The 41,126-nt window shown below is 45.2% G+C and carries 57 protein-coding genes, 1 tRNA gene and 1 riboswitch; of the genes, 12 read left to right on the top strand and 46 right to left on the bottom strand.

What is annotated here, in order from left to right; genetic code table 11:
- Nucleotides 1-131: 131 nt before the first annotated feature.
- From ACFOGI_RS14780 to ACFOGI_RS14750, 7 genes are all read right to left on the bottom strand, one after another.
- Nucleotides 132-482: a hypothetical protein gene (locus ACFOGI_RS14780; protein ID WP_390274184.1), complete on the bottom strand. Its 351-nt coding sequence runs from the start codon at nucleotides 480-482 to the stop codon at nucleotides 132-134.
- A gap of 57 nt (nucleotides 483-539) precedes the next feature.
- Nucleotides 540-1,262, bottom strand: coding sequence for an amino acid ABC transporter ATP-binding protein (locus ACFOGI_RS14775; protein WP_390274181.1), 723 nt, complete (start codon nucleotides 1,260-1,262; stop codon nucleotides 540-542).
- Complete coding sequence (locus ACFOGI_RS14770; protein ID WP_390274179.1) at nucleotides 1,259-1,918, bottom strand: amino acid ABC transporter permease; 660 nt, start codon at nucleotides 1,916-1,918, stop codon at nucleotides 1,259-1,261. The genes ACFOGI_RS14775 and ACFOGI_RS14770 overlap by 4 nt, the downstream gene beginning before the upstream one ends.
- A gap of 248 nt (nucleotides 1,919-2,166) precedes the next feature.
- Nucleotides 2,167-2,955 (bottom strand): transporter substrate-binding domain-containing protein, encoded by a 789-nt coding sequence (locus ACFOGI_RS14765; RefSeq protein WP_390274177.1) that lies wholly within the window; start codon nucleotides 2,953-2,955, stop codon nucleotides 2,167-2,169.
- A gap of 302 nt (nucleotides 2,956-3,257) precedes the next feature.
- Complete coding sequence (locus ACFOGI_RS14760) at nucleotides 3,258-3,776, bottom strand: hypothetical protein (protein ID WP_390274175.1); 519 nt, start codon at nucleotides 3,774-3,776, stop codon at nucleotides 3,258-3,260.
- A gap of 180 nt (nucleotides 3,777-3,956) precedes the next feature.
- Entirely contained in the window at nucleotides 3,957-4,508 is a 552-nt protein-coding gene (locus tag ACFOGI_RS14755; protein WP_390274172.1) for an NADPH-dependent FMN reductase, read from the bottom strand.
- 96 nt (nucleotides 4,509-4,604) lie between these two features.
- Entirely contained in the window at nucleotides 4,605-5,183 is a 579-nt protein-coding gene (locus tag ACFOGI_RS14750) for a DUF6241 domain-containing protein (protein WP_390274169.1), read from the bottom strand.
- A 222-nt stretch (nucleotides 5,184-5,405) separates the two neighbouring features.
- On the opposite strand from ACFOGI_RS14750, the gene ACFOGI_RS14745 reads away from it, so the two are divergent.
- Nucleotides 5,406-5,495 (top strand) — tRNA-Ser (locus ACFOGI_RS14745).
- Between the two features lie 632 nt (nucleotides 5,496-6,127).
- On the opposite strand, the gene queE is transcribed toward ACFOGI_RS14745, so the two are convergent.
- From queE to mscL, 8 genes are all read right to left on the bottom strand, one after another.
- A complete protein-coding gene (gene queE, locus ACFOGI_RS14740; RefSeq protein ID WP_390274166.1) occupies nucleotides 6,128-6,850 on the bottom strand; it encodes a 7-carboxy-7-deazaguanine synthase QueE in 723 nt (240 codons plus the stop codon).
- Nucleotides 6,850-7,284: a 6-pyruvoyl trahydropterin synthase family protein gene (locus ACFOGI_RS14735; RefSeq protein WP_390274163.1), complete on the bottom strand. Its 435-nt coding sequence runs from the start codon at nucleotides 7,282-7,284 to the stop codon at nucleotides 6,850-6,852. Before ACFOGI_RS14735 ends, queE begins: the two co-directional genes overlap by 1 nt.
- A complete protein-coding gene (gene queC, locus ACFOGI_RS14730; protein WP_390274160.1) occupies nucleotides 7,281-7,946 on the bottom strand; it encodes a 7-cyano-7-deazaguanine synthase QueC in 666 nt (221 codons plus the stop codon). Before queC ends, ACFOGI_RS14735 begins: the two co-directional genes overlap by 4 nt.
- Nucleotides 7,947-8,033: 87 nt before the next feature.
- Nucleotides 8,034-8,080, bottom strand: a riboswitch (PreQ1 riboswitch).
- Between the two features lie 427 nt (nucleotides 8,081-8,507).
- The gene (locus ACFOGI_RS14725; RefSeq protein ID WP_390274158.1) at nucleotides 8,508-8,945 is read right to left on the bottom strand and encodes a hypothetical protein; all 438 of its coding nucleotides are present in this window, start codon (nucleotides 8,943-8,945) and stop codon (nucleotides 8,508-8,510) included.
- Between the two features lie 41 nt (nucleotides 8,946-8,986).
- Nucleotides 8,987-9,493 (bottom strand): GNAT family N-acetyltransferase, encoded by a 507-nt coding sequence (locus ACFOGI_RS14720; RefSeq protein ID WP_390274156.1) that lies wholly within the window; start codon nucleotides 9,491-9,493, stop codon nucleotides 8,987-8,989.
- Nucleotides 9,494-9,616: 123 nt separating this feature from the next.
- Entirely contained in the window at nucleotides 9,617-10,279 is a 663-nt protein-coding gene (locus tag ACFOGI_RS14715) for an SIMPL domain-containing protein (protein WP_390274154.1), read from the bottom strand.
- Between the two features lie 77 nt (nucleotides 10,280-10,356).
- Nucleotides 10,357-10,908, bottom strand: coding sequence for an SLOG family protein (locus tag ACFOGI_RS14710; RefSeq protein ID WP_390274152.1), 552 nt, complete (start codon nucleotides 10,906-10,908; stop codon nucleotides 10,357-10,359).
- Between the two features lie 120 nt (nucleotides 10,909-11,028).
- Nucleotides 11,029-11,424 carry a large conductance mechanosensitive channel protein MscL gene (mscL, locus tag ACFOGI_RS14705; RefSeq protein WP_390274150.1) on the bottom strand — a complete coding sequence of 132 codons (396 nt, stop codon included), beginning with the start codon at nucleotides 11,422-11,424 and terminating at the stop codon, nucleotides 11,029-11,031.
- Nucleotides 11,425-11,643: 219 nt separating this feature from the next.
- Between mscL and ACFOGI_RS14700 the strand changes: the two genes are divergently transcribed.
- A complete protein-coding gene (locus ACFOGI_RS14700; RefSeq protein WP_390274148.1) occupies nucleotides 11,644-11,814 on the top strand; it encodes a hypothetical protein in 171 nt (56 codons plus the stop codon).
- Nucleotides 11,815-11,850: 36 nt separating this feature from the next.
- On the opposite strand, the gene ACFOGI_RS14695 is transcribed toward ACFOGI_RS14700, so the two are convergent.
- Nucleotides 11,851-12,003 (bottom strand): small acid-soluble spore protein P, encoded by a 153-nt coding sequence (locus tag ACFOGI_RS14695; RefSeq protein WP_390274146.1) that lies wholly within the window; start codon nucleotides 12,001-12,003, stop codon nucleotides 11,851-11,853.
- 249 nt (nucleotides 12,004-12,252) lie between these two features.
- Between ACFOGI_RS14695 and ACFOGI_RS14690 the strand changes: the two genes are divergently transcribed.
- Nucleotides 12,253-12,453: a cold-shock protein gene (locus ACFOGI_RS14690; protein WP_390274143.1), complete on the top strand. Its 201-nt coding sequence runs from the start codon at nucleotides 12,253-12,255 to the stop codon at nucleotides 12,451-12,453.
- Between the two features lie 201 nt (nucleotides 12,454-12,654).
- On the opposite strand, the gene ACFOGI_RS14685 is transcribed toward ACFOGI_RS14690, so the two are convergent.
- The 5 genes from ACFOGI_RS14685 to ACFOGI_RS14665 all read right to left on the bottom strand — a co-directional run bounded on the left by ACFOGI_RS14685 (nucleotide 12,655) and on the right by ACFOGI_RS14665 (nucleotide 14,944).
- Nucleotides 12,655-12,840 (bottom strand): hypothetical protein, encoded by a 186-nt coding sequence (locus tag ACFOGI_RS14685; protein ID WP_390274141.1) that lies wholly within the window; start codon nucleotides 12,838-12,840, stop codon nucleotides 12,655-12,657.
- A 52-nt stretch (nucleotides 12,841-12,892) separates the two neighbouring features.
- Nucleotides 12,893-13,120 (bottom strand): hypothetical protein, encoded by a 228-nt coding sequence (locus ACFOGI_RS14680; RefSeq protein WP_390274138.1) that lies wholly within the window; start codon nucleotides 13,118-13,120, stop codon nucleotides 12,893-12,895.
- A complete protein-coding gene (locus tag ACFOGI_RS14675; protein WP_390274137.1) occupies nucleotides 13,093-13,296 on the bottom strand; it encodes a hypothetical protein in 204 nt (67 codons plus the stop codon). The genes ACFOGI_RS14680 and ACFOGI_RS14675 overlap by 28 nt, the downstream gene beginning before the upstream one ends.
- Nucleotides 13,297-13,359: 63 nt before the next feature.
- Entirely contained in the window at nucleotides 13,360-14,292 is a 933-nt protein-coding gene (locus tag ACFOGI_RS14670; protein ID WP_390274134.1) for a manganese-dependent inorganic pyrophosphatase, read from the bottom strand.
- Nucleotides 14,293-14,386: 94 nt separating this feature from the next.
- A complete protein-coding gene (locus ACFOGI_RS14665) occupies nucleotides 14,387-14,944 on the bottom strand; it encodes a hypothetical protein (protein ID WP_390274132.1) in 558 nt (185 codons plus the stop codon).
- A 134-nt stretch (nucleotides 14,945-15,078) separates the two neighbouring features.
- On the opposite strand from ACFOGI_RS14665, the gene ACFOGI_RS14660 reads away from it, so the two are divergent.
- Both ACFOGI_RS14660 and ACFOGI_RS14655 read left to right on the top strand, forming a co-directional pair.
- Complete coding sequence (locus tag ACFOGI_RS14660; protein ID WP_390274129.1) at nucleotides 15,079-15,531, top strand: DinB family protein; 453 nt, start codon at nucleotides 15,079-15,081, stop codon at nucleotides 15,529-15,531.
- Nucleotides 15,531-16,649, top strand: coding sequence for an NAD(P)/FAD-dependent oxidoreductase (locus tag ACFOGI_RS14655; protein ID WP_390274127.1), 1,119 nt, complete (start codon nucleotides 15,531-15,533; stop codon nucleotides 16,647-16,649). Before ACFOGI_RS14660 ends, ACFOGI_RS14655 begins: the two co-directional genes overlap by 1 nt.
- A gap of 198 nt (nucleotides 16,650-16,847) precedes the next feature.
- Here the strand turns inward: ACFOGI_RS14655 and ACFOGI_RS14650 are convergent, their stop codons facing one another.
- The 6 genes from ACFOGI_RS14650 to ACFOGI_RS14625 all read right to left on the bottom strand — a co-directional run bounded on the left by ACFOGI_RS14650 (nucleotide 16,848) and on the right by ACFOGI_RS14625 (nucleotide 19,224).
- Nucleotides 16,848-17,366: a GNAT family N-acetyltransferase gene (locus tag ACFOGI_RS14650; protein WP_390274124.1), complete on the bottom strand. Its 519-nt coding sequence runs from the start codon at nucleotides 17,364-17,366 to the stop codon at nucleotides 16,848-16,850.
- Between the two features lie 113 nt (nucleotides 17,367-17,479).
- Nucleotides 17,480-17,827, bottom strand: coding sequence for a DUF2200 domain-containing protein (locus tag ACFOGI_RS14645; protein ID WP_390274123.1), 348 nt, complete (start codon nucleotides 17,825-17,827; stop codon nucleotides 17,480-17,482).
- A 72-nt stretch (nucleotides 17,828-17,899) separates the two neighbouring features.
- Nucleotides 17,900-18,283 carry a hypothetical protein gene (locus tag ACFOGI_RS14640; RefSeq protein WP_390274120.1) on the bottom strand — a complete coding sequence of 128 codons (384 nt, stop codon included), beginning with the start codon at nucleotides 18,281-18,283 and terminating at the stop codon, nucleotides 17,900-17,902.
- Between the two features lie 230 nt (nucleotides 18,284-18,513).
- Complete coding sequence (locus ACFOGI_RS14635; RefSeq protein WP_390274117.1) at nucleotides 18,514-18,699, bottom strand: hypothetical protein; 186 nt, start codon at nucleotides 18,697-18,699, stop codon at nucleotides 18,514-18,516.
- A gap of 28 nt (nucleotides 18,700-18,727) precedes the next feature.
- Entirely contained in the window at nucleotides 18,728-18,934 is a 207-nt protein-coding gene (locus ACFOGI_RS14630) for a zinc ribbon domain-containing protein (protein WP_390274115.1), read from the bottom strand.
- 56 nt (nucleotides 18,935-18,990) lie between these two features.
- Nucleotides 18,991-19,224, bottom strand: a complete 234-nt coding sequence (locus tag ACFOGI_RS14625) for a DUF3953 domain-containing protein (RefSeq protein WP_390274113.1) — start codon at nucleotides 19,222-19,224, stop codon at nucleotides 18,991-18,993.
- A 228-nt stretch (nucleotides 19,225-19,452) separates the two neighbouring features.
- Between ACFOGI_RS14625 and ACFOGI_RS14620 the strand changes: the two genes are divergently transcribed.
- Nucleotides 19,453-20,673 (top strand): MFS transporter, encoded by a 1,221-nt coding sequence (locus ACFOGI_RS14620; protein WP_390274111.1) that lies wholly within the window; start codon nucleotides 19,453-19,455, stop codon nucleotides 20,671-20,673.
- Between the two features lie 42 nt (nucleotides 20,674-20,715).
- Here ACFOGI_RS14620 and ACFOGI_RS14615 read toward each other — a convergent pair whose 3' ends face one another.
- Entirely contained in the window at nucleotides 20,716-21,231 is a 516-nt protein-coding gene (locus ACFOGI_RS14615; RefSeq protein WP_390274109.1) for a YfiT family bacillithiol transferase, read from the bottom strand.
- Between the two features lie 297 nt (nucleotides 21,232-21,528).
- Between ACFOGI_RS14615 and ACFOGI_RS14610 the strand changes: the two genes are divergently transcribed.
- The gene (locus ACFOGI_RS14610; RefSeq protein WP_390274106.1) at nucleotides 21,529-22,746 is read left to right on the top strand and encodes a hemolysin family protein; all 1,218 of its coding nucleotides are present in this window, start codon (nucleotides 21,529-21,531) and stop codon (nucleotides 22,744-22,746) included.
- Between the two features lie 128 nt (nucleotides 22,747-22,874).
- On the opposite strand, the gene ACFOGI_RS14605 is transcribed toward ACFOGI_RS14610, so the two are convergent.
- The 3 genes from ACFOGI_RS14605 to ACFOGI_RS14595 all read right to left on the bottom strand — a co-directional run bounded on the left by ACFOGI_RS14605 (nucleotide 22,875) and on the right by ACFOGI_RS14595 (nucleotide 25,118).
- Entirely contained in the window at nucleotides 22,875-23,057 is a 183-nt protein-coding gene (locus tag ACFOGI_RS14605; protein WP_390274104.1) for a hypothetical protein, read from the bottom strand.
- A 77-nt stretch (nucleotides 23,058-23,134) separates the two neighbouring features.
- Complete coding sequence (locus ACFOGI_RS14600) at nucleotides 23,135-24,445, bottom strand: hypothetical protein (RefSeq protein ID WP_390274101.1); 1,311 nt, start codon at nucleotides 24,443-24,445, stop codon at nucleotides 23,135-23,137.
- A 256-nt stretch (nucleotides 24,446-24,701) separates the two neighbouring features.
- A complete protein-coding gene (locus ACFOGI_RS14595) occupies nucleotides 24,702-25,118 on the bottom strand; it encodes a universal stress protein (protein WP_390274098.1) in 417 nt (138 codons plus the stop codon).
- Nucleotides 25,119-25,261: 143 nt separating this feature from the next.
- Here ACFOGI_RS14595 and ACFOGI_RS14590 point away from each other — a divergent pair, with 143 nt between their 5' ends.
- Together ACFOGI_RS14590 and ACFOGI_RS14585 are read left to right on the top strand one after the other, a co-directional pair.
- Complete coding sequence (locus ACFOGI_RS14590) at nucleotides 25,262-25,441, top strand: hypothetical protein (RefSeq protein WP_390274096.1); 180 nt, start codon at nucleotides 25,262-25,264, stop codon at nucleotides 25,439-25,441.
- 46 nt (nucleotides 25,442-25,487) lie between these two features.
- Nucleotides 25,488-25,712 (top strand): hypothetical protein, encoded by a 225-nt coding sequence (locus ACFOGI_RS14585; RefSeq protein ID WP_390274093.1) that lies wholly within the window; start codon nucleotides 25,488-25,490, stop codon nucleotides 25,710-25,712.
- A 344-nt stretch (nucleotides 25,713-26,056) separates the two neighbouring features.
- On the opposite strand, the gene ACFOGI_RS14580 is transcribed toward ACFOGI_RS14585, so the two are convergent.
- The gene (locus tag ACFOGI_RS14580) at nucleotides 26,057-26,716 is read right to left on the bottom strand and encodes a YczE/YyaS/YitT family protein (RefSeq protein ID WP_390274091.1); all 660 of its coding nucleotides are present in this window, start codon (nucleotides 26,714-26,716) and stop codon (nucleotides 26,057-26,059) included.
- A 227-nt stretch (nucleotides 26,717-26,943) separates the two neighbouring features.
- Here ACFOGI_RS14580 and ACFOGI_RS14575 point away from each other — a divergent pair, with 227 nt between their 5' ends.
- A complete protein-coding gene (locus ACFOGI_RS14575) occupies nucleotides 26,944-27,258 on the top strand; it encodes a DUF3243 domain-containing protein (protein ID WP_390274089.1) in 315 nt (104 codons plus the stop codon).
- A 100-nt stretch (nucleotides 27,259-27,358) separates the two neighbouring features.
- Here the strand turns inward: ACFOGI_RS14575 and ACFOGI_RS14570 are convergent, their stop codons facing one another.
- Both ACFOGI_RS14570 and ACFOGI_RS14565 read right to left on the bottom strand, forming a co-directional pair.
- Nucleotides 27,359-27,718 carry a DMT family transporter gene (locus ACFOGI_RS14570; RefSeq protein ID WP_390274087.1) on the bottom strand — a complete coding sequence of 120 codons (360 nt, stop codon included), beginning with the start codon at nucleotides 27,716-27,718 and terminating at the stop codon, nucleotides 27,359-27,361.
- Between the two features lie 13 nt (nucleotides 27,719-27,731).
- Nucleotides 27,732-28,049, bottom strand: a complete 318-nt coding sequence (locus ACFOGI_RS14565) for a DMT family transporter (protein ID WP_390274084.1) — start codon at nucleotides 28,047-28,049, stop codon at nucleotides 27,732-27,734.
- A 167-nt stretch (nucleotides 28,050-28,216) separates the two neighbouring features.
- Between ACFOGI_RS14565 and ACFOGI_RS14560 the strand changes: the two genes are divergently transcribed.
- Nucleotides 28,217-29,152, top strand: coding sequence for a hypothetical protein (locus ACFOGI_RS14560; protein ID WP_390274082.1), 936 nt, complete (start codon nucleotides 28,217-28,219; stop codon nucleotides 29,150-29,152).
- A 4-nt stretch (nucleotides 29,153-29,156) separates the two neighbouring features.
- Here ACFOGI_RS14560 and tatA read toward each other — a convergent pair whose 3' ends face one another.
- The 10 genes from tatA to ACFOGI_RS14510 form a co-directional block, all read right to left on the bottom strand.
- Entirely contained in the window at nucleotides 29,157-29,369 is a 213-nt protein-coding gene (gene tatA / locus ACFOGI_RS14555) for a twin-arginine translocase TatA/TatE family subunit (protein ID WP_390274080.1), read from the bottom strand.
- Nucleotides 29,370-29,410: 41 nt separating this feature from the next.
- A complete protein-coding gene (locus ACFOGI_RS14550; protein ID WP_390274078.1) occupies nucleotides 29,411-31,198 on the bottom strand; it encodes a GMC family oxidoreductase in 1,788 nt (595 codons plus the stop codon).
- A gap of 27 nt (nucleotides 31,199-31,225) precedes the next feature.
- Complete coding sequence (locus ACFOGI_RS14545; RefSeq protein ID WP_390274075.1) at nucleotides 31,226-31,975, bottom strand: gluconate 2-dehydrogenase subunit 3 family protein; 750 nt, start codon at nucleotides 31,973-31,975, stop codon at nucleotides 31,226-31,228.
- A gap of 616 nt (nucleotides 31,976-32,591) precedes the next feature.
- Entirely contained in the window at nucleotides 32,592-32,792 is a 201-nt protein-coding gene (locus ACFOGI_RS14540) for a cold-shock protein (protein WP_390274189.1), read from the bottom strand.
- A gap of 696 nt (nucleotides 32,793-33,488) precedes the next feature.
- Nucleotides 33,489-33,971 carry a hypothetical protein gene (locus ACFOGI_RS14535; protein WP_390274073.1) on the bottom strand — a complete coding sequence of 161 codons (483 nt, stop codon included), beginning with the start codon at nucleotides 33,969-33,971 and terminating at the stop codon, nucleotides 33,489-33,491.
- Nucleotides 33,972-34,023: 52 nt separating this feature from the next.
- A complete protein-coding gene (locus ACFOGI_RS14530; protein ID WP_390274070.1) occupies nucleotides 34,024-35,277 on the bottom strand; it encodes an aminopeptidase in 1,254 nt (417 codons plus the stop codon).
- Nucleotides 35,278-35,783: 506 nt separating this feature from the next.
- Nucleotides 35,784-36,257, bottom strand: coding sequence for a GNAT family N-acetyltransferase (locus ACFOGI_RS14525; protein WP_390274067.1), 474 nt, complete (start codon nucleotides 36,255-36,257; stop codon nucleotides 35,784-35,786).
- A gap of 114 nt (nucleotides 36,258-36,371) precedes the next feature.
- Nucleotides 36,372-36,827, bottom strand: a complete 456-nt coding sequence (locus ACFOGI_RS14520) for a VOC family protein (RefSeq protein WP_390274065.1) — start codon at nucleotides 36,825-36,827, stop codon at nucleotides 36,372-36,374.
- Nucleotides 36,828-37,231: 404 nt separating this feature from the next.
- Nucleotides 37,232-37,777, bottom strand: a complete 546-nt coding sequence (locus ACFOGI_RS14515) for a hypothetical protein (protein ID WP_390274064.1) — start codon at nucleotides 37,775-37,777, stop codon at nucleotides 37,232-37,234.
- 188 nt (nucleotides 37,778-37,965) lie between these two features.
- A complete protein-coding gene (locus ACFOGI_RS14510) occupies nucleotides 37,966-38,451 on the bottom strand; it encodes a YjdJ family protein (protein ID WP_390274062.1) in 486 nt (161 codons plus the stop codon).
- Nucleotides 38,452-38,864: 413 nt separating this feature from the next.
- Between ACFOGI_RS14510 and ACFOGI_RS14505 the strand changes: the two genes are divergently transcribed.
- Nucleotides 38,865-39,644 (top strand): enoyl-CoA hydratase/isomerase family protein, encoded by a 780-nt coding sequence (locus ACFOGI_RS14505; protein ID WP_390274060.1) that lies wholly within the window; start codon nucleotides 38,865-38,867, stop codon nucleotides 39,642-39,644.
- 914 nt (nucleotides 39,645-40,558) lie between these two features.
- Here ACFOGI_RS14505 and ACFOGI_RS14500 read toward each other — a convergent pair.
- Together ACFOGI_RS14500 and ACFOGI_RS14495 are read right to left on the bottom strand one after the other, a co-directional pair.
- Nucleotides 40,559-40,729, bottom strand: coding sequence for a hypothetical protein (locus ACFOGI_RS14500; RefSeq protein WP_390274058.1), 171 nt, complete (start codon nucleotides 40,727-40,729; stop codon nucleotides 40,559-40,561).
- A 159-nt stretch (nucleotides 40,730-40,888) separates the two neighbouring features.
- A complete protein-coding gene (locus ACFOGI_RS14495; protein ID WP_390274186.1) occupies nucleotides 40,889-41,041 on the bottom strand; it encodes a VanZ family protein in 153 nt (50 codons plus the stop codon).
- Nucleotides 41,042-41,126 lie beyond the last annotated feature (85 nt).

The following is a 41,126-nucleotide window of genomic DNA, read 5'->3' as shown; positions in this document are numbered from 1 at the left end:
AAGAAGCAAATCATGTTTAGAAAAGGATAACAGACGGGCGAAAAATTTGGTTTGGAAGGAAGGGGGTCCCCCCTTCCTTCCAAACCAAATTCCATATAATCAATAAGTGGTTGAAAAATTGTAACTAGAATTTACACAACAATGAGGACTTGACTGATTTCCCGCTCCTCCTGCCGATTTCTCCGCGCTCCGGCGGATATCTCACGGCTCCTGCTGATTCCCTCGCGCTCCGGCGGATTTCCCGCGCCTCCTGCTGATTCCCTCGCGCTCTCGCTGATTCCCCGCGCCTCCTGCCGATTTCGCCACGCTCCGGCTGATTTCCCGCGCCTTCTGCCGATTCCCTCGCGCTCCCGCTGATTTCCCGCGCCTCCTGCCGATTCCCTCGCTCTCCCGCTGATTTCTCGCGCCTCCTGCCGATTTCGCCGCGCTCCGGCTGATTTCCCGCGCCTTCTGCCGATTCCCTCGCGCTCCCCCGACATCACACAAAAAGCATGCAAATCCAGGACGGATTTACATGCCGTATTGCATTCTTTCTTCTATTATAATATCTTATTGAGAAATTCCTGTGTCCTTTCTGATTGCGGATCGGTGAATATTTGTTCCGGATCGCCTTCTTCCATGATAATACCTTGGTCCATGAACAGAACCCGATCACCGACTTCCCTGGCAAACCCCATCTCATGGGTGACGACTACCATGGTCATGCCTTCTTCTGCCAGCTGTTTCATTACTTCAAGTACTTCTCCGACGAGTTCAGGGTCCAATGCGGAGGTCGGCTCATCGAACAACATGGCTTTCGGTTCCATCGCCAACGCTCTGGCAATGGCCACACGCTGTTGCTGGCCTCCGGAAAGCTGACTCGGATATTGATCCGCCTTATCTGCCAAGCCGACCTTTTCCAACAGGTTCATTCCCCGCTTACGTGCTTCCTCCTTGGAGATTTTACGCACCTTCAAGGGAGCCAGCATGATGTTTTCGATGACCGACTTGTGCGGGAAGAGATTGAATTGTTGGAACACCATCCCCACTTCTGTCCGGATCATGTTGATGTCCGTATTGCGATCAGTCAAGCTTTCCCCATCGATGACCACATCGCCTCCGGTAATTTCTTCCAACATGTTTAGGCAGCGAAGGAATGTACTTTTGCCAGATCCGCTGGGTCCGATGACACATACCACTTCTTTCTGCTCAATTTCACAATCGATTCCTTTCAGGACTTCAGTTTTTCCGAAACTTTTGTGTAGATCTTTCACGGTAATCATTGGATATCCAACCTTCTTTCTATTAACCGGAGTACAAAGGACAATGACAGGGTTATGGCAAGATAGAAAACTGCCACAGCCGTGTAGATTTCCACAGCATTAAAATAGTTCGACGCAATCATCCGGCCTTGGAACATCAACTCCGGTACAAGAATGACCGATAGGAGCGATGTATCCTTGATACTGATGATGAATTGGTTGCCCAATGGTGGGATCATGCGCTTGAACGCCTGTGGCCATATGATGTACCTCATGGTCTGGCGCTGATCCAGACCAAGGGACCGTCCGGCCTCCTTTTGCCCTTTATCCACGGAATCCACCGCACCGCGGACGATTTCTGCGATATATGCCCCTGAATTCAGGGCGATGACAATAATACCTGCTGTCACCGACTCCATATTATAGCCGGTGATCAGCGGTAGAGCGAAAAATATCCAAATAGCTTGTACAAGTACGGGTGTACCCCTGATAATCTCCACATAAATGGATGACAGGGCATATACTATTTTACTTTTTGAAATTCTGCCCAGTCCGAAAATGGCCCCGAGCACAAAACCCAGCAACAGCCCGACAATGGATATGAGCAATGTATAATACAAGCCGGTGCCGAGTTCCGGCAGAAAGTCTATGACGCCGGCCCAATCAAAATCAATCATACTTTCACCTCTACTTCTGTTAGTCACTTCATCTTCCAATCACAGTGAACAGTAAAAAAACTTGGCTGTATACGAGCAAAGGCACGAAACAGCCAAGTTTCATTCATTCTTGGATAAACCACTATATTTGTGCCAAAAAGGCGTTCATACACAGGAACCGAAGTCCCTCCTGTACAGTGGGATAAGCCCCATCCATCTGTTCACGAGTTGACGTATACCTCTCGGTTGTCTCTATTCAATTGGTTGTTCTACTCAGCTGCACCGAACCATTTTTCATAGATTTCATCGTAGGTGCCGTTTTCTTTCAATGTAGCAAGCGCCTCATTGATGGCTTGCACAACCTCTTCCTTGCCTTTGGTCACGGCAATTCCATAATCCTCCGCCTGATACAAGTCACCGACGACTTTCAGGCTGTCTTCACCGGAAGTCTGGATATAGTAGCGGACATTCGGGTCGTCATACAGGATGGCATCGGCACTGCCATTTTCAACAGCTAAGTATGCCTGGTCCAACTGTTCATATTCGTTTGCTTCTGCTCCTTCGATATTCTCTTTGATATAGGCAGAGCTAGTGGACCCCAGACGTGTGGCAATCGTTTTGCCCTCCAAGTCCTCGATACCTTTAATATCCTCATTATCTGCTGCTACCCCGATGGCCAGACCGGATTCGAAGTAAGGATCACTGTAATCGATGCTCTTCTTCCTTTCTTCGGTAATACCGATCCCCGCAATGGCAATATCGAATTGACCTGTCTGGAGGCCAGGGATGATACCATCAAAGTTGGTGGTCTCCATCTCGATTTCAAAACCCGCCTCATCAGCGATGGCGTTGATCAGGTCGATGTCAAAACCGACATGCTCTCCGTCTTTCATGAATTCAAAAGGAACAAAGGAGTTGTCACTGACCACCGTATAACTATCCTCTAATTCAGCCGTGCCTTCTTCTGCCCCATCCACATCTTCCCCGGAGCCGCAAGCTGCCAGCAGAAGAGCAAGTCCAATCATCAGCACTGCTGCAAACCATTTTCTTTCTCTCATAAAACAATTCCCCCTTTTTGATTATTTGTACCTATGAGAAAAGTTTGTCAATTGCTAAACATACACTTATGATACCAAAGATCAATAGTAAAAAAAAGGAGATTTTTCAGTCATTTAATGTGCTGTTTCTTTCCTAGAACGATTCAGCGGGGTGAAAACGCAGGTATATGGCTTGATAACGGGCACATACTTGCCGATGGTCCCGATCTCCCCAGTCTAATCAATCAAAAAAACACGCCTTCTGTCATAGGACCGAAAGCGTGCCTGAACTTCTACTCATATTTTCATTGGCGCCGTCTGGTTTATTCGACGACCTCTACATTCTCTGCATACACCATACCATCTTCCGTTTCTGTCAATTCATAGGAAATGGTGGTGCCTGGGGATAATTCGCCCAGCAATTCATAATCATCTGGAGAGAAGGATACGACCTTTACATCTCCTTCGGCTGTCTGGACCTCCATGGAATGGGAATCAGCCAACCCTTGGAACGTAACCTCTTCTCTCTCCCGAGCTTCATTGTTCTTCTGTTCCTCAGTTGATCCGTCTTCTGTTCCTTCGGTGTCATCAGCTTCTTCTTCTGGTGCCTCTTCAGCGGTTCCACCTTCATCTGCTGCTTCATTGTCTTCCCCTGCCTGATCCGATTCATCTGTCGTTTCATCAGCAGGCTCTTCTTCATTTTCACCGGCTGTTTCCTCTTCCTGACCATTCTCTGTCGTTTCCTCTTGATCCGTGTCTGTCGGTTCATCGGCAGGTTCATCATTCGAACACGCAGCCAATAACATAGGAACAAGGAATGCCAAAATAAGTAACTTTTTCATTGTTTACCCTCCCAATCTATCAATCACTAAGAAATATGGTCGATTATTGCTGGACCACTTCTATTACATGTTTGATTATACAACATGTCTTACACATTTTGCCAAATTCCTTTGCCTTCCCATGAAAAAACACGCCCCTAGTCCTATGACGGGAGACGTGTCCTTCCATTTATATACTATTTAGCTATAGAATTTCACATTTTCCGCCCATTTAATGAAGTTTTCCACAACATGATCAAGGAAGGAAATGGTCTGCTCATCCATTAAGTTGCCGTCAGCATCGATTTTTTCATGAACAGTGCCGATCACTACCTCATTTCCCGGCAGGGTCAAAGCACCGATTCCAGGCGCATTAAGGATCTGGCGAAGTTGCAGTTGGGCCTTGACAGTGCCCAGAGCTCCCATGGACGCACCGACAATCATGGTCGGTTTATTGACCATGACCTGATCCACACGGGAAAACCAGTCGAGAGCATTCTTCAACATTCCGGAAATGGAACCATTGTATTCCGGTGTTGCAATAAGGATACCATCGCTCTCCTTGATGATACTACGTAGGTCCTCTACAATTTGAGGCGGATTGAGTTCGTCATCCTGATTATAGAATGGAAGCTGGTCGATCGGGAGGACTTCTATGTCCAATTTCCCGTCATACCTTTTCTGCATGTATGCAGTAAGCTGTCTGTTGTATGAGTCTTTCCTGTTACTACCTACCAAAGCTGCTATTTTCATGTATTGATTCCTCCATTTTATAAACTAAGTACTGTCTTCATTGTTACAAAAGAGGAGGAAAACTGGCAAGAAAACTGCTTATCGTTTTTTACTCACTTACTCTTTCTCACTTTCCAAGTATGCCTGTTCTTCTTCCGGATCCATGACACCGCTGGCCTTTCCTACAGTTCCACCCTGCAGTTCCCAGACAGCGTTATGGTCGGCATCTGCCGTGGAAAAATCCCCTTCCTTCCACTTCAAAAGGATTCTCCGATAGACATCCTCATGATCCAGTGCGACCTTCTCCATGCCTTCCAACAGCCAGTTGATCCGCTGTGGGTGAATCTCGTAGAACCCCCATTTTTTCGACGCCTTCACCTTTTGATGGGACATACCATGGATATACTCCTGGTAATAGTCATCCGTCAATTCATAATGGGGCCTGTCCTCACCGAATGGATTCAATCCCTGTTCCTCAAACTCCTGAAGCTCTTGCTCGCTGATACTGCCCTTGATCTTTTCCCTCTGCTCGGAAATCTCTTCCGTATGACCATCATCCTCCGCCTCCTCTTCCATCGCTGCTGCACTTTCTGCCTGGTCTTCTGTTGTCCTTTCCGTTTCCATCCACAAGAATACTGCCAAGCCGGCGCTCGCCAGCAATAGAATCAGCCCGAAAATGGGCATAGGCTTTTTCATTGATTATCCTCCATTCCTGTTTGTAGTATGCTTTCATTCCAAATACTCCATCATTTCATCTTATATTGGAGCAAAAAAAATCCACGCAAATCCCTTGAAGAAATCGAAAAAAAGGATTATTATTTTTTATGTGGTTTTTATTGGCAGGTGTAGCAGAGTTGATAGACACATTACTCGCTATGTTCGTGTGGGGGTTCACCCTACCAGCACCATTTCTATGATGGAGAAGTACCCAAGTCCGGCTGAAGGGGATGCACTCGAAATGCATTAGGACGGGCAACCGTCGCGTGGGTTCGAATCCCACCTTCTCCGCTTTTAAAACCTTCTATGTAATTATTCAAGATGTTTCCATAATTATCCTGCTTTGATGCAAGAAAAAATAGAATGCTGCAGAAAAAGGCTTAGAGAAAATGTCTCTAAGCCTTTTTTAGTGGTTATATTGCTTATTGCTTTAATGGAGCTCCAATCTATGGCGAATACAGCAGAATACTGCCGCCGCTGTGACAAAATACTTCGCTTTCCGTGGGCACGGCTTCAGTCTCCTCGGAAGCAAAGGACGCTTCCTGAGGGGTCTTCATACTCGTGCTGTTCCCACTGGAGTCTACGTATTTTGTCTACGCTATGGAATCGATCTGATTTTCGAATGACTGTGGATCAATCACCTAAAATCACCCGGCTATCATTGAATTCTTCTATTCTCTTACAGCTACAGACATCACTACAATCAAATCACCAAACCAGCGGAGGAAATCCACGAAGGGTCCTGCGGGAACCGTGACCAGAGTGAGATCGCGAAGAACGTAGTTCGAGAGAGCTCACGGGTCACCCGCGGAAAGCGTAGTGGAATTTCCGCAGCGGCGGGTGTGAGGCGCTACTTGCGGCTTACCAAGCGGCACGCGAAGGATTCTTAGTAGAACGCACATGAACGCCGGAATCCGCAGCCATCACACCCCGCGCTTGTTCCCCCACAGATACGTATGGAGTTGCGGCAGCACCCGCACATCTTTCAATATATCATCCTCCATCACCCGATCGATCAACCGCTCATATCTGCGCAGTGAATAAGGAAGGAATTCCTGCTCCTCCACGGTCTCCAGGTCATCATTCCCCACCTGGAGGAACAGCTCGACATCCGGATACCGCTGATGGATATGCTGAGCGTATTCCAAGTCCGCTTCCTCAAAAATGACCACTTTCAGGCTGAATTCCCCCTTCTGCTTGCGTTGCAATGAATCTATAATGAAATCCAGTACGGAAAAATCCGTCTTCATGCCGGAGCTCGGCGGTTTCGGTGACAGTGTCAGGTCGTCAATATGGATAAACCAGTCCTGCCACTTGCTCCCCTGCGTCTCCAATGCCACCTTCATGCCATGTTCATGCAGGAGATCGACCAGCCCATCCAATCTTGCCAACAATGCAGGATTCCCGCCGGAAATGGTGACATGGCCGAAGTTCTCACCACCCGCCTCTTTCAATGCTTCAAAGATTTCTTCCGGCTCCATTTTCCGGATAGCATCTTTTTCCGAACCGTCCCAGGTGAATTTGGAATCACACCAGGAACAGGAATAGTCACATCCAGCGGTACGGACGAACATCGTCTTTCTGCCGATGACCATCCCTTCCCCTTGAATGGTGGGCCCGAATATTTCCATCACAGGTATCGTCATCAGGAGCGCACCTCCTTTGGACGGTAGATGCAGTAACTGGTCGGTGTCTCCCGCAGGTATACCTGCACACATGCCGGCTTGTTCGGGAGGGTGTTCAGATAGCCCTGGACAATTTCCCAAATGGTCCGCGCCGCAACCTCCGTGGTAGGGAAAAGTTCTGCATCAACATCTGAAAAGCCCTCATCATCGTTCAGCGTCTGGTGGTCGAACCGCTTATGGATCAGATCTTTCACCACTTTGAAATTCACCAAGAACCCAGTGTGGTCCAATTCATCCCCGGCAACGGTGATGTTGGTGAAATATGTATGGCCATGCCGCTGCCTGCACGTACCGGCATCTTCATGTGGGATATAATGAGCGGCAGCGAAATGGAAATCTTTGTTGATTTCATACGAAAAATCATGAACAGCCGGCGGATAGATCTGCTGCATCATTCAGCATGCACCCCCGCCTTGCGGGCCTCATATTGCTTCAGACCTCTGTTGCGGAGTTTGCAGGCAGGACATTCGCCGCATCCGCTTCCCTTCACCCCGTTATAGCAGGTGAGCGTATGTTCTTTGACAAACTCGAAAGCTCCCAGTTGGTCACTGAGTTCCCATACCTCTGCCTTATCAAGCCACATCAGCGGCGTATGGATGACAAATTCCTGATCCATGGACAGATTCAGCGTCACATTCAACGATTTCATGAAGACATCCCGGCAATCCGGGTATCCGCTGAAGTCCGTTTCTCCTACACCGGTGATCAAGTGAGCGGCACCTACTTGCTTTGCCAATACACCTGCGAAAGACAGGAACAGCAGATTTCTCCCCGGTACAAAGGTAGATGGTGGGCCGTCCTCCCCTTCCGTAATTTTCATGTCTCCACGCGTCAACGCATTCGGGGCCAGCTGGTTCAATAAGGACATATCCAGTTCATGATGCGGTACATCAAGCGTTTGGCAAATCTCCTTGGCACAGTCCAGTTCCTCGTGATGCCGCTGTCCATACTGGAACGTTACAGCTTCCACCTCATCGAATGTTTCCAGCGCCCAGAAGAGACAGGTGGTACTATCCTGTCCACCGCTGAATACAACAATTGCCTTTCGGTTATCCATTTTTATTCCTCCCCTTTTTCTTTAAAAAGAAGAGAAGCAAGCATGTTTCCATCAAAAAAAACAACACCCAAGAAGCCGTGTTGTCTGATCTCCTTAGTTTTTTATAGAGGGATGGAATTGCGAACCTCTCCTGCCAAAAAGCAGACTTCTTTTTTCTGTTTTCCATGAAAGTATACCATAACCATATGTCCGCCATAAACGTTTTATTCTCTCCCCCCTGTTGTTCCAGTATTCCCGATCGACCAGTGCAGCCTCCTGTAAACGTAGATGGCAGCTCCCGATGAACCTTGCATGCGTATCCACAAACCATGCACAGATAGAAAAAAATCCTCCGGAGAGTCCGGAAGATCTTAGCGCCCGCTTGTCGTGGTATTCTGTTGTTTCCGCTTATTTAAAAACTTCCGTACAACCGGATAGATCATCGGTCCGTATTTGATCAATCTACGAATCAATCGTCCCATGGATTTTTCCTCCTAAACAAAAGGTTACCTATATAATTCCTCTTAGAGAAGTTTTTAAACAAGAGGAAGGATCATGGGACAGTCCAGATTCCTCACACTCCTAGCCTGAGGCCTCCCTCGTACGCTCCATCCGTTCCAGCAGATGATAGTCCTTGGTTTTACGGATCGGGATCCTGTTACGGACGGCAAAGTCATCCAGTTCTCGAAAGATGCCAGCGGGTTGATGGTTCTCTATTTTCACCCTCCAACCATCCTTCACCTTTATCGTTGCCGCTTTCCTTGTCCATCCGGTGCGCAAGAATTTCATTTCTACAACTTCATCCGACCGGTACATCTTCCGGTACACACGCTGGCCGAACAAGAGGGCCCGCACATGCACAGATTCCCCCTCCATCCATATCCGCCATTTCAAGGAGAGCACCACCAAACAAAACGGGATATAGCATAAAACGGCATAGCTGGACAATTGGACGGAAATCAACATTCCTATGGTCAGCAGATATCCCGCCCAGGCAGAAATCCTTCCCTCATAACACATGCAGCTCTTCCTCCCCTGAAGTAGACCGCTTGATGCATAGCTTAAGCTGTTCCTGCTTTATTCTCCACCTTCAATACCATCTGGAGCGTGTTCAAGATATGCCCGTCAAATGTATCCTGGAACTCGGATACCTGCTCAAACCCCTTTGCATGATAAAAGTTCTTCCCGATTTCATTCTGCTTCTCCACATTCAAGTAGACTTCCTCCACGCCGCCTAGCTGATCGATCCCTTCCTGAAGCAAAGCACTGCCGATCCCTTTCCCCTGATAATGCGGATAGAGATAGATGGCGCCGAGTTCCACCCTCCCTCTCTCCTTCACATCTGAGAAGTTCGCAAAACCGACAATCCGGTCATCCGCCTCCGCTACAAACAGATGGGTGTGTTTCAGGCGTTTCTTCATGGTTTTGGCACTGTAGGCATTCTGGAGAAATTTCTTTTGGATCTCCAGAGGAATGATCCCCTTATAGGTCGCATTCCAGCTCGTCACAGCCACCTGCTGGATGTGTTTGATATCCTTCTTTCCTGCCCTCCGGATTACAAACTCCATGTCATCCCCCTCTTTTGATTGATGGAAATATTTCCGATTATTATAACATTTATTTTCCAGCAATGCTCCCATTTTTATACAGTCAATTTTTCTCCAACATGCGCGTTCAGCCAGGAAGTTCCATTACTGCCCTGGCCCGTACATGAACGCTGCTTCTATTTCCGCTGTGACGGTCAGTTGTCCTGGCTCGATTGGTGTCCCTGCATCTTCAGCAAGGGCAACAGCAGTGTACGGCTGGATCGTGGGGGTGGATTGTTCGGTAATATGGATGGGCGTCACATCCAAGGATACCTGCATGGCTGCGGCGAGTGCAGCCGCTTTGGCAACAGCATTTTCATAAGCCTTTTGCAACGCCTGCTGGTATGCCGCCCCTTGGTTTGCCATGAAAAACTGCACCCCTGAAACGCGATTGGCTCCACTCTGTACGGCGGCATCGATGACCCTGCCGATTCGGGCAAGATCCGAGATGGTCACTGTCACCTCATGCCGGACTTCATAACCTCTGAACACCTGCGCACCGTCCACATAGTCATATCTCGGCTCTATCTGATAAACAGTCGTGCGGATGTCCTCCGCCGGGATTCCCTGATCCCGCAACGCTTCCAACACCCTGTTCATCGTGGCATTGTTCTCTTCCTGTGCCTGCGCGAGCATGTCATTCTCCGTGACGACCCCCAACTGGACACTTGCTGCATCCGGGGCTGCCGATACACTTCCCTTGCCATCTACCGTGATCACCCGCCGCGGACCATTTTGCTGCCTGTAAGAAACGGGATAATAATACAAGGCCATTCCGCCTTTCCTTATACCTGTTTCTCTATGTATATGCACAAAAAGCGAGATTATTTTCCAGGCAGCAGGTTCTACCCCCAATAATCCGGGTCTGACATGCGCATTTCCTCTACGATATCGTCCAGGTCGGCCGGGGTGATCGTATAGATCGGATAATTCTCTTGTTCCTTTGCAGCTTGGTGGAAGAATCGCGTACTTCCCGGAAATTCATCATCCATCAACACCAGGCAGGCATCACTTTTATCAGCCAGCCACATGTTTTTCGCCTTGAACTGGAAAGCGCCTTTGTATTCCCCTTTATAGATGGGTTTGAAAAAATCAGCCACCATCATCAGCTCTTGATATTTCTCCTGCAATGGCTCCGGCCAGCGGGATTCCTGGTTCTCAAACGGAGGGAAGATCCCCAGATTGATGTCATATTGCTCTTTCAGATCCAAAACCACTTCAGCTGTCCACAACTCGACCCCCATCTGTCCGGAAACCAGCACCCATTCCAGTCCCTCTTCAATAAAACCGATCAACCTTTTTTCCACAGCTGCCTTGATGAAAGCAATTCGGGGATCATCTTCCTTGAAAATATTCAATTCCATGGGTTTATATCCTGTTACCGTCAAAATCTCCATCTATATACCACCTTTCCTGAAGCTGAAAGACCGGCAATTCCCAACTGCCCTTCCATCCAGTGAACGACGCGGGTGTACAGGATTTGCTGCGGGCCGCCAGTTTACTCTTGGCCACCTAGCTTACTTCAGCTTCCGGTTCTGTTCTTTCAACAGATCCCTTATCTCTGTCAGCAGCTCTTCCCGCACATCTGCTTCCTCTTCCTCAGCTGCTACTTCTTCTTCCTCCTTCTCCCGTTTGAACTTCATCAATACCCGGATGATCAGGAAGATGGAAAAAGAGATGACGAAGAAATCGAACACCGACTGCAGGAAATTTCCATAGAGTATTTCCGAACTGCCAACCGTGAGGGAAAGTTTGGTGAAGTCCACCCCGCCAAGCAGGATGCCGACCGTCGGTGTGATGATATTTTCCACCAGAGAGGTCACAATCGCTCCAAAAGCAGCACCAATCACCACTGCCACCGCCAAATCCAACACATTCCCCTTGAACGCGAATTCCTTGAAATCCTTCCACATAAAAAACCCCTCCCCGTCTTTTCTACGTAGTGTTATCATAATACGAGCAAAACGAGGTGTACAGTTATCAAGTACTCTTCCATCTGGGCTTATTGCGTAAAATAACGTGAATATGTAGGTACACGATGGCATGCTTGGCTGCAGGGATTAGATTCTTCCGTTCACCAACTGCTATGGTATGATGGCATGGTAGATTTGAAAAATATGGGGTGGGTCGAAATGGATTTATTTTTAGTATTCATCATGCTTGTTGTCATTGTAAGTCTGGTCATGGGCATCTTTTCAACCAAAAAGTATTACGAATTCAAGCGGGAAGCATTGAGTTTGGAGAAGGAACGATTGAACCTGGAAAGGAAACGTTTGGAGATAGAAGAAAAGAAATCAAATTAAAACAAAGACAGCCATCCCGGCTGTCTTTCTTCTATATTATAGGCCATGGTGCGGATTGCGGTTCTGCCTCGAATGGTTCTTCTGCTTTACATCCTTGTTCCCCTGCAACGGCTCACCATATGGCTGCTGCGGGCTCTGCGGCAAATCCGGATGCTTCTTCTGCTTCGGCCCTTTCGGTTTTCCACTCATCATTCAGTTCCCCCTTCAACGTGCTTATCCATAGCATTTGAAGACGAAAAAAAATTATCCCGAAAAACAATAGGATTTTTTTATAAAAAGAGTATATATTTTTTGGACTGTGTGTTATACTATAATTAATTATTGATGTTCGGAAGCAATACAAGATCTCTTCTCAGATTACACAGCAGTACCATCTTGAAAGTGAAAGAACAGAAATAGTAATAAACGTGCCAAACGAGCACATGGAGGAATTTAACAATGAACACAGGTTCAGTAAAATGGTTTAACGCAGAAAAAGGTTTTGGATTCATTGAAGTTGAAGGCGGAGACGACGTATTCGTACACTTCTCAGCAATCCAAGAAGAAGGTTTCAAAACTTTGGAAGAAGGTCAAACAGTGACTTTCGATATCGAAGAAGGAAACCGCGGACCTCAAGCAGCTAACGTTGTTAAAGCGTAACAGCTGATTTGGTTAAAAAAGCTATCCACTCTGGTGGATAGCTTTTTTTATGTCTAATTAGAGGGAGACTTCGTGATTAGGATGTGGATGATTGCGCGGTACAGGCGGGTTCCTGGGATATATGTGTGCTCCGGGCGATATATCCATTCTCCTGCCGATTTCCGCACGCTCCCGGCGATATATCCATCCTCCTGCTGATTCTCACACGCTCCGGGCGATATATCCTTCCTCCTGCCGATTCACGCGCGCTCCGGGCGATATATCCTTCCTCCTACCGATTTCCGCACGCTCCCGGCGATATATCCATCCTCCTGCCGATTCACGCACGCTCCGGGCGATATATCCGTTCTCCTGCCGATTCACGCGCGCTCCGGGCGATATATCCATCCTCCTGCCGATTTCCGCACGCTCCCGGCGATATATCCATCCTCCTGCCGATTCACGCGCGCTCCGGGCGATATATCCTTCCTCCTACCGATTTCCGCACGCTCCAGGCGATATATCCATCCTCCTGCTGATTCTCACACGCTCCGGGCGATATATCCATCCTCCTGCCGATTTCCACGCGCTCCCGGCGATATATCCATCCTCCTGCCGATTCACGCGCGCTCCGGGCGATATATCCATCCTCCTGCCGATTCACGCACGCTCCAGGCGATATATCCATCCTCCTGCCGATTCACGCACGCTCCGGCCGATATATCCATTCTCCTGCCGATTTCCGCACGCTCCCGGCGATATATCCATCCTCCTGCCGATTTCCGCACGCTCCCGGCGATATATCCATCCTCCTGCCGATTCACGCACGCTCCGGGCGATATATCCATCCTCCTGCCGATTCACGCGCGCTCCCCCACATCCCACAGAAAAAGCAGCCCTCCAAGGGGGCTGCTTTCCATAACTGCATTATTTGGTGAATTCTTCTGTAAGCACGGTAACGATCTGTTTCTTACGGGAGACGACACCTTTTAAGAGGGCACGGTTGTTGTCATCTAAGGACACATCGAATGCTGCTTCCACTTTATCCTTACCTTGTCCGAGTGCAAGGACTTCGGAGTCGTTTTCCAGGATATCTGTAACAACGAACAGGAACAGGTCGAGGTTCTTTTCTTCGATGATGTTGTTGATTTCTTTTTCAAGCTCCTGCTGATTTTCGTAGATGGTGCTGGCATCCACTGTATTCACCTGGGCGATTTCCACTTTGGCATCTCCCATGGAGAATTCTTTCGCGTCCATGGTCAGGAGTTCCACCATGGATTTATCGCTGAGATCTGCTCCGGCTTTCAGCATGTCTAGGCCGTATTTTTCCAAGTCGACGCCGGCGATTTCTGCCAGTTCCTTGGCTGCGTCCACGTCTTCCTGTGTGCAGGTCGGGGATTTCAGCAGCAAGGAATCGGAAATGATGGCGGAAACAAGCAGTCCTGCTGTTTGCTTAGAAACTTTCACATTGTTTTCCTTGAACATTTTGTTCAGGATGGTTGCTGTACATCCGACCGGCTCGGCACGGAAGTAAAGTGGCTCTTTGGTTTCAAAGTTGGAAATGCGGTGGTGGTCGATCACCTCGGCGATTTTCACATCTTGGATATTGTCGACGCTCTGCTGGAATTCGTTGTGGTCGACAAGGATGACGGAATCCACATCATCTTCCACTTTCTCGATGAGGCCAGGTGCCTCGGCACCAAAGTAGTCCAATGCATACTGGGTTTCTTTGCTCACTTCACCCAAGCGTGCCGGTACTGCTTCCACACCCAACTGGTTCTTCAGGTCGGCATAAGCAAGTGCTGAAGCAATTGTGTCTGTGTCCGGGTTCTTATGTCCGAAAATCAACGTTTTACTCATCATCATTCTCCTTCTCCTATGTAGCTTCTATTAACTATGAAAATTTTATCACATCTGTTGGGTCTCTACAATGAAGGGGGTTTCGCTGGCCCGCCTACACCGATTCCCTGTACCACTCCCTCACCCGTCTCTCCATCTCCCAGTCGTCAGTTTCCTTTGCCTCCGGGCCGCTGACATCTACGACCTCCACCACAGGCCCATCTTCCCTCTGCACTTTCACCGCACAGTGATGGTCAAACGGGGATGGCAGGAGCTCTAGGATTGCTTCCCCTTGAAACAGGTCATAGATTTTCATGACATCTTCCTCCGAAAGCTGCCAGTCCGACTCTTCCATCCTCTCTCTTTCTTCCCAGTCCTCCAGTGGTTCCTGTTTCCCTTTTCGGTACAAAATGGGCATCACTCCGGCCGGCTTCTTATCATGGATTTTCTGCAGCAGCCGGATTCCCTCCGACACACCGATCAGGATCATCCCGTTGGTGAAAAATTGAAAGTAAATCTGAAAGAATGAACGCCAATTGATCCTGGCACTTTCTTGCCCCGCCCCCTGCGGCATTCCGGGCTGTTGATTAGCCATCTGATAGGCCAAGACGAATCCGATGACCAGGCTCAAGATGCCTGCTACCAATATGACGTTCGTTATGGTTTTTGCCATCATGCTGTTTCCCCTCCCTCCCTTGAATCTTTCTTCACCCCCTGGGAAAATCCCTCCCCAACGGGCAAGTAATTTTACATTTGCATCGTTTATTTTTATAGTGAAAGAAGACGAAACTATTGGGAGGTAATGGAATGAAAGAGCAATTCAATTATACAAGAGATACATTTTTAGCATTTGTAGAAAATCTGGATGAAACAACGGCCGACAAGGAAGCGTCCTATTTCAACAATACGATCCGCTGGCATATCGGTCATGTCCTGGTAACACCGGAATCCCTGTTGTTCGGCTTCCCGAAGCATTCCGCCAATCTGCCGGAAGAATACAACGACCTGTTCGGCATGGGGACCAAACCTGCTGACTGGAAAGGTGAGATCCCTGACTTGGAAGAACTCGCCTCCCTGCTGAAGCAGCAGAAGGAACGCATCAGTAAATTGGAGGATGACTTCTTTGCCCAGGAGCTCCCTTATGAACTGCCATTCGGCAACTTCCAGACATATGGCGATATTTTCCACATGATCCTGCAGCATGAGAACGAACACCTCGGGAAAATGAAGGCCATGAAACAAGTGGTCACTGCCGGCTGATGGCAAAACGGTTCATCATCATCGGTGCCGGCATCCTTGGCGCCAGTACGGCCTACCAGCTGGCAAAACCCGGGGCCGAGGTCATCATCATCGACCGGCAGCATGAGGGGCAGGCAACCGATGCTGCAGCGGGTATCGTCTGTCCATGGCTGTCCCAGCGCCGCAACAAGAAGTGGTACCGCCTCGCCAAAGGCGGTGCCGCGATCTATCCGGAAATCATACAGTCCCTTGCAGATGACGGGGAAACGGAAACCGGCTATGCGAAGGTCGGGGCAATCAGCCTCCATACCGAAGCACGTAAACTTGAAGGCATGAAAGAACGTGCGGAAAAGCGCAGGGAAGATGCCCCTGAGATCGGCGACATCACTATGCTGGATGAACACCAGGCAAAAGAAGCCTTTCCTGTTCTTGCAGCAGGATATGGGGCAGTACACGTAAGCGGTGGTGCCCGTGTTGATGGCAGACAGCTCTGCCAGGCTCTGCTCCGGGGTGCCAGGAAACACGGGGCTGAGATGATCGAAGGGGAGGCCCAGCTCCTCACTGAAGGAAGCACCATCACTGGTGTTTCTGTCAACGGAAATTCCATCGAGGCGGATATGGTCATTGCCGCTTCCGGTGTTTGGATGAATGATTTGTTGGCACCGCTGGGCGTCGATTTCCAAGTGACCCCACAAAAAGCGCAGATCATGCACTTGGGACTTTCACAGATGGATACCTCAGGTTGGCCGGTCGTCATGCCGCCGAACAATTCCTACCTGCTTTCTTTCGCGGATGGGCGGATTGTTGCAGGCTCCACCCATGAAGATGAAGCAGGCCTTGATACGAGGGCGACTGCGGGCGGTGTCCATGAGATCCTGTCGAAAGCATTGGATGCAGCGCCAGGCCTTGCCGACAGTTCCATCATCGAAACACGGGTCGGGTTCCGGCCGTACACCCCGGGCTTCCTGCCAGTGCTCGGAAAACTTCCCGGATATGAGGGGCTGCTGCTCTCTAATGGACTGGGCGCTTCTGGATTGACGATGGGTCCATTCATCGGCACGCAACTGGCCAAACTCGCGCTCGGACAAGAAACAGACATCGATCCCGCCGACTATGATATCGCGGGCGCCATCCAATAGAACAGCCCCTGTCTGTCCTATAATGGAAATTATGCCAAAAAAGCTTGAGGGTGTGTTTTATCCTCAAGCTTTTTCTAATGGTTAGCTATTATGTACCATCAGATGCTGTAACAAACATTTGATATGTAGAATTCTTGAAGGTACTATTTAAACAACTGCCACACTATTCCCTCTTTTGCAAGTTTGTCAGTGCGTGGCTCAGTTGAGTTCTTTTTTATATCCCAGGACAATAATTCCATCATCCAGAGGCTCCATGTCTTCCGCTGGATTTCTCACAAATCCAATGCTTTCGTATAGACTACATGCTTTTGTCATGAACTCACCAGTGTGCAGCCCAATAACGCGGGTGCCTTTTTCTTTCTCTGCATCTAGGCAAAATTGCAGGAGTGACTTTCCTACAGCTTTTCTGCGATGCTCTTTTCCTACAGCCAACTGACGGATTTCCGGATGCTCCGTTTTTTCTCCGAACGCTTCGTATGCTTTCGTATTGGCAGGATAAAGCACAACACTTCCTGCAATCCTGCCATCGATCCGTGCGACATACACTTCTTCCCCACCCGTGTTTGCCGGACGGGAACTAAGCTCATTTTTCAGTGCATCCCAATGGGCTTCAGGCAAAACATCTGAATACTCCTCATATGCTTCCAATCTTTGTTTTTCAATAAATTCCATCTCGTTCGGCAAAGCCTTTCTGATTTCCACCGTTCCACTCCCCATCTTTATTCCTTCTTACTTCCGTTCCATGTGATTATTTCTATCCTGTTTTTGTGACCCTGGCTATTCTTCCATACAAAAAAGCCAGAATATATGTACTTCCTGATGCATCACCATTACCGCAGAATCTTCTCCATCGCTTTGCCTTTTGCCAGTTCATCGACCAGCTTATCCAGGTAGCGGATTTCCTGCATCGTCGGTTCTTCGATTTCTTCCACCCTGACGCCGCAGATGACACCCTTGATCAAATCCCTTGATGGGTTCAACTGGGGAGCTTCCGTAAAGAAGGTTTCAAAGTCTTTCTCTTTTTCCAGCTGTGCTTCCAACTCTTCCTGGCTATACCCTGTCAGCCAGCGGATGATTTCATCGACCTCCGCTTTTGTACGGCCTTTTCTCTCAGCTTTCGCAATATAATGGGGATAGACCTTTGAGAAACTCATTTTGTAGATTTTATGTTCGGCCATGATATGTTCTTCCTCTCCATGTGTTCAAGATACATCTTTATAAACCTCAGTATATTCCTTTTACAGCATATTCTACTCCACTTTGACGGAGAACGTATAGTTTCTGTCTCCTTTTTCCCAATAGGCTAAAACATGATAGACATAGATTCCTTTTTCTTCTGGTACAACAATAGAATCATGATTTCTTTCAATCTGTCTGATGTTCTCTTGCCTATTTTCACCAATCCGTTTATCTACTCTCAGTTTCTGCACCATTGGTTCTTTCTCATAGTCAATCATGATTTCCTCGTTTGGAGATACAACGGTGGGTTCATGTGCTTTCGTCCTGTCCAATGGCTTGTCAATGCATTGGAATAAAGATCCATTCCAACAATACGGTCCCTTGGCTGTGGGGATTTCTTCGTTGGTTCCGGCAGTTACCATAGGGGCGGGGGCTTCGGAACGAACGGTAAACAAATATAAAACAACCAATCCGAGAACAATAATCAGCAGCGTAATTTTTCTGATGATGCTCCCCCCTTATCATCAATAGTATTCGAACAAGCACATTTCCACTCTACCGGCAAATGCCTTCCTTTGCCCAACTTTTTGACTTCTTTCTATCGTGTACTCCTCCCCCAGCGATCATGGACTTTTTACCAACACTTCTCTTTTATAGTTGCACAACTTTCCTACCACTAACGGAATCAAAAGAAATCCACGATGTTTCTGCTGATTCCTCGCAACAACCAGAAAATCACCCGTAAAGGCAACAGGATCAATTCAGGGACCCACAGCAGCACATCGAGAACACCGTCCCAAAACGTATAATCGCCTTTGTCTTTCTTGCTTTTTCTCATTTGCCCCTTCTTTTTCCTCCACCACTTCCTCATTTCCATCCTCCCCGCAGTCAGACAAAAATCATCCGAAGAAAAAGTCGAAAACATTGCTTCCAGCTGAACTGTTTTTATTATAAAACTCCGAGTACCCACAATTTTTACAGAAAACAACCGTAAACTGGTTATTCTGGACATCGAACATTTTGGAAAGTCCAGTCCCGGTCATCGATACATCTTTCTTATCAGCATCTGTACTTCCGCATTTGATGCATCCTTTATTATTTTCCATTGCCATTCATTCCTTTCCCGTGATTATTAAGTGTCCGATCATAAAAAACGGATCCGTCAGCCCAATAGAAACCCTTGGATAGACACATAGAAATTGAAGAAAGCAGTGACAATCAACAGATAGCCAACCGGCTTTTTCTCCTTTTTCATTTCTTCCGCCCCCATTGTCAGCAACAACACTCCCAATAAGAACAGCATGACGGGCGTCAAATTCATGCTGCTTCCATTCAGCAAGCTGATGGAAGATAGGGCAAGAACGGCTATTGCCAAGATGAGTCGTAAAATATTCATTGGCATCTTTTCTCCTGCTACTTACATATTTTGGTTGCTTATTATTTTATACGAAGCTCCATAATAAAAAGTTTCACTTCTTCATCCTTTTCCTCCGCCTGCCAGAATATCTTGCACTTTAAAACAATGCTAATATTTATCACGAACAAGGCAAGAATAATTTTATCACGTCAAACTCCTATAGAAATCAACCAGTATTTTTACACTTGAAAGGTGGTTCCATATGCTATGGGTAAAATAACAGCCAAATTATGGACGAACCAATATGTCATCATTGTTTTATTGTCTTTGGTCATGTTCTGTGCTTTTTATATGATCACGGCAGGTTTCCCCATTTTTGTATCGACCGTGACAGATAATCCTGCGGTTGCAGGAACCATGACGACCACGTTGATGTTATCCTCCCTGATCACGCGTTTCTTTGCGAGCATCATTATCCAAAAGGTCCATAGGAAGCTGCTGCTCATCATTTCCCTCGTATATTTCCTGGGAACGGTCGGCCTTACGTTTGTGAACGACTCCGTCGGATTTCTGATATTCATCCGTGCCCTGCAAGGCATCGGCTTTTGTATGCTTACTACCTTGGTCTTCACCATATCGAGTAATATCGTTCCTAAATCCAGACTGGGTGAGGGGCTTGTTTTCTTCGCCATGTCTACTAGTGTCGGGACGACCATCGGGCCGCTCATCGCTATTTCCTATCTTGCAAATTTCTCTTTCCACTCGCTGATGCTCGTGACGCTGGGCCTGTTGACCATTTCATTGGTATGCAGTTTCTTCACGAAGACGAATGGTAATAGAGAGAAAGAGGAGGAGAAGAAACAGCCACAGAAAGCTGATGACGAACCGTTCTATAAATACATGTTCGATAAGCGTGTGCTGCTCCCTTGTATATTGGTATCGCTCAATTACATGACTATTGCGGGGACGGTCAACTTCATGGGACCGTTCGGGAAGGAAATCAATCTAGGTGGAAGCATTTCCCAATTCTTTATCGCACAGGGGATTACGATGGTCATCTTCCGGTCCTTTTCTGGCAAAATCTTCGACCGGTTCGGCCATAGAATCCTGATGATTCCAGCCGCGATTTCAGGTACTGCCGGCCTTGTATTATTAGGCTTTGCCTCAAGCATGCTGACCGTCTGGATTTCCGGGGCATTGTTCGGCATTGCGTTTGCCATCATCCATCCGATCGGCCAAGCATGGGCATTGACCCTCGTGCCAGAGGAGAAAAAAGCGACAGCCAATTCGATGCTGCTCATTTTCATCGATTCTGGTTTGGCCATCGGATCCATCGGCCTTGGATTCCTGGCAAACTATGTCGGGTACGCCTGGACTTTCACTTATTCTGGAGCCTTGATGGTCATCATTTTGATCTTGTATCTGTTCGGCAGCAAAAAACAGCCGATAGATACCAAACAGGTGCCGTCCCCATCGCTCACGGACTGATGGGGCAGCACCTGCTTTATTGATCAGCCTTACACACTAGCTCTATTTTGATAATGCAATCTTGATATGGGCTAAGTGATGCTCTTCATGCCAAGCCAATTTCGCCACCTTTGTTGCGACGGTGATTTCTCCATTTACCTCATGAACAAAAGCCCGGTCCAATTGCTCTTCCTTCAGCTGACGGCCCAACGATACAATGCGCTCATTGATCCCTTCCAACATCTTTATCGAACACTCTACAGGAAGCTCGGTATCCGGTTGGACCGCCCACTCCTCCTGGTCGAAAGCCGGTACGGTTGGACGCTCGTCCGTCAAAGCCAGCTTCAATCGCTGATACATGTTCAGCTGGGAATCGGCAATATGATGGACAAGTTGCCGAACCGTCCAACTGCCGGCCCGATATGTTTTGCTCAAATCCTCATCACTTAATGCATCGACTGTCTCTCTCAGTCGATCCGTATACGTTTCGATTTGCCTCAACCACTCTTGGATATTTTCCAACGTCACCTGGTCGGGAACTTGCAGTTTGCCAATCGGGAATCTTACATCCGTTTCCAATCCATCCCCTCCTGAATTTGTAATCTTTCGGTATCTACTTCCAATATACCTAATCGGATTCGTTCCTGTAAACTTTCCACTATAAGGAAGGCACAGTCCACCAAACCAGTCGAGATGATACCTGTTGTCCGCTGATAGGTAACTCTTCCCCCTACTAAGCAAAAGGCAGATTTGTCCATATGCGGACTACAAAGAATTTGCCTAGTCGCTGGCCATGTGATAGGTTAATTTTATTAAGCATTGCATGGTCGCTTGCAAATAGAGCGCTATTGCTTACCAACAAGGAGGAGTCCATCCATGATCATTGCGATCATTGTGTTGCTATTCGTTTCCCTGTTCTTTTCCGGCAGTGAGACAGCGCTTACGGCCACCAACAAGGTGAAGCTTCAAACAAAAGCAAAAAATGATACAAAGGCCCAAAAGCTATGGAACTTGGTATCCAAACCGAGTGTATTCATCACCACTATCCTGATCGGAAACAATATTGCGAATATCCTGCTTCCTACATTAGTGACCACCTTGGCCATTCAATATGATTTCAATGTCGGTTTGGCTTCTGCCATATTGACCATCGCCATCATCATATTCGCAGAAGTCATCCCAAAATCGGTGGCGGCTGCATTTCCCGAAAGGATCGCTTTCATGGTCTCCCCCATCATCCGGTTTTTTGTCGTCATCTTCAAACCGATCACCGTTGTACTGAACTGGTTGACCGGCATGCTGACGAACCTGCTATCCAAAGGGCAGCCGGCGACAGAATCCGTGTCGAAGGAGGAATTCCGGGCAATGGTGGACATTGCCGATTCGGAGGGAACCTTCCATAAAGCCGAGTCTTATCGTATCAAGGGAGCATTGGATTTTCACAATTTAAATGTAAAAGACGTATTGAAAACACCTCGTGTCGACATTGAAGGTCTGCCGATCAATTCTACCTATGAAGAAGTCAGAGATATTGTCATCCACCACCCCTTCACTAGGTATCCGGTTTATAAGGAAGATATGGACCACATTGTCGGTGTGTTCCATTCCAAGTACCTGATCCAATGGTCGACCAACACGGAAAAGTCTCTCGAATCATTCAGTGACATGGACCCGTTGATTGTCTATGAGTTCCACTCCGCCGAGTGGGTATTCCGCCGTATGACGCTGGAAAAGAAGCATATGGCGATTGTCTTGGATGAATACGGCGGCACGGAAGGAATACTGAGCCATGAGGATGTAATTGAGGGCATGATTGGACTGGAAATTGAAGATGAATTGGATCCCGACTCCGACCCGCTCATTGAAAAAATGAGTGAAACGGAGATGATCTGTGATGGAAAAATAACGTTGCGGTACTTGAACTCCCTCTTTGGCACGGATATCCCGGAAGAAGAGGATGTGCTTGCCGGTTATCTTTTGAAAGAACTGAAAGATTTCCCTGAGGAGAACGAAGTCATCGAACGTGGAGACCTTACATTCAAGATATTGAAAGTGGAGGGCCGGACCATCCGCAAGGTCCAAATCATTAAATGAACGGAGCATACAGAAGCATGGTATTTCTACAGAAAATCCATGCTTCTTTTAATTAGATCACCTTCGCCCCCATCACCCCCGGCTCTATCGCCAGTCGGAAGCGTTGCATCGGCCGGCAACTCCCCTATTCAACTGTCCCCCCCGTAGTTGGATGTCTCTCTGTTCGCTTTCAATATTTCCTTCAAGGTAGCATGGATATTTTGCAGGCTTATCAAAATGAATCCAAGCATGACAAATGTGATCATTTCCCCTGTAAATATGGAGACGATCGCCAGTATGGCAGCATATAGTCCATATAGCCAGTTGTTCATTGGTTATCCCCCCCCCGGTTGAAATTCCTCTTTTTCTTATGGATCTTTCATGTGGTTGTGTAGATCAGCTCAATTGTTCATTCTTCTACATCTTTCAATTCAAAAGTCCGTACAACATTTAAATAATCGTCCAGCAACTCTTCATACTCAGGAGCATCCAAGGCGATATCGAAGGTTACCTCATATACATGGCCGTCGGTCTCCTTTAAAAACCAGTACTCTTCATAGCCATCGAAGTCCACTCGTATTGCCGTTGTGAATATTCCTGTATCAAAGCCTTCTTTCTCATGCAAATACGTAATCGACTGGGCACGATCGTGCTGGAATGGCACAAAGTCATCCAGGCCTCTATTTCTCATTTCCTCTTCCCGGTTTCTCGCATGTTCCTCCTGTTCTACGCGGATCACGATTTCCGAACTTCTCAGCGTAAAGTGCTCTCGTTCAATGCTTTCCTCGTAGATGGTGTCAAAAGTATAGCGGTAGACATGGTACGCAGGAAAGGAGTATCGGAATGTCGCAGCCTCCGGCAATTCGAAGGAATAGCCGACTTCCGGATAACTGCCTTGAAGATTCTCTGCAGGCTCATAGGACAAGTTTTTCGGTTTATCCAACACAACCTCTTCATGGAAATCTTCTTCCTGATCGGTAATCGTCCGTACGGAAGCCAGCATCGTCTCCAACAGCTCCTCTTTTTTCTGTTCCGGAACAGAAATGGCAGTACGAAGATAGGTATGCTCCAATTCACCAATCAGTTCATAGTGGATCACACCTGGTTGTGGTTCACTTTCAATCATATAGGTGTAAGGCTCGATATCATAATCATCCGTGGTGTGGACAGTGGGCTCTCCCTCCATCCCTTCCATTTCTTGCAATCTTTTTATTCTTTCTACCGTTTCTTCCCTTAATTCTTCCAAATGGAGCGCAGAGTTTTCTTCGACTTCCTGTGTCACTGACTCGATCATCTCTTGAATTTCCGCTTCTGTCGGCTCTTCCCCTAGAGAGAATCGCTGCTTGGCATAGACATACCGACTCTTGTTAAAAGGTTTTACCTCCATCGTCGGCACCTCTTTTTCAAGGTCGCTGGAGGTCGTTTCCAAGGTGAACGGGAAATCATCGGCGGATGGCTTATGCCAGAAGAACATTTTTTCTTCCGAAGTATCTGTTTCATAACGCGAGAGCCTTTCAAAAGAATCATCCACCGTCACCTGGTACGAATGTGGGAGCAACCAGTTGCCTGGATCATCGGTATCCTCTTCTTGCACAAATCCATAGGTTGTTCCCGGTGCATCATCTTTCTCGTCATCTGTATTGTCTGTTTCCGCTCGATCCGCTGTCGAGCAAGCATATAAAAATAAGAATCCCAACAACATGAGTCCTGCCCTTTTCATCACTAGTCCTCCATAAAGTATTTTTCCGTTCGCTCCGTATACCTGCAATCTATATTTTTGTCGAAGCCCTCCATTAAAATAGCACCCTTGACTGCACAGCGCCGACAACATGGCCACCGTGCTATGAAGGGTGCTGGTATTCCTAGTCACTTTTTTTGGGAGCATGGGCATCCCGGCGACAGATGGCTATCGATCGGATTTTCCTCGCCCGATGCCGTGGCATCCGCGCGTAAAGTGCGTTTCATATCGTGCGAGTCTATTTCACTATTAACACTGGGCAATCGGACCGCTTGGCAACCTTGTGGCTCACACTCCCGAGGATGAAGGACTGAAGATCGTTCAGGCCGCGGCTTCCGATGACCACACAATCGAATTCCCGCTCATTGGCAAACTCCACAATCGTCGGTCCCGGCTCCCCATGAAGAACATGCGTACCATAGGGAATCTCCGACGCTTCCAGCATCTCGCTGATCGGCTTTATTTTCTCTTTCCGTTTCTTTTCAATCTCATATTTATTGGCATTATGCAGGACGTCCTTCTTGGCTGTATCTCCATCCACCACATAGACCGCATCAATACTCCCATCAAACTTCTCTGCCAATTCCAACGCATAGTTTGCAGAACGAATGGAGTGCTCCGAGCCGTCGACTGCTAATAGAATCCGTTTAAACAAATCATCCACCTCATTATCTCAGCCATTTTCCTTAACTATAACACAGATGATTCCCTGCTGTAACGATGATAAATCCCACCACTTCGCCATTTTACAGCCGACACCCTGTCTGGTAGGCTTATAGGAAATGGAGGGATTCGTGCATGAAAAGCAAAATGGTCATTCTCATCCTGTTCCTGTTCACACTGGCTGGCGTCGCCATAGCCTGGTTCTGGATGCAGCACCTCACCGAGAACAATCAAATGTCCTCGTCTACTGTAACAGGGGCCGATGTCCTTGCAGTATGGGAAGCTTCCTCTTCTTGCATTCTAGCTGTTTTGTAGCGGAGAACCCTCTTCCCGCTTCAGGTGGAGCGTGGGGGCTGCGCTGATGGGAAACAGCGTGGAGTGGAAACTTTGCGGGGATATCGGCAGGAGGAGGGCGGTTATCGGCAGGTGCGACGCTTTATCGGCAGGAGAATTCATTTATCGCCAGGTGCATGGCGATATCCGCTGGAGAATTCACTTATCGCTAGGTGCTCCGAATTATCGGCAGGAGAATTCATTTATCGCTAGGTGCTCCGCTTTATCCGCTGGAGAGTTCACTTATCGCTAGGTGTGCTGCTTTATCGGCAGGAGAATTCATTTATCGCTAGGTGCGCCGCGATATCCGCTGGAGAATTCACTTATCGCTAGGTGCTCCGAATTATCGGCAGGAGATTTTACTTATCGCCAGGTGCATGGCGATATCCGCTGGAGAATTCACTTATCGCTAGGTGCTCCGAATTATCGGCAGGAGATTTTACTTATCGCCAGGTGCATGGCGATATCCGCTGGAGAATTCACTTATCGCTAGGTGCGCCGCGATATCGCCAGTACAACTTCTTTATCCCCCCGGCGCGCATGGTCATTATATAAAAATCCCCCTGAAGAACAATTCTCCAGGGGGGAATTCTCGTCTTATCCAATTTTGCTGGTATCAGCGACAGTCTTTTTTCGGAAACTTTCATCCATTCGATCCACCATACGCCCCATGTGCAGATAGGTATACTGGAACAGCGGACTTTGGATGAAGGTGAAAATGAATGTAAATATGAATACCGGGCCTCCCAAGAAAAGTCCGAGCACCAGTACAGTGGTTTCGGTGATGATGCGCACCTTTCCGATGGAAGCACCTGTTTTATCGGAGATCGACAGCATGAAGCCATCCCTTGGACCGGATCCTACTCCCGCTGCGTTATAGAACCCGCCGCCAATTCCCATCACCACAATTCCTGTGATGATCACCAATATATCCATCCAGGTGCTGGACGCTGTCGGCAGAAAACCGAGCCAGAGATACAAATCCACGAACGCCCCAACTAGCACGGCATTCAGGAACGTCCCCAATTTGATATAGGATTTATCGAGAATCCAGGAGATGACGATCAGCACAAAGGAAATGATGATCGCCCATGAACCGACGGACAATCCCACCTTATCATAAAACGCAACATTCAAAACATCCCATGGATGGATGCCCAGATGCTGCATATTGATGGTTATGCTGATCCCCAAACTGAAAATCATGATACCAATAAGATAAACAGACCAGCGCAACATATGTACCAATTCAAACATCCCTCTTTCTTTCTAATAGTAATAGATTTCTTCCATATGATTGGTTTTTCCCTTAGGCGTTGGGCCTTTCCAAACAACCATCGTGTAAAAATCAGTCCAATCAATCAAATATCTATTATAGCATATCAGAAAAAAAAGGAATGGTGAGCGTATTTGCTTCAATTGATGGTTTATCTTCCCCATCGTGTGGGGCATCGCTCTATACATCTTCAAAAAGGAGGTAAAGAATGGGAGACAACAGGACAAATGTCTACATCGACCGGGAAGTAACCAGCATTGATGAAGACAAGAAGGATGACATCCTGCAGAACTTCGACCGCTTTACCAACTACCTGGAAGACAAAATGGAACTAGGCAAGAAAATGGGATTGAATGAAGATAAACTGACCAAAGGCGCAGAGAAGATCGCCGATTATCTCGCCAAGCATGAAGAACCACGTACCCGTGAGGAAAAGCTGCTTCAGGCGTTATGGAAGGTTGGCGATACAGATCTGCAAAAAGGACTAGCCCGCATGCTTGTCCGCCTTGTCGATGAAAAGTAAGAATAAGAGATAAAAAATACACTTGGAACCAATCATTCCAAGTGTATTTTCGTACTTCTGACCCGAGGATAGCCAATGGATACACGGTTCCACGCAAAAATCATCTGCTTTTCGCGGATGCATGGTCCGCTGCTTGCGCTTTTTCTTCTGAAAGGCTCAGCAATACGATCCCTGTAATGACAAACAGCAGCCCTGCCAGCTTCACCGCATTGAAATGCTCCTGGAACAGCACAACACCCACAATAGAAATCAGAGCCGTCCCCACTCCCGACCAGGCAGCATATGCGGTGGACAGCTGCATGCTTTTGAGAGTCAAGCTGAGAAATACGAAGGCATTCAGAAATCCCAAAATTACGCCGATGGTCGGCAGTGGATTGGTGAACCCTTCCGACAATTTCAACATGGTGGAAGCAAAAACTTCTGAGATGATGGTAATTGCCAACAGCAATAACCCTTTCATGATGCATTACCTCCTAATTCGCCAAATTCATCATCAGCACCCCGATGACAAGCAGACCGATTCCCATCACTCCCTGCCGGTTGATCTTTTCCTTGAAAAAGAAGACACCCGCAAGAGCGGTGAGAACAGTCCCGACACCGCTCCACGTGGCATATACAAGCGATAGGGGCAAGTGTTCCAGTGTAATCGACAACAAATAGAAGCCCGTGCCGAAGCCAGCAATCACTCCCATCACAGGCAGCACTCTCGTAAAACCATTGGACAATCTGAGCATCGTAGAACCGAATACTTCCAGCAGGATGGATATTCCCAGTAACAGATAGGCCCCCATCCGAATCAGCCACCTTTATATCGAGATTTTCTTCCATGCATGATCATTTCAACATAAATCATCTTTTGCTTTCTCTATATTTCCGATTCTATTTTCCACTAAACTGGCTTCTTCTGGGAGGCTGGGAAAATTTATACCATGCGTTAGGGGAATCAGCTTATCGCCAGATGCGCTGCAGTATCAGCAGGAGAATCAGCTTATCGCCAAGTGCGCTGCGATATCAGCAGGAGAACCAATTTATCGCAAGGTGCGCCGCAATATCAGCAGAAGAATCAGCTTATCGCCAGATGCGCTGCAGTATCAGCAGGAGAATCAGCTTATCGCCAAGTGCGCTGCGGTATCAGCAGGAGAATCCAGTTATCGCCCCGTGCTCAGCGATATCAGCAGGAGAATCCGTTTATCGCCAGGTGCACTGCGGTATCAGCAGAAGAATCTATTTATCGCCAGGTGCGCTACAATATCAGCAGGAGAATCCGTTTATCGCCAGGTGCTCCGCGGTATCAGCAGAAGAATCCGTTTATCGCCCTGTGCTCAGCGATATCAGCAGGAGAATCCGTTTATCGCCAGGTGCACTGCGGTATCAGCAGGAGAACCTACTTATCGCCAGGTGCGCTACAATATCAGCAGGAGAATCCGTTTATCGCCAGGTGCTCCGCGGTATCAGCAGAAGAATCGATTTATCGCTAGGTCCACCGCGATATCAGCAGGAGAATCAAATTATCACCAGGTCCACCGCGATATCAGCAGGAGAATCAAATTATCACCAGGTCCACCGCGATATCAGCAGGAGAACCTATTTATCGCCCCGTGCTCAGCGATATCAGCAGGAGAATCCGTTTATCGCCAGGTGCACTGCGGTATCAGCAGAAGAATCCGTTTATCGCCAGGTGCTCCGCATTATCAGCAGGAGAATCCGTTTATCGCCAGGTGCGCGGCGGTATCAGCAGGAGAATCCAGTTATCGCCAGGTGCTCCGCATTATCAGCAGGAGAATCCAGTTATCGCCAGATCCCCCCGCATTATCACCAGAACCCCCCTTATCCCCCATTCCGCACCGTCACCACCCAAAAAAGCGGACAGCCATTGCTGTCCGCCTTTCCATAAAGCCTCATATGTTGCTACCCTTATCAGACTCGGGCTGGGCGTCTTTCTCTGCTTGTGTTTCTTCGTCACTCATCAGGCTGTTTGCTGATGTTTTGAATTCAGACAGGGTCTGCCCGAAGGCTTTTCCTATTTCCGGCAGCTTCTTCGGTCCGAAAATGATCAAGGAGATGATCAGGATGAGGATCAACCCCGGTATTCCTATATTCGTAAATCCCATGGCATTACCGCCCTCCTACATGTACTGCTGGCGCCTCACCATCAGGCAAGTCTCCGATTCTTCTTCTTCTCGGCTTCCTTATATTTTTTTGCAAGCTTGCTTTTCTGTTTAGCCTGGACGAGCTGTCCACCGCCACTTTCCCTGTACTGCAGAATACCTTCTGCTGCACGGTAGGCAAGCGCACCGACTGTTCCTGTCGGGTTGTAGCCGCCATTGTGGGCGAACGCGGAAGCACCGACGACGAAGACATTCTCATGGTCCCACATCTGCAGGTAGTTGTTGACTGCGGAAGTTTCCGGATCGTCACCCATGATGACTCCGCCGGTATTATGGGTGGTCTGGTATGGGACAATGTCATAGTGGTCCGGCATGGTCGCCTTCTCTACGATGTCCGCGCCCATTTCCTCCATGATTTCCGCCGCACGGTCGGATAAGTATTCATGCAGTTTGCGGTCCTGTTCGGTAAAGTCGTAATTCAGACGCAGGAGCGGATTCCCGTGTGCATCTTTATAGGTCGGATCCAGGTCCATATAATTGCTCCGATGTGGCATGGAAGCACCTTGCGCCCCGATGGAAAGCGACCGGTGATAATAGTGGAGCGATTGTTTCTTGAATTCCGATCCCCATCCAGGTGTTCCGTTCGGTACAGGGTTGTTGGCGATCGGACGGCGCCCGGTTTGGGTGATCGACATTACGCCACCATGGATGAATCCGAGATCGGAGTGGTCGAAATTGTCCCCGTTATAATCATCGACAGAGGCACCAAGCGCACCGGCGCCCATATACGTATTGAATTTCTCATCTTCAAAATAGCCGGTGGCCCCTGGCAGGATCTGATAGCAGTAGTTCTTCCCGATGACGCCTGTGCCGTCGTCCGGATTATAAGGTTTGCCTAGGCCGGATTGAAGCAGCAGTCTCGTATTGTTCATCACATAGCTGGTCATAACCACAATATCTGCCGGCTGGATGAACTCCTCACCGGACTTCAAGTCGACATACCGCACACCCGTCGCCTTCTGTCCGTCATGCATGATTTCCACGACATCCGCGTCCGTACGAAGCTCGAAGTTCCCGGTATCCAGTGCTGTCGGAATAACCGTCACATTCGGTGTAGACTTGGCACCGTACTCACAACCGAAACGCTCACAGAATCCGCAGTACTGGCAGGCATTGATCTGCTGGCCATCCGGATTTTCATAGTTCTCGGAAAGGTTACCGGAAGGCATCATGAACGGATGCAGTCCGAGGTTGCCTGCAGCCTCTTTGAATCTGTCGAGGATCGGCGTGCTTTTCATCGGCGGGGTCGGATATGGATTGCTCCGCGGCGGCCCCATCGGATTTTCCTCTCCACTGATGCCGGCTATCGCTTCAAACTGATAGAAATATGGCTCCATTTCTTCATACGTGATCCCCCAGTCTTGCAGGGTATAGTCTTTGCCCAGCTTATCCGCTCCATATTTTTGATCGGTCATGGTCTTGATCTGCAGGTCATATGGAAGAAAGCGCCATGTCTGGCCATTCCAGTGCACACCAGCACCACCGACCCCTTCACCCGGAAGGAAAGATCCCCACTGCCTGATAGGAAGTGCTCGCTCCTCCCTATGGTTACGGAAGGTCAAAGTTTCCCTGGAAGCATCCTGCATCAGCTCATACCTCAGTGCATAACGATACTCATCATGCACCATCTGAAAATCGGATGTATCCCTGTTTTCCCCACGCTCCAGGCCGACAACTTTCACTCCTGCTTTTCCCAGTTCTGCGGCGATGATACCGGCGGTCCAGCCGACACCGACCGTTACAACTTCCACTTTATCGAGTTCTTGTGCCATTATGATTCTCCTTTTCCGTTAGTCAGATTAAAAATTGGTATGGGATGTCAGAGCATCCGGAGCCATCTCTACAAAGTCCTCATCACCGATCTGCTCTACATAGCTCATTTGGCTGCCAGGAAATTCTTTCATCTTCCATCCTTCCATATCGGCATTTCCGCCGTACAATGGATCGGAATAGGCTCCTGCCAATGTCGCAGATTTCAATTCTTCAAAGAACGTAGAGGATGTAGCACCCTTCATAGCGACCGCATTATTTTCAAATTCGGTCAGGATCTCATCCTGCTGGTCCCCTTCCAGATCGACGAACGATGCATCGAACCGCTTGTTGCTCTCGTCATTCAGAGCACGAATTCCTACCATGAACAGCTCATGCCTCCGCAGCCTGGTCTGGTATCCCTGATAATCGGTACCAGGTGAGAATGGTCCTTGCATATACTCCCGGTCATTATGCCCGTAAGCACCGGCCAGCTGGTGATCGATGAAGTACGGCACACCCAGCGTAACGGCACCTGGACCATTGTCATCCTCCGGGAAAATCCGCTCTGTCGCCGCGCTGAGTGTATTGAAATCTTCCCGTCGTTTGAAATACATCAAGGCGCGGTTGTAATTATTCTGCTGTTCCGTCGTCTCCGGGGCGGTTTCCTGCTCGGTGTCGAGGAGATTCGTCCCCAGCAAGGACCCAAGGATTCCACCACCAATCGCTCCACCGGCTACATAACCTGTATTCTTGATAAATCTCCGCCGGGAAATTTTTTGTTCTTGTTCTTCTGCCATATGAATTCCTCCATTCCAATACAAAGATTCACCTTTTCAGGTAGTGCTGGATCCTCCATCAAAGGTCTCACCAGCCGGTTTTATCCAGTATTTATGTGTAGGGTATGCAATTCTTTGATAAAAAAACATATTTCTCCAATTTTTTTGCAGCATCTTCCAAAAACCGCCCGCTGAAAAACTTTGTGAAAGTTCATATTGGATATTTAGATATTAAAAAAAGGAACTTCCCTGAATGAGGAAGTTCCTGTTCATATTGGTATTCGCCCAGCATGTTATTCTATATCTAGTTTCCGGCAGCCCAACAATTTGGAATGAATAATCACTCCTTTATGAACTGGTGTAACTGCTAGACTAAACTTAACCATTTTCGCTTGATAGAATTGAACACTTTTTCACCATAATCCCTTCAATCCATGTAAAATTAACAAGAATGTTAATGACTGATATGGAGGGTGCTTGCCAATAATGTGTACCCAAGTGGCCCATCAAGATACTCCCGCACAACTTGAAGCTTAAGTGTTGAGCTATACTTAGCCATAATAAAACACCCCAAAGTTAGATTTTTGACTCTAACTTTGGGGTGCACTTCATGACAGAAGAGCTTTTACACTACAGTTTATTGCTTAGCAACGTTAGCTGCTTGTGGTCCACGGTTGCCTTCTTCGATATCGAAAGTAACTTGTTGACCTTCTTCTAAAGTCTTGAAACCTTCGCCTTGAATTGCTGAGAAGTGTACGAATACATCGTCTCCACCTTCAACTTCGATGAAACCGAAACCTTTGTCTGCGTTAAACCATTTTACTGTACCTGTGTTCAAAAAACATTCCTCCATTGTGCATAATACAAGTTTTTCTCTTTGGTTGTTGATATCTTTATTCATAATATACCCCGATTCACTCAAAAAAAACATTCCTCTTTTTAACAGAAGGACTTTTTGTTCAATTATTGCATCCTTATCTGTAAGACTCGATTTCGAGATAACCTTAGAGTCGTTGAGTAAATCCTTGCCCATCCGTTAGTGAAGCAATGGATGTACATTCCACTTCTCAACCAATATTTTCACAAACAATTCCATACTCATTTAATATCCACTTATCCAATTCGTCCTTAGCGGGAGTAGTAAACACCATAATTGCTATAAGGAAAATAATCGTGACCAATTCCTGCTATAAACAGTCTCTTTTTATTTTTCAAATGAGTCACACCTTCTTAATTCCCTATTTCCATAATCTCGCTTATGTATGATTGTACCGCTAACCTGTGTCGTTACTTCAATAAGCGAAGAACTGCCAAATAGACAATTCTTTGTTCTACTAACCGTTACTTTGAAAGTAAACCTACTCTTTATTAGTCTCCTTTAATTCTTCGCGTATCTTTTTTAATTCCTCGGTCTGCTCAAGGATATTATGGTTAACTTTTCTCATTGCATCATAGATTGCAAATAACCCAGCAAATAGTAGTACCAAAATCAGTGATTCCACTTCTTTCCCTTCTTTCTAAGCGACTTTTCTTATTAACAAAGAACATTCATCAAGATTAACACTGTGCCAAAAATAGAAGAACTTACTAATATCCATCCTGTTTGTAGATACACGAAAGCTACTGCTACACTAAAGTTCTTTATGCTGGCTATATTCTTAGCAATTTTTAAGTTGAACGGAACAAAATAGAGGGAAAATAGAAACCCTCCTGATAATGAAATACAGAAGTAAATAATTACAAAGTTAGAAGTAAAGTCTGCAACGAAACTCCCGATTATAAAAAATGGAACTCCAGCCCAAACAAAGAATGTTATAGCTAATAGCACCAATGCCATAACAACCAACATAAAGTTCCTTTTAAACACGTCTAAATAATTATGAAGATATAAGCTCAATACTACCACTCCTTGTTTCTTAAAGTATTGCACCCGTTTGTTTAAGTACATTCTTTCACAAACATAACCCATAATCTTCATTTGTTCCAGGAATGCTGCCCAGTTTGTTTTCACTAGCACTAAGTATAATCCACCAGAAATCAGTTTTCTCTGTTTTTAAGTTGGGTACGTTTTAGAATTGGAAATCCCCATCCTTCATTAACAGGACTTCCGTTCCACCTTCTTTAATGCCCACTACTTTCATATCTTCGGTACCAAAGGTCACATTGACTGACAAAAGTGAAGTATTCAGACCCGATGCCTTTAACTCTTCCTCAGATTGGTCAATGCCATTTTGGATATTGGAAGGAGATGCATTTCCGATTCCAATATGACTGGCCGTATTTTCATCAAACAAGGTATTGTAAAAAAGAGTATCTGCCTGAGCAAGAGGGGATTTATTAGAGACCAAGGCAATTTCACCTAGATAATGTGATCCTTCGTCTGTTTCGATAAGATTTTGTAACACTTGCTGTCCCTTTGCGGCATAATAGTCGGTAATCCGTCCATCTTTAAAAATTAGATAAAACTCATCGATGACACTTCCCCCATAGATAAGAGGTTTAGTACCTACCAATTTGCCATTCACCTTATTTTTATGGGGAGCAGTAAATATTTCCTCCGTAGGAATGTTCGGAAAGAAAGGTCTTCGATTTTTATCTGTGACACCTCCACCGATATAGAGGTGATTTTTAGGTAGACCAACTAATAAATCAGTTCCACGACTATTTGTAAAATGCAGGGCTTCAAATTGGCTCTCATTTAGGATCTTTTTTCGAGACTCGAAGGCTCTATTGTGATTCTCCCAATCTTTTATAGGGTATTTCCCATCTGCCCGAGATCCTTTTAAAATTAATTTCCATAATGATTGTAAAGCTTCTTCTTTACTTAGGTTGGGAAATACTTTCGTTGCCCATTCAACGCTCGGGACAGCTAGAAGACACCAGCGTATCTCGTGGGATCTAATTTTCGCATAATAATCCCTTAATTTGGTACGAGAAGCTTTTTGGAAACGACTTATCCTTTCTGTAGAAACCTCCTTAAAAGCATCTAAGTTTTCAGAAATAATATGGATGTAAGCAGCACCCGCATCGTCCCACTCTTTAAACCGGGCAGCCAGCCAATCAGGAAAGTGATCGATGACACTATCTGCTGCATTTAAGTAAAATTCTTTGGTAGACTGTTCATCTGTCCAATCTATAAATACATTTAAAGCTCCTGCCTCGTAGGCTACCGTTTGGATTAGACGTGCAAACGTAGCATTTTGTATATCACTATGAATAATCAATAATTGATTTTTTTGCAGATTTACACCAGCTCGTACAGCAAGTTCTGCATACTTTTTTAACTGTGCTTCACTTATGAAATCATATATTCCTTTAATCATTTAATATCTCCCCTGCGATGTTCTTGTATAATTTTACTACAGAACCCTGACCTACTTAACCTGCCCCGTTATCAACATGCAATAGGAGCTGCCAAATCGACAACTCCTTGTTTTCACTCTAGCCCCTGTTAATTTAAGTGTTAAGTTTCACAACCTTTCCGGTTTCTTCTACGAAATAATCTAATGATTTAATGAATTTGGAATGCATGTTAGAATGTACCATACTTGGAGGTGAAAATATGGAACTGTATATTATAGTAATAATATTTATTCTAATTGCGGTTGTGTTCAATTTCTCGGAAATAAAAAAGCAACAAAAAACTATTATTAGGCAAAATGATACAATAATCGCTTTATTAGAAGAGATAAAAAGTAGATAAGTTGATTGTTAATTTTTTCCATCACCAACTTAGAAATAAGATTTGTCATGTCCATCTAGAGAATAATCTTTTATTAATGTAATAATGTAACTATAAGTACACTTTTTCTCAAACTTCATAGAAACCTTAAAAATGTAATGTCATTTTTCTACTGGCGGTTTCCATTCCAAAATTCTCATAGAAAGCAATGGCTTTCTTGTTAAACTCCCACACATTTAAATCTAAAGATGCAGCATCTTTGTGTTTAGACCATTCCAAACAAGCTTCAAATAGAATTTTCCCTATTCCTTTTCTTTGGTAGCTTTTCTTTATACCAAAATCACTCATATAAGCAAATTTCCGTGGTGTCATAGAGCCAAAAGGTGGAGACTCGTTTAGTTCCATAACCGCAAAACCAACAATTTCTTCATTTATTTTAGCAATTAATATTTCGCTCTTTGGGTCTTCTAACAATTCGCGGAAATAGTTTACTGGCATAACTTGGTCCACCTTATTAAAAATGTGCGGTAAGGCCACCGAATGTTCATCTTGCCCTTCTTTAACTATCAAATTCACAGCGTAATGATCGCCAATTCTTGCCAAACCTATTGAAATATTCATTAATTGACCCTCCTATTTTTATAAACTTCTTTGTTAACCCGCCCCTTTAACACAATATGAGCTGGTACATCAAGAACTCTTTGTTCTACTCTTGTACCCATTAGTGGAAGAGTTTTATTTATTCATTTCTTCCCATTTACTCAAATACATACGTTCTGTTAAGTTTTTTGGATTATCCATTTTACAAATGAATTCTAAACTATTGCCATCAGGGTCATTGAAATGAATTTTGGCGTGTGCATAATCCTTGTGAGGCATCACAAAAGGATCGATTGGTTCAAAACCAAATGCCTCCCTAGGCTTATACCCTTTATCTTTAAGCCAACTAACTGAATTCTTTAATCCTTCTAAAGATACCTGAAACGCTATATGTCTTATCGAAGGATGGTATTCAAGTTCTACCTTGTCAGTTTTCCATAGTCCCAACCAACTTTTATCCTTTTCAATCCATAAAAATGCCAACCTATCCTCGATGGTATGGTCAAGTTTAAGCCCAAGACCACTATAAAACTCTATTGAATGTTTTAAATCACTTACTGGTAAATGTGCTTCATATAATCCTTGTATCATTTCAAAGACCTCCAATTTCTATTACACTTGTTAAATACTTCTACCACGATCGTTAAATAACTTCATGTACATGATAACATAATATTCAAAAAATATTCCTCTTAAAAAGAGACGATCATTTTGGTGATCGCCTTGTTTAACAATTGCACCTGTTACTTTAAGTACACCCCTTCAATTTCCCCAACCAGAATGCCTCTAAGTGATTTAAATAAATTCACCTAATACATAGCTCTATAGTAATTAAATGCTTCCAAACACCATTACTAGAATGAAAAAAGTTAAAACCAGCAGTAAAACGGTTACTTTTATAAATTTGATGTACCCCCCTGCAGTTTATCTTCTAATCCACTTGTAGCTTAAGCTTAAATGGAGGTATGTTCACTAACATTAGCCAAACAGGCAGTTTACTTCATTGAAGTTACAATCTCAATGAATTCATCTTTGGTAACCTCATCTTGTGGATTCTCATAGTTTTGCATCAATTGAATCATATGGGAAACGCCACTTTCTTCACGCCATAGGATAAAATGGATGTTTTCTCCTTCGTCCGTGTGATATGTGACTTCAGCACCGTTATCTAATTCTATTTTTTCGGTACTTTCCTTTTCATTACCAATTTCATCTCCCCCATTTGGATAGGTGTGTACCATCAAATTCCATTTACCCTCATCTCCAGAATATTGTGTTAAAGCCATAATGATCTCTCCTTCAGGTGGATTAGCTGTAACACGGAGGGACGGCTCTGAAGGAAACTTCGTTGGAACACGAAGGGCTTCTTTCGCCTCGTTAGGCAAATCATTAAGGTTAGTTACCGCTTCCTCTGATAAATGACTGGTTTTTTCTTCAAATGAAACCTCTGAAGAAGAATCTTTCCCATCACTGGTTTCGCTACCACACCCTGTTAAAACAAAAACAATAGCTAATGCCATTGCTATACCTATTTTTTTCATAAAAGAACCTCCTCTTTTTAACCATATCCATATTAAAAATATTCCTATAATCCTTTATCCGAAGCATAAATTAAGAAAGTTTCGACATATTTTATTAAACATTAATGTTCTGGGAAATACACTGATATTTCTCACAAGAAAAGACGACCATATTACTGATCGTCTTTTTTTACTACTTCATCTTTTAACTAAGTAGCGTGCCGCAAATACCTTTTAGTTCCCTTTTTAACCTTAAGAAAGAATAGAAGGGAAAGGAAAACATTAAGAATACCAATGGTTAATAGAACAATAGTAAAATAAGTACCTCCTGCTGTTGGGGAGTTTGAGGTTAGAACTCCTAACAATAAATACAATACACTTAAAATTAAGTGGGAGACGATCAATGATTTAGTGTTTTTTCTCAACAATAAGTAACTACTAATCATTAGAATATAAGAAAGGCTAATTACCATTAAAATAGGAAACGCAGGACTGAATTTTGCTGCATATATGAAATGGTCTAATTGAGATATATCAGTTTTATTTGTAATTTCACCGTTGAACATTCTTGAAAAATATGCAGAGTATTTCCATTCATATGAATCAAACCTTATAGCACTTCCCTCGTACCACGCAGCAAATGTTGAAAAAATCAACACCCCAAATGCCAATAGATATTGAATTACATATTTCATATATATTCCCTCCCACAGTTATCTTTCTCCTATCTCCATACTCTGATATACAAATTTTACCATATATTATTTTGTTACTTTAACCCTTTTCGCATCTTCTTAACAACAATACTTTTCTGCGGGAGTGCTCCCCTAAAGACTATCTTGTTAAACAAACCTCCCCTTAGCTTAAGTGAATTTGTTTACAAACTTTAATAAACATCATTTTAGATGATTAAGACTGGTCGTTGTTTTCTACTAGTTAATTTAGTAAATGGAACTGGTATCCATATAATCTAAGCTTTTTTTATTTCCGAAATTGTTGAATTTTGTCATTAAAACAGTTCTAATTAACTATATTTTTGAATAGTACGATTTGTTATGTTTGATAATAGTGACAATAATGAAACTATTTATTTTGGGAGGTACATATTATGAATAATGAATTTTTAATCTGTAGTATTGAAAATAAAGTGGCTACTGTGACGATTAGTCATTCACCTGGTAATAAATTAAATACACGAGTATATCAAGAAATTACCCAATTAATGGAGGAATTAGAAGCCGATGAAAACGTAAAAGCTATCGTCATTACCGGAGATGGGGAAGAAGCGTTTGTTGCTGGGGCAGATATCAATGAAATGGTAGATTTGGATACAGTCGGAATGATGGATTTAACACAAATAACCAGAACCTCCTATTCAAAAATTGAAAACCTTAACAAGCCAGTGATTGCGGCTATTAATGGAGAGGCACGTGGAGGAGGGTTTGAGCTGGCTTTATGTTGTGATTTGCGCATTGCCTCGGAAAATGCACAATTTGCTTTTCCCGAAATCAATTTAGGCGTTATACCAGGAGGCGGCGGTACACAGCGAATCCAAAAAGCTGTTGGACAAGGCATTGCGAAAGAATTATTGTATTTTGGCGAAACAATCGACGCCGAACGTGCTTATCAGTTACAAATTGTTAATAAAGTGGTGGACAAGGAAGAACTTTTATCCACAGCAATAGAATGGGCAGAAAAGCTAACGGAAAAAGCACCTGTAGCATTAAGAATGATGAAGTTGGCCGTAAATACAGGAGCAAATGTAGATCTAGAATCAGCTTTGACGATTGAAGCAACTAGCTATGATGGAGTCTTTGCAACACAAGATCGCAAAGAGGGTATGGCAGCACGTGTTGAAAACAGAAAGCCGAACTATGAAGGTAGATAAAGAAACAGTTACATTCTATCAGACACTTTTGTGGAATGGGGAATTCGAATAACTTCACCTAAAAAGGTGGAGTTCCGCACGCTAAGGTTTCGACCATTAGTTTATGTTCTTCAGATAGATAAGGGATGGGGTTATCTCCCCCTTTTCCCCACTTAGTTCAATGAATATTAGAATAGGGAATTTTTTGAATGGATCTTTAAAAGTTGAAAAGCTGTAACCCGTTAATGACATTTATGTATGGTTCGGTTGCTGAATCAATGATCAATCTGGATTATTCCACGAAACTGCCCCATTAACTCAATAAGTAACTGTCCTTGAAATACTAAAGCCCCCAATTGTTGAAAGAACTATGATTTTCCTTTAAAAGCAATTACTAAGAACGCTATACCGACTATTATAAATAACAACACAAAGATGTTATTAGAAAATGAAACATCTGGATTAGTCCGCCATGAACCCGTATTTATTTGTGCAAGCCAATATACATAAGAACTCAAACGTTCAAGTGTGTAGATTAACCCACTTGTCAAAATGGATAAAGAACCTAAAATTAAACTTGTATTTTTATTCATACAGTACAAACCTGGCCCGTTGAAATAATGGCGCTCCACTTGAAGTAATACAAAGCCTTTTAGGTCACGAATAAAGTGAAACAACTCGAATCTATGCCGAACTAAGTGGAAGGCTCCGCCAAGAGTTTCTAGAAAATATTTTTAGAATGAAGAAGAGCAACGTTTAGAGCTCCACGTTGCTCCCTTCATTATTGCAACCCTATTGTTGAAGAAGTTAAAAGCCGTTTTCTCTTGTTCTATAAACCATAAGTATTAAAAATATCAGGAAACGAAATGATTAGCAACCAGCCTATAATTACAGTTGCGAAAAAACAAGTCCAACCTATTATTTTTGTTCTTTTATCAATTTTCAGTTTTTCTCTCTAATGTACTAATGTAATTAATTACTAAAAACAAACAAATATAAGAGATAAATCCCATATACCAGTGTCCTAAAACAGATTTATCTCCCGAAAATAATACTACAACTAGTAAAATCACTCCAAGTGCTATTCTATTTATTATCGTTTTCATATAACCCCTCCTGATCTTTCAACGAATTTCCTTAGTCGATACAATTCAATGTTAATATTTATATTTCATTTGGTATCTTCAAATTCTTATTAAAGAAACCTGCCCCGTTGCTTCAATTATGGAGAAAAGGAATTTTTTGTTATTTAAGCATCGCACCCGTTAGTGGAATAACCTTATCCTGTTTTTAAATAATACAAAAATCAGAAAACCTAAATACCCACCTAATGTATTTAATATAATATCATCTACATCAAATACACCTAATTGAGTAACGTATTGCAATATTTCAATAGAAAAACTAAACAGCAATATTATAACTATTGTTAAAAATGTTTATGGCATTCTAAAAATGTAAGGTTTGGCAGCTAATATATGTAGTATCTGAGCATAAAAAAGT

Source organism: Virgibacillus xinjiangensis (genome assembly GCF_042643145.1).
Taxonomy (GTDB): domain Bacteria; phylum Bacillota; class Bacilli; order Bacillales; family Amphibacillaceae; genus Virgibacillus_O; species Virgibacillus_O xinjiangensis.
The sequence above is the reverse complement of the archived record's forward strand: the minus strand, read 5'-3'. Positions and strand labels throughout refer to the sequence as shown.

Bases quoted from the DNA above. Each gene is read 5' to 3' on its own strand.
- ACFOGI_RS14570 (WP_390274087.1), bottom strand. From the start codon at position 27,718: ATGAAAGGGTTATTGCTGTTGGCAATTACCATCATCTCAGAAGTTTTT.
- ACFOGI_RS14760 (WP_390274175.1), bottom strand. From the start codon at position 3,776: ATGAAAAAGTTACTTATTTTGGCATTCCTTGTTCCTATGTTATTGGCT.
- ACFOGI_RS14550 (WP_390274078.1), bottom strand. From the start codon at position 31,198: ATGGCACAAGAACTCGATAAAGTGGAAGTTGTAACGGTCGGTGTCGGC.
- ACFOGI_RS14690 (WP_390274143.1), top strand. From the start codon at position 12,253: ATGAACACAGGTTCAGTAAAATGGTTTAACGCAGAAAAAGGTTTTGGA.
- ACFOGI_RS14775 (WP_390274181.1), bottom strand. From the start codon at position 1,262: ATGATTACCGTGAAAGATCTACACAAAAGTTTCGGAAAAACTGAAGTC.
- queE (WP_390274166.1), bottom strand. From the start codon at position 6,850: ATGACGATACCTGTGATGGAAATATTCGGGCCCACCATTCAAGGGGAA.
- ACFOGI_RS14545 (WP_390274075.1), bottom strand. From the start codon at position 31,975: ATGGCAGAAGAACAAGAACAAAAAATTTCCCGGCGGAGATTTATCAAG.
- ACFOGI_RS14525 (WP_390274067.1), bottom strand. From the start codon at position 36,257: ATGAATATTTCAATAGGTTTGGCAAGAATTGGCGATCATTACGCTGTG.
- ACFOGI_RS14500 (WP_390274058.1), bottom strand. From the start codon at position 40,729: ATGAAAACGATAATAAATAGAATAGCACTTGGAGTGATTTTACTAGTT.
- ACFOGI_RS14665 (WP_390274132.1), bottom strand. From the start codon at position 14,944: ATGGCAAAAACCATAACGAACGTCATATTGGTAGCAGGCATCTTGAGC.
- ACFOGI_RS14605 (WP_390274104.1), bottom strand. From the start codon at position 23,057: ATGAACAACTGGCTATATGGACTATATGCTGCCATACTGGCGATCGTC.
- ACFOGI_RS14565 (WP_390274084.1), bottom strand. From the start codon at position 28,049: ATGGGGGCCTATCTGTTACTGGGAATATCCATCCTGCTGGAAGTATTC.
- ACFOGI_RS14600 (WP_390274101.1), bottom strand. From the start codon at position 24,445: ATGAAAAGGGCAGGACTCATGTTGTTGGGATTCTTATTTTTATATGCT.
- ACFOGI_RS14765 (WP_390274177.1), bottom strand. From the start codon at position 2,955: ATGAGAGAAAGAAAATGGTTTGCAGCAGTGCTGATGATTGGACTTGCT.
- ACFOGI_RS14660 (WP_390274129.1), top strand. From the start codon at position 15,079: ATGAAAGAGCAATTCAATTATACAAGAGATACATTTTTAGCATTTGTA.
- ACFOGI_RS14670 (WP_390274134.1), bottom strand. From the start codon at position 14,292: ATGAGTAAAACGTTGATTTTCGGACATAAGAACCCGGACACAGACACA.
- ACFOGI_RS14630 (WP_390274115.1), bottom strand. From the start codon at position 18,934: ATGGAAAATAATAAAGGATGCATCAAATGCGGAAGTACAGATGCTGAT.
- ACFOGI_RS14575 (WP_390274089.1), top strand. From the start codon at position 26,944: ATGGGAGACAACAGGACAAATGTCTACATCGACCGGGAAGTAACCAGC.
- ACFOGI_RS14685 (WP_390274141.1), bottom strand. From the start codon at position 12,840: ATGGATATATCGCCCGGAGCGCGCGTGAATCGGCAGGAGAACGGATAT.
- ACFOGI_RS14590 (WP_390274096.1), top strand. From the start codon at position 25,262: ATGAAAAGCAAAATGGTCATTCTCATCCTGTTCCTGTTCACACTGGCT.
- ACFOGI_RS14645 (WP_390274123.1), bottom strand. From the start codon at position 17,827: ATGGCCGAACATAAAATCTACAAAATGAGTTTCTCAAAGGTCTATCCC.
- ACFOGI_RS14720 (WP_390274156.1), bottom strand. From the start codon at position 9,493: ATGGAGTTTGTAATCCGGAGGGCAGGAAAGAAGGATATCAAACACATC.
- ACFOGI_RS14650 (WP_390274124.1), bottom strand. From the start codon at position 17,366: ATGGGGAGTGGAACGGTGGAAATCAGAAAGGCTTTGCCGAACGAGATG.
- ACFOGI_RS14530 (WP_390274070.1), bottom strand. From the start codon at position 35,277: ATGATTAAAGGAATATATGATTTCATAAGTGAAGCACAGTTAAAAAAG.
- ACFOGI_RS14750 (WP_390274169.1), bottom strand. From the start codon at position 5,183: ATGAAAAAGCCTATGCCCATTTTCGGGCTGATTCTATTGCTGGCGAGC.
- ACFOGI_RS14735 (WP_390274163.1), bottom strand. From the start codon at position 7,284: ATGATGCAGCAGATCTATCCGCCGGCTGTTCATGATTTTTCGTATGAA.
- ACFOGI_RS14710 (WP_390274152.1), bottom strand. From the start codon at position 10,908: ATGGAGATTTTGACGGTAACAGGATATAAACCCATGGAATTGAATATT.
- ACFOGI_RS14580 (WP_390274091.1), bottom strand. From the start codon at position 26,716: ATGTTTGAATTGGTACATATGTTGCGCTGGTCTGTTTATCTTATTGGT.
- ACFOGI_RS14620 (WP_390274111.1), top strand. From the start codon at position 19,453: ATGGGTAAAATAACAGCCAAATTATGGACGAACCAATATGTCATCATT.
- ACFOGI_RS14515 (WP_390274064.1), bottom strand. From the start codon at position 37,777: ATGAAAAAAATAGGTATAGCAATGGCATTAGCTATTGTTTTTGTTTTA.
- ACFOGI_RS14680 (WP_390274138.1), bottom strand. From the start codon at position 13,120: ATGGATATATCGCCTGGAGCGTGCGTGAATCGGCAGGAGGATGGATAT.
- tatA (WP_390274080.1), bottom strand. From the start codon at position 29,369: ATGGGATTTACGAATATAGGAATACCGGGGTTGATCCTCATCCTGATC.
- ACFOGI_RS14655 (WP_390274127.1), top strand. From the start codon at position 15,531: ATGGCAAAACGGTTCATCATCATCGGTGCCGGCATCCTTGGCGCCAGT.
- ACFOGI_RS14625 (WP_390274113.1), bottom strand. From the start codon at position 19,224: ATGAATATTTTACGACTCATCTTGGCAATAGCCGTTCTTGCCCTATCT.
- ACFOGI_RS14585 (WP_390274093.1), top strand. From the start codon at position 25,488: ATGGGAAACAGCGTGGAGTGGAAACTTTGCGGGGATATCGGCAGGAGG.
- ACFOGI_RS14505 (WP_390274060.1), top strand. From the start codon at position 38,865: ATGAATAATGAATTTTTAATCTGTAGTATTGAAAATAAAGTGGCTACT.
- queC (WP_390274160.1), bottom strand. From the start codon at position 7,946: ATGGATAACCGAAAGGCAATTGTTGTATTCAGCGGTGGACAGGATAGT.
- ACFOGI_RS14560 (WP_390274082.1), top strand. From the start codon at position 28,217: ATGCGCTGCAGTATCAGCAGGAGAATCAGCTTATCGCCAAGTGCGCTG.
- ACFOGI_RS14700 (WP_390274148.1), top strand. From the start codon at position 11,644: ATGGATTTATTTTTAGTATTCATCATGCTTGTTGTCATTGTAAGTCTG.
- ACFOGI_RS14635 (WP_390274117.1), bottom strand. From the start codon at position 18,699: ATGAGGAAGTGGTGGAGGAAAAAGAAGGGGCAAATGAGAAAAAGCAAG.
- ACFOGI_RS14725 (WP_390274158.1), bottom strand. From the start codon at position 8,945: ATGTGTTATGAGGGAAGGATTTCTGCCTGGGCGGGATATCTGCTGACC.
- ACFOGI_RS14695 (WP_390274146.1), bottom strand. From the start codon at position 12,003: ATGAGTGGAAAACCGAAAGGGCCGAAGCAGAAGAAGCATCCGGATTTG.
- mscL (WP_390274150.1), bottom strand. From the start codon at position 11,424: ATGTGGAAGGATTTCAAGGAATTCGCGTTCAAGGGGAATGTGTTGGAT.
- ACFOGI_RS14770 (WP_390274179.1), bottom strand. From the start codon at position 1,918: ATGATTGATTTTGATTGGGCCGGCGTCATAGACTTTCTGCCGGAACTC.
- ACFOGI_RS14510 (WP_390274062.1), bottom strand. From the start codon at position 38,451: ATGAAATATGTAATTCAATATCTATTGGCATTTGGGGTGTTGATTTTT.
- ACFOGI_RS14755 (WP_390274172.1), bottom strand. From the start codon at position 4,508: ATGAAAATAGCAGCTTTGGTAGGTAGTAACAGGAAAGACTCATACAAC.
- ACFOGI_RS14520 (WP_390274065.1), bottom strand. From the start codon at position 36,827: ATGATACAAGGATTATATGAAGCACATTTACCAGTAAGTGATTTAAAA.
- ACFOGI_RS14610 (WP_390274106.1), top strand. From the start codon at position 21,529: ATGATCATTGCGATCATTGTGTTGCTATTCGTTTCCCTGTTCTTTTCC.